Here is a 57,671-nt window from a genome sequence, read left to right as displayed (position 1 = left end):
ATTATCGTCCATTGCAGGTTGCTGAATTAAAGGCAGTATTTGCAAAATGGCAAAATGAGCTTGGGGATGAAGGCTGGAATTCCTTGTTTTGGAATAACCATGATTTGCCACGAATTATTTCTCGCTGGGGAGATGAAAATGATCGGGTAAAAAGCGGAAAACTGCTGGCGATTTTGCTGCATTCATTAAAGGGAACACCGTATATTTACCAAGGGGAAGAAATCGGGATGCTTAATCGCCAGGTGACGGATATTTCACAAGTGGCGGATATTGAAAGTATCAATATGTATCATGAGCGTCTGGCACAAGGAATCAAGAAAGAAGAAATATTGGCGGCTATCAATCGGAAGGGCCGAGACAATGCTCGGACGCCAATGCAATGGAATGCTGGAAAAAATGCTGGATTTACTACAGGTACGCCTTGGTTAGCAGTCAATGAAAACTATCCGAAAATCAATGTTGAAGCAGCCTTGGCAGATGAAAATTCCTTGTTTTACACTTATCAAAAGCTGATTCAATTACGAAAAGAAAACCCAATTGTTGTTTGGGGTACTTTTGAATTGATCGAAACAGCGCCAGAAGTAATCGCTTATTATCGACAATTGGGAGAAGAAAAATGGTTGGTAGTCAATAACTTTTCCCGCCACTTAAATCCATTGCAATTGCCAGCTACGACAGTGTTAGAAACAGTGATTCACAATGAAACGGAAAAAATTACGGATGTAGAAAACTTAGTATTGCATCCTTGGCAATCATTTATAGTGAAGGTGAAGTAATGGAACAACAATGGTGGAAAAACGCAATTGGGTATCAAATCTATCCGCGCAGCTTTAAAGATTCGAATGGGGATGGGATTGGTGATTTGCAAGGAATTATCGAAAAATTGCCCTATTTGAAAGACTTGGGGATCGACTTTATTTGGCTTAATCCAATCTATCAATCACCCAATGTGGACAACGGGTACGATATTTCAGATTATCAGGCAATTCAAGAAGAATATGGCTCAATGGCAGATTTCGAAGAGTTATTGTCAAAAGCACATGAAATGGGCCTTAAGGTGATTTTGGATTTAGTTGTTAATCATACGAGTGACCAACATCCATGGTTTTTAGAAGCAAAAAAAAGCAAAGACAATCCATACCGGGATTATTACCATTGGCAAGATGCCAGCGAACAAAAGTTGCCAAATAATTGGCAAAGTTTTTTTGGAGGTTCGACATGGACGTATGATGAAGTAACAAACCAAGCCTTTTTTCACGTTTTTGCTCCGCAGCAACCAGATTTGAATTGGAAAAATCCAAAGGTACGGGAAGAAATTTATCGAATGATTCAATGGTGGTTGGATTTGGGGATTGATGGTTTCCGTCTAGATGCTATCAGTCATATTCAAAAAGCAGCTTGGCAGACCAAAATCAAAGATAATCCTTGGGCACCATTTATGAATGTTGCCGGTATCGATGCGTATATGCAGGATTTAAAGAAGATTTTTGGTGAATACCCGATTATGACCGTAGGAGAAGCGAGTGGTGTAACCAGTAAAAAAGCGGTTGGTTGGACGAATGCCGATGGTTATTTAGATATGATCTTTGAATTGGAACACAATGTTCGAGAAGGAGAACCCGGCAAGGAGCGAATCAATTTATTAGGTTTTAAAAAAGTTTTGGCCCGTTGGCAAAAACATTTGGAAAACGATGGCTGGAATGCACTTTATATTGAGAATCATGACAATCCACGATTCAATACGATTCTTGGCAATGAAACGGCCAAATCCGCAAAGGCCTTGGCAGTGATGTATTTGTTGTTAAAAGGAACACCATTTATTTATCAAGGACAAGAAATCGGGATGACCAATTTTCCTTTTACCAGTATTGAACAAGTGGATGCCAAAGATATGCATCGGTACTATCAAAGTTTATTGGCAGAAGGTCTTTCTGAATCAAAAGCGTTAGCTATAACCACACGTTGGGCACGGGACAATTCTCGAACACCAATGCAATGGGATGAGAGCGAGAATGCTGGTTTCACCACTGGAACACCGTGGTTGGCTGTCAATCCTAATGCTGCAACTATCAATGTTGAAGCGGAGGGAAGGACAGACTCTGTTTTGGCTTTCTACAAACAATTGATTGCCTATCGTAAAGCAGAACCCATTTTCACAGAAGGGAACTTTGATTTATTGTTGGCAAACGATCCCGATATTTTTGCCTATCAACGACAATTTCAAGGGAAGACCATCGTTGTTTTAGTGAATGCCAGTGAAAAAACGCGGAGAATTGAATTACCTAAACGTTTGCTCGCTTTTCAATGGGAATTAACCCTCGCTAACGGAAATCCGACGAAATTAGCGCAACGAATGACCTTAGCACCTTATGATGCATTCGTATTTGAAACAAAACAAACAGAATAGCTTGATAAAACATCACGGAAAAAACGCCGTGATGTTTTTTAATCCTTGATATATCAATGTTTCCCTCTCTGACTGTTTTTAATTTTGCAAAAATTATCAACGAATTTTAATAAAATAACTCTTATTATTGTTTTTTGCGGATGCTTGCGTTATCCTTTAAAACGGTCAAAATGAAAGGAGTTTTTTTTATATGTTGAACAAAATAGGGAGAATTGGTATCGCAACAATTTTGTTGGGAGGGTTATTTGTTGTGCCCACAGCAGAAAATTTTGCTGCTCAAACGACGATGGCTAGAGAACCAATTTATGTAACGGATACGGAAATATTTTTTGCAGATACTGGAGAAAATATCCATTCGAATATTGTCAAGGTCACTCCCGGTCAAGTGTTGTCTTTAGGAGCATTGGTTCACTTTTATGGGGGCAGTTTGGCTGATCCTTCTGGAATTCAAGTATCCATCAATGAGGCTCCAGCGGGTGTTTCGATAATCAATGAGACAATGCTGCAGCTAGATCCGGATAATCCTAAAATGGGAACGGCATTTTTTGATTTAGTGATTCCTGAAGAGATAGCTCTCACTCGTTTTACCATCAGTTTTTCTGTAAAAGGGGCGGGAATCGGTAGTTATGCACCAGAAACGATCACCTTTGAAGTAATTACCGGCGGAGATTCAAGTTCCAGCGATTCCAGCACAGAACCAAGCAGTAGCAGTAGCGATTCCAGCACAGAACCAAGCAGTAGCAGTAGCGATTCCAGCACAGAACCAAGCAGTAGCAGTAGCGATTCCAGCACAGAACCAAGCAGTAGCAGTAGTGATTCCAGTACAGAACCAAGCAGTAGCAGTAGCAATTCCAGTACAGAACCAAGCAGTAGCAGTAGCGATTCCAGCACGGAGCCGAGCAGTAGCAGTAGTGATTCCAGTACAGAGCCAAGCAGTAGCAGTAGCGATTCTAGCACAGAGCCAAGCAGTAGCAGTAGCAATTCAAGTACAGAAGAATCTTCTAGCGGTGAGAAACCAGCGACTTCTACTTCGATGGTTCCATTGATGTTTAATCAAAGGAGCGATTCACAAAAACCAACAACAACTTTCGCTCAAAATAAAAAACGGCTTCCTAAAACAAATGATCAAGCAACATCTTTGTGGATGGTGGGAGCGGGGATGATTTTGTTAGGACTTGGTGGAGTTGTTTTACGAAGAAAATAAAGAATCTGAACGATAAGGATTAGGTGACTTTCGTTTTTCATCAAAAAATATGGTAGGATAGAAAAAAACAGAAAGATTCTAAAAATGATGAAAAAAACGATTATTTTTCTTTTCTGTCTGCTTTTCTTGACGGGATGCGGAGAAAACCAAGCATTTGACCGCGGTTTTTCTAAAGGAATCACAGCAACCACCAAAGGGCAATACGAGCAGGCATTGGCTTATTTTTCTTTAGCGGAAAGTTTAAACCCTGGAGATAAAGAGCTTTCTCAGTACCAAGAACAGGTGGAACAGCTACAACACAGTACCGAGGAGATTGCTAAAGGCAAATTATCTGCTGCAAAAAAAATCGCTGATCAGGTAGTCAGGAATGAAAAAAGTTCCCGAATTATCAAACAAAAAGGAAGCGAATTGCTTGCAGAAGTTGCGGATCTTGAAAAACAAGTGGATCAGGTCAATGACCAAATCAATCAATTACAGGAATTGCTTACTAGTGGAAAAAGAAACGAAGCTACTGAGCAGCTTGTAAAAATCCAAAAACTTGATCTGACTCCCGCCTATCTTGCAGATGAACAAACTCGTGTGCAGCAATTGACGATACAATTGGTGGAACAACAAGCAGAAAAATCAGAGGCAGTAAATGATAAACCGGCTGTGACAACGGTTAAAATCCCCCAAGAGCTGCAACAAATTTGGTATGATGCACCAGCTGATGATGCACAGCGGCAACCGATTATGGAAATCACAGAGACGACAGTTCATTTTTATTATAATGATCGGTTTTATGCGATTCGTTCTTTTCAACAAAGAATGGATGAATATATCTTAAATTGGGATATGAATCTTTTTGCGGAACGTTACGGTCCCCAAGCGTTAGGGAATGACCCATTGCCCTTCCAATTCTTTTTGACAAAAGATACCCATACGGCAATTTTACAAATGGGTGAAACAACGATGTACGGAGAAATAAAATAAAGCGTTCGACCTCAAAAATCAGCATAAAAGCTGATGATTGTGGTCGAGCGTTTTTTATCGGTAGAAAGATTGAAACGCATTCGTCAGCTCCAGCGAAGCCTTCGATAAAATGGTTTCTTCGGGCAAGACAGCGGTACCTTCTGCCCGCACGATAGCGACTTGGTCAAACCCCATAATTTCTTGAAACATACTTTTAAGATAGTTGGGGGCAAAATCCAACGTACGATAGATAGTATTCTCTGTGTAGAGGGAACCACTGGCAAAAAGCAGCAGCATTCTGTAATTGTTCTTCATCAAGCCAACGGAAACTTTTCCGTTTTCATCTGGTGCATCAAGATAGCGGAAAGTTTCTCGAGCAATCAGGATATTATCAAGATAATCTTTTAATGCAGAAGTGATATTGAAATTATGCAGTGGGGATACGATCACGATACGTTGATGATTCTTGAATTGTGCCAATAGATTCTGTGACGTTTGGGCAACCACTTTTTCTTGATCAGCTAAAGGAAGTCCTTCAGCCTGTTTTGTCCAAATCGTCTGCAATTCTCCTGGAGTGATTCGGGGAATTTGGGTTTCATAGAGATTTAACACCGTAGCTGTTTCGTGGGGAAATTCTTCAGCAAATTTTTTTAAAAACAATGTTTGTAGTTTTAGTGAAAAATGTGCTGGATTTAAGTAGTCGGGATGGGCGTTAATAAGTAAAGTTTTCATGTTTGAGTTCCTCATTTCCTTTTGATATACTCACTTTACTATCTAAAGGTGCCAAAATAAGTCACCATTGAAATGGAGAAATAAAATGAATAAATCGGAGCGATTAAACCAAGAGATGATTTTTCTCAGTGGAAAGACTACTTTTCAGGTGAAGGATCTAATGGCGGAATTTCATGTCTCGAAGCGGACAGCACTACGGGACATCGCCGAGTTGGAGCTTTTGGGGTTGCCTTTTTATGTAGAAAACGGACGCTATGGCGGGTATCGTTTAATCAATCAAAAATTGTTGGTGCCGGTGTATTTCAGTAATGAAGAAATTCAGGCGATTTTTTTTGCATTGAAAGCTTTATCCTTATTATCCAGTACGCCGTTTGAAAAGTCTTATGAACATATTCGTCAAAAACTACTAGCCACTATTCCTGAAACGCAACAGCAGCAAGTTTCTCAACTTTTAGAGGTCATTGATTACCTTAGCGTACCACCAGTAAAAGAACTAAAACATCTTCCGCTGATTTTGCAAGCGATTTTGGATGAAAAAGTGATTACGGCAACGAATCAGCAACAGGATGACCAAGTGGTTCAACTACAAATTTTGGAACTGTTTTATCGTAGAGGTATTTGGTTTTGCAGCGGCTATGATATGGAAAGAAAAAAATGGGGAACCTATCGCTGTGATTATTTGAGTGAGGTTTCTGTGAATGAAAAAATCACTAAAACCTATTCTAAGAAGGAGTTAAAGCAGTTTCAGGTGGACTATGAAAATACCTATCACACGATTCCTTTTCGGTGCCGATTGACAGAATTTGGGAAAGAACTATTTTTAAAGAATCATTATCCTAATATGCAATTGGAAGAGAAAGATGGAAAGGTCTATATTATCGGCGGCTACAATCAAGAAGAATTGGCGTATATGACCCATTATTTCATTTCCTTTGGTCGCAATGTGTTGGTGGAGTATCCGGAGGAATTGAAGGAAAGTGTGTTGTCCGAAGTTCATTTGCTCCTCGCAGATTATCAAGAGGAAAAGAATTTCTCTTAGTTGCTAGCGTTATGCTGTTGGGTTTGCTACAATGGACGAGGACTATTTATATATAAGAAGAAAGAAGGATTTGCATGATTTCAGCAAGTGATTTAAGAGCAGGTATGACATTTGTCCAAGATGGCAAATTGATCAAAGTATTGGATGCCAGCCATCATAAACCTGGTAAAGGAAATACCGTTATGCGTATGAAATTAAAAGATGTACGTTCAGGCGCAACGTATGATACAACATTTCGTCCAGAAGAAAAATTTGAAAAAGCACACATTGATACAAATGCAGTGCAATATCTTTATACCATGGATGACACCGCATTTTTCATGGATCTAGAAAGCTATGAACAATATGAAATTCCAGTAGAAACTGTGGCTGACGAAATGAAATACATTTTAGAAAACATGGAAGTGAAAATTCAATTCTTCGGCAGTGAAGTGATTGGGGTTCAATTGCCATCTTCCGTCATCTTGAAGGTCGTAGAAACACAACCATCAATCAAAGGTGCAACCGTAACAGGTTCTGGCAAACCAGCAACGATGGAAACCGGCTTGGTAGTGAACGTTCCTGACTTCGTTGAAGAAGGCGAAGATTTGGAAATCAATACAACAGAAGGCACATACATCAAACGTGCATCAAAATAAGAAAAAAGTCAGATCAATCGATCTGGCTTTTTTCTTTCGGTTGCTCATTTTTTGACAGCTGATTAAGAGAAGCCGAGGTTCGTAAATAAGCTTCTTTTTTTTGCCGAGTAAGTTTTTTGAAAGCAGCTTCGGCTTTTGTCGCTTCACTGCGGGTAGCGAAATGCTCGGCATGGATCATCTGAACGGGACGGCGACTTTGAGGGTGGGTATACTTTGCGCCTGTTCCGCTGTTGTGTTCTGCTAAACGTCGTGGCAAATCCGTAGTATAGCCACCATAAAAACTGCCGTCCTGACACAAGAGAACATAAAAATAATGATTATTTGCCATAAAGCATCTGCCTGATTTCTGTTGTATAGTGGTTGTCGTCATCGTAAACGATCAATGAAGGGTTGATCTTGAAGCCATCTGTTTTGCCGTCTTTGATTCCCTCTACCAATAAAACATTGGCATCTTTTTCTTTTTTAGGGTGAACAAAGCGGATACGTTTTGGTGCGATCCGATATTTTTTCATCAGTTCTAAAATATCTAAAAACCGATCTGGACGATGGACCAACGCAAAATGACCGTTCATTTTCAAAAGTTTGCTGGAAACAGCAATTACTTCTTCCAAGCTAGTCGCGATTTCGTGGCGGGCTAAAGCCAGATGGGGATTAGGATTTTTTTCGTTTGTTGGCAGATCACGAAAATAAGGCGGATTGCAAACCAAGAGATCAACCGAATCGTGTTTGATTTTTGTGAAACTGTCCTTTAAATCCAATGTATACATGGTCATTTGTTCCTCTAAATGATTCAGTTGGATACTACGGCGAGCCATATCTGCCAAGCGATCCTGCAACTCAATCTGATAAATGTGGGCTTGTGTTTTGCGGCTAAGGAATAGACCGACTGCACCGTTTCCTGCGCACAGGTCGACGATGGTTCCTCTCTTAGGAATACGAGGGAAATTTGCCAATAAAACTGCATCCAAGGAAAAGGAGAAGACCTCTGGGCTTTGGATGATTTGAATGTCGTCGGCATAGAGTTGATCAATTCGTTCGCCGGAATTTAACATAAAAAGACACCTGCTTTAAAAAAAGTTATAGAAGTATTATACTACGTTTATATTTTTCAGCAAACAAACAAAAAGACTTGTCAACCAGAAATTTTTTTTGCATACTTAAGAATGTATCAGAAAGGAAGAGACGATGTTTTTTAGATTTATGCGGGGAGTTGTCCGAGTAGTCTTATTTATTCTAAACGGTAATGCCCATTATCAAAACAAACAAGCTTTACCCAAAAATGAAAATTATATTTTAGTTGCCCCACATCGAACGTGGTGGGACCCTTTGTATTTAGCTGTGGCTGCCAGTCCGAAGAAATTTAGTTTCATGGCAAAAGAAGAGCTGTTTAAAAATCCCGTGCTGCGTTTTATTTTAAAGCACGCCAATGCTTTTCCCGTTAAAAGAGACAAGCCAGGTCCAAGCGCGATAAAAACGCCGGTGAAATTACTGAAGGACACCGATTTAAGTCTAGTCATGTTTCCTAGTGGAACAAGACATTCGACGGAGTTAAAAGGTGGTATGGCGTTGATTGCCCGGATGGCAAAGGTTCGTATCGTTCCCAGTGTCTATCAAGGTCCCTTGACCTTTGGCGATCTGCTGAAACGTAAACCTGTGACGATTCGGTTTGGGGAACCCATCGACATCAGCGACATTAAGAAAATGGACAAAGAAGGTTTGGCAGAGGTCGAACGCCGGATTCAACAGGCATTTAATCAACTGGATCAGGAAGTCGATCCTAATTTTGTCTACCCAATCGAGAAGAAAGACTAAGAGAAAGACAGTTTGCGGACTGTTTTTCTCTTTTTTCATTTTCAGAAATGCAGAAAGTGTTATAATGGTTAGAAAGATATTTTTTCGAAGGGCTGTGAAAACGTGCGCTTTTTACATACGGCAGACTGGCACATCGGCAAAAAATTGAATGGCTACGATTTATTTGCCGATCAAAAATACATCTTAAATCAACTTTTGGCACTTGCGAAAAAAGAAGCAGTGGATGCCATCGTGATTGCTGGAGATTTGTACGATCGATCCGTACCGTCAGTAGAAGCGGTGGAAATTTTCAATCAGACGATTATTGAGATGAATTTAGATAATCAGTTTCCCATTTTGGCGATTTCTGGAAACCATGACAGTAGTATTCGTTTGGAAGCGGGGAGTCCGTGGTTTGCTAAGACGAATTTTTATTTGCATACGCGATTGTCTCAAGCTTTTCAGCCAATCGAAATGCAGAATGTCCAATTTTTTTTATTGCCTTACTTCGAGCCTTTTGAGGCACGGTTGTATTTTGATGAAGACCTTCCTACTATTAAAGCTGCCATGCAGCGGGTAGTGGTTGAAATGAAAAAAGCCTTTGATCCAACGAAAAAACAAGTATTGGTCAGTCATTTCTTTGTTGCGGGTAGTAGCCGGACAGACTCGGAGACACAAATTGAAGTCGGAGGGTTAGACGGTGTGCCGGCAGATTTATTGGCGGATTTTGACTATGTTGCATTGGGTCATTTGCACAATAAGGATGCATTGCATTCGGAAAATTGCCAATACAGCGGTGCACCCCTGAAATTTTCGGTTTCGGAAGCTGCACAAAAAAAAGGTGTCTTTTTAGTTGATACCGAAAAAAATACTCGAGAATTTTATCCGTTGACGCCTTTACATGATCTGCAGGAGATTACGGCTTCTTTCAAGGAATTGGTGACACCTGAATATTATCAAACACAAGATCGAGAGTTGTTTTTACATATCCAACTAACGGATCAAGCAATCATTCCCAACATGATGAATCAACTGCGGAGCATTTATCCTCGGATTTTAAGTGTGGAACGCAGAGAAGGAATTGCCGAAAAACGACCAACAACAAAATTCAAAAAACGCCTTCAGTCACCACAACAATTAATCGATGGTTTTTTTCAGGAAATGACGGAGACAAAATTGTCGGAAATCCAAGAAGCGTGGCTGGCAAAAGGTCTACAAGCAGTAACCAGAGAAATGAGTGAGGATACATGCAGCCAAGAAAATTAACGATGAAAAATTTTGGTCCCTTTATCAATGAGACGTTAGATTTTGGCGACTTTCAAGAAACGGGGTTATTTCTGGTCAGCGGCAAAACCGGTGCCGGCAAGACCACGATTTTTGACGGGATGACTTACGCACTATTTGGGGAAACCTCCGGCAGTTTGCGTTCCGGAAAAGAAATGCGGTCGATGTTTGCCTCGCCGAAAGAAGAAACCTGTGTCACTTTTTCCTTTGAACACCAAGGGCGAAGATATGAAATCGAACGCCGACCAGAGCAAACCTTGCTGAAAAAGCGGGGAGACGGCACAAAGGATCAAGCGGCAAAAGTGACATTGACGGTTTTTGAAAAAGAACAAGCCACCCGCCAATTTTCGAAAAAAAATGAAGTCGACCAATATATCAAAGAATTGCTGCATTTAGATGCCAAGCAATTTTTCCAAATCATTATGCTGCCGCAAGGGGAATTTCGTAATTTTCTGATTGCCTCCAGCAATGATAAAGAGCGGGTTTTGCGAAATTTATTCGGTACGGAACTGTATCAGCAATTGAATGAATGGCTGAAGGAGCAAAGCAAAAAGCAACAACAAAAAATCCAACAACAATTGGCACACGCAGAGACCTTGAAAACCCGGTTTATTTGGCGGAAAGAAGCACCGGTCTCCTTATCCTTGCCGGAAACCTTGACTCAGTGGACTGCTGCATTGCAAGAAGATACACAGCAACTTCAGGAGCTGGAAAAACAACTGGAAACGGCACAAAAAGCACAAAAAGAAGCCGAACAGAAATTTTATCAAGCCAAAGAGCAGCAAGCGTTCTTTGAAGAAATTGCTGAACTGCAACAAAAGCAAGCCAATGGGGAAAAGAAACTGCCCCGGATTTCAGCAAAAAAAATTTTGTTGGACCGACTGATTTGGAGCAAAGAACAACAGGGTCTTTTGGAGCAACAAGCTAGAAATCAACGAAATTATGCACAAGAAACGGCAAGACTGGCTGCTGTAAAAAATGCACAGCGAACACTGGAAGCTGCAAAAAAAAGTTGGCAGGAATGTCGGGAAGAAGTCCAACAAAAGCAAGAGGCATTGCAGCAAAAACAAACCGTCTTGCAGGAAAAAAAATATCTGCTGCCGCTAGTTGCAGAAAGAGAAACTTTGTTGGCACAGCAAACTGCTTTACAGGTAGCCAATAGTAAATTTGTTGCCGAAGAACAACAGCTAGTCAGGGAGCAACAGCAAACTACTCATAAAATAAATGACGCACAAGCGTTGTTGGCGCAAAAAGAAGCTTGGCAGGAGCAAGAAGTACGATTGCTAAAGGCCCAACAGTTGGCAGAAAATAGTCAGAAAAGTCAACAGGCAGTTTCTGTCTTTACAGAAGAAATCTTACAGCAGCAAACCGCATGGACTGTCAAGAATACAGAAAAAGAAAAACTGGCAGAAAATTTAGAAGAGAAAAAGCAACAGGTAGCGATTCTAAAAAGTCAAAACGCTAAAATGCAAATTGCTCGGTTAAGTCTGGATTTACTGGAAGGAGAGCCTTGTCCTGTCTGTGGGGCGACGAGCCATCCACAAGTAGCACAGCATCAAGTATATTCGTTACAAGAAATCAAAGATAACCAACGGAAATTAGAAACAACAGAAGAAGAACTGGGGACAAGCCGGGAAAAACTGGCGACGATTCAACAGCAACAGGCCCAATACGAGCAAGCAGTGCAGGAGCTGGAGCAAAAACTGCAAACAGCAAAAAAAGAACAGCAAGAAACGACACAGAATTTTTGGTTGTTTTTTGATGAACCTTCGTCAGAAAAAACACCGGAGGACTATCTTGCCGCAGTGTTGGCAGTTCATCACCAACAAGCTGCAGACTTTAAAGAAGCGCAACAACGGCTGGATGCTGCTTTCTTAGCCCAAGAAAAAGTAGCGACACAATTGCAAGCCTTAAAAGACAACCAGCAACAGCTTTTGCAGCAAGATCAGCAAATTAGTGGAAAACTGGAAACGTTGACTGGACAGACTGGAAAAGTAACGAAGGAGCAACTAACGGAAGAAATTGCCCGCTTATCCATTGAAATTCAAACATTGCAGGAATTTTTGCAAGCCGATACTGCACAGGAAGAACAGCTAAAAGCAGAAGAAATTTCTTTGCGGGAACAAGACAAACAGCTGTCAAACCAAGTGGTCCAACTTCAGCAGGAACAAGAAGAAATTGAAGGAAACGTTCAGAAAGTTTTAGCTGATTCGCCATTTTCTGTCGAGGAACAACAGCTACGAGAATGGCTGGAGGACAGTGGAGAAATTCCAGCGCTGACGAAAGAAATTGCTGATTTTGAGAAGGAAGCAGAATTTCTAGAACAGCGGCTGCGAGCCTTGCAGGACAAAATAAAAGGCAGCACGCCGCCAGATGTCGGATACTTTATGCAACAACGGCAAGAAGCCGAAACATTGGTTCAAAACATACAGGAACATTTTTTTGAACAAAAAGAACGGCTTACTCAAAATCAAAAATTGTCGGCAGAATTGACGGAACTTTATAAAAAAAATGCTCAGGAAGTTGAAGCACAAGCCCAACTGCAACAATTATTTCAAACCATCAATGGGGATAATCCGTATAAAACAAGCTTGGAGCGCTATGTACTGCAGGCGTATCTGGCGGAGATTTTAGCGTTGGCTAATCAACGACTGCTGCGCTTGACACGGGGCAGGTATCAATTTGAATTGGCAGATCAAGTGAATGGCAATAAAAAGAACACAGGATTAGAGATTAATATTTATGATGACAATGCCGGTGCTTCACGGCGGGCACACACCTTGTCTGGCGGAGAAAGCTTTATTGCAGCGTTGGCATTAGCATTGTCTTTGGCAGATGTCATACAGAATCGTTCTGGGGGAGTCGCTATCGAGGCACTTTTCATCGATGAAGGCTTTGGTTCTTTAGACGAGGAATCGTTGGAAATGGCGATGGAAGCCTTGGAAATGATTGAAAATGAAGGACGGATGATCGGCATTATCAGCCATGTGCGGGAATTGAAAGAACGTGTCACCCAACAATTGTTGGTGCAAACCAATGGCAGCGGACAAAGCACGATTGCTTATCGGTCGTGAGTTTCTAAATCGTTAAAAAAGTTACGGGAAAACAAACCGACAAGGAGGAACCCATGTGAAGTGGAGTATACCAGAAAAAGTAATTGAACGAGGGCGTACATACGTCAAAGAAGGCCGCGTTCTTTCGGTGACCCCGGATCCAGCGAATAAAGTTTGGCATGCAGAGGTTTTAGGTAGTGAATTATATCGTATCGAGTTGGATGCAACGGCGAAAGAGGAAGATTTTTGTCAATGTCCTTACTGGGAAGAACATCACTATTGCAAACACACGGTAGCTGTTGAGCTGTATTTACGGCAACAGGGAAAATCACGAAGTATCCAAGCGGAGGATATTCCGCAGAAAACGATTTTTTCTGCATCAGAGATGTTTACGAATGGTTTTTCTCGATTGCAAAAAGAAGAAGACAAAGAAACGGCTCCATTGACTGTAGAATTTCAACTGGATATTTTGGAGACCAATCCTTACCATGAAGAACTTTCAGTGATCGGTATTTCTGCTCGCTTAGGCTATCAAGAAACTAAGCGGACGTATGTCATTAAAAATATTTATAAATTTTTGCAAGCGAGTCAAGAGCAAAAAAAGATTTTGATCAATAAGCAATATCCTTTCCAATTATCAGAGACGGCTTTTTCCCCGGCAGTCAATGATTTGTTGCGGAAATTGGCGGGTATCGCCCAGACACAACAACTGATTGGACAAGCCGGCATTCAAGTGAAGGGAAAATTGGACAAAAAATATTTACTGTTGCCGGTGGCTTTTGGGGAAGAATTGCTTCAAGAAATGCAAGCGGTGCCCACAACCTTGATCGTTGGTGAAAAGAAACTTTCTAAATTGCAGTTTGCAAAAGAAAGTCATCCGCTGGCCTTTCAACTGACGAAAGACCAAGAGCAGTTCTATTTGACAATTACGAAAAATTTCCAAAAAGTTTTGTCTCACTACAATTGGGGGATTATGGAGAACCAAATTTACCAACTAACTGCGGAACAAATGGCGGTTTATGGTACTTTAGATCAATTGTTGAAACGCTTGGAACAACCAACGATTGAGTACCGTAAAGCGGAATTATCGGCTTTATTTACTCAGGTGCTGCCACTTTTGAGAAAAATTGGTATGGTTACTATTGATCCGGCGGTTTCAGAAGAAATCAGTGATGCGCCATTATCGGTGGCCTTTACCTTGCGGAAGAAAAAAGGACAGATTGCTTTGCAGTTGGATTTTCAGTATGGAGAAGTTATTTTTTCAAGTGATAAAAAACATACGGTTCTTCCCAAAAATCATCCGGAAATTTTGCGTGATATCAAAAATGAACAACGGAGTCGGCATTTACTACAACAGCTGAATTTCTCTCAAACAGAGGAAGGATGGATCAAACCATTGCCGACGGGTGGAGATCTTTTCCGATTCTTTACCACTGAAATTCCCCTCATGCGGCGATTAGGAACCGTACGAATTGGAAAGAAACTGCGGGAAATGTATCTTGATGCCGGCCAACATCGCCCACAAATTGCGGTTTCCGAAGAAGGCTCGTGGCTGGATGTGCGATTTGACATTTCCGGAATCGATGAGCAGGAAATCGATGCAATTTTGGCAGGGTTATTGCGGCAGGATCAATTTTACACGTTGGAAAATGGGCAAGTGCTGTCCCTTGAATCCGAGGAGTTTCAACAAACCAGTGAGATTTTGAAAAAATTCCGGGAAGTAATCCATGCCAAAAAAGGGGTGGTACAGATTCCTCGGCACCAAGGGTTACAGCTGCAAAAACAATTAGCCGACACTTCGGCAACATTTAGTGCTAGTTTTGAACAAATGGCGACTGATTTAACTCATCCGGAAAAATACCTGGCAACCTTGCCAACAGGATTAGAGGCAAATTTGCGGGAATACCAAGTCACGGGATTCCAATGGCTGAAAATGTTGAGTCATTATCAATTTGGCGGTATTTTGGCAGATGAAATGGGTCTTGGGAAAACCTTGCAGACGATTGCTTACCTGCTTTCAGAAAAACAAGAAATCGGTGCAATCCAAGCTCTGATCGTGGCACCCGCCAGTCTAACCTATAACTGGCAACAGGAAATCAAACGCTTTGCCCCTAATCTTAAGGCGCAAGTGGTGACTGGTAATCGTCAAGAACGAGAATCTTTGCTGACGGAAGAAGCGGATATTTTTATTACTTCTTATGCAAGTTTGCGGCAAGACATCGATCGTTATCAGGAAATGCACTTGAATTATTTGATTTTGGATGAGGCTCAGATGGTAAAAAACAGCAGCACAAAAACTGCGCAAGCCTTGCGTTCTTTGCAAATTTTACATCGGTTTGCTTTGAGCGGAACACCAATTGAAAATAATTTGACGGAGCTGTGGTCCTTGTTCCAAATGATTATGCCGGGCTTTTTCCCAAATAAGTATTCTTTTCGGGAGATGGCGGCCGAAGAAATTGCTAAAATGATTAAGCCGTTTATTTTACGACGAGACAAGAAAACTGTTCTTCAAGACCTGCCGGAAAAAATCGAAACCAATTATTATAGTGTACTGACAGAGGATCAAAAACGAATTTATCTGGCGTATCTGCGACAAATGCAAGAGGAAATCACTCGAATGGATGCGGCGACCTTCAAGAAAAACCGGATTAGTATTCTTGCGGGACTTACCCGTTTGCGGCAAATCTGTTGTGATCCCAAACTCTTTTTGGATGATTACGAAGGTACCTCTGGAAAATTAGAACAAGCCAAAGATTTGATTGTGGCGGCAAAGGATAATAACCGGCGAATTTTATTGTTCTCTCAATTTACCAGCATGCTGTCGATCATTGCAGAAGAATTGCAGGAAATGGGATTGGAGTGCTTTTATTTACGAGGCAGTACGCCACCAAAGGAACGAATCAAAATGGTGGAAGCCTTCAATCGAGGAGAAAGAGATGTCTTTTTGATTTCCTTGAAAGCTGGAGGAACCGGCTTGAACTTGACCGGTGCCGACACCGTGATTCTCTACGATTTGTGGTGGAATCCTGCAGTGGAAGAACAAGCAGCAGCACGGGCACACCGAATTGGACAGAAAAAAGTCGTTGAGGTGTGGCGACTGATTGCAGAAGGAACGATAGAAGAACGCATGGATTCATTACAAAATGAAAAACGAGAGCTGTTCCAAAAAGTGATCCAAGGAAACGAAACCCAACTGCAACAAATGACCGAAGATGATATTCGAATGATTTTGAGTATTGGTGAAGAAGTAGAATAGAAAAGTTCGAAGAATGTCTGTGAGACACGTGCGAGGAAGATTCTGGAAAGGTGAAATCTGGTAAATTTTCTCGGGCGTGTTTTTAGACATTCAACGGCAAAAAAAGGGTAAGTTCACAAATGGGAGGGAACGACATGACGCGAAAGCTTAGTGAAGAGATTGAGTTTTACAGGCAACAAGTTTATGAAGGCAGCCCGATTTGCAATGCCTATAGTAACTTGATTTTTTTTGTTCAAAAACTACGGACTGATTTTTCCAAAGCAACGACGGAGTATAAAGTAGGGGGTATCTCGCTGGGGTACATGGATTATACCTATTTTCCATTTTTTGACGAATTTCTCAGGGAGAAGAAACTTAGATTTGGACTTGTTTTAAACCATCATCAGCTCCGATTTGAGTTGTGGGTAATGGCACAAAATGCAGAAGAACAAATACGCCAGTGGGAGAAACTGAAAAATCTCAGTTGGAATCAAGAAAAGCAAGCAATGCCCAAGTATACGGTGCTTGATGTTGTGATTGAAAAGGACCCAAATTTTGAGGATTTAGAATTGTTGTCAGATGTAATTATTCAAAAATCCTTAGCCGAAGCAAAAAAAATCTATCCTTTTTTAGAGTGATCTCAAAAAGTTAGGCATTCAAGGAGTGGAGAAATCCCCTCCTTTTTTCATGTAATAAGAGCATTGAAAAATCGTTCATTTGAATTTGACCCTATAGTTAGTCATAAAAATACCACCCACAAAAGTTCGATTTTTGGTCTAACTTTTTGGGGGTGGTTCATTTTAGAATAGATTTTTCTATTTCTTAGCAAACGGGTGAATAACCTAGTCCAGGGATAGAACGAAGCCTAGATAAAAATAGCTTGAATCGTAGGGAAAATTTGATCAAAAGAAGTCAATTCGATGTCATGGATGTGCTGTTCACCTGTTGGCACTTTACGATTACGATGATTGAACCACAGGGATTTCCAGCCGGCTTTTTTTGAGCCTACGACATCATTTTCAAAACTGTCACCGATGTACAGAGTATTCTTCCGCTGCATTTCAAAATTTCTTTCAGCTAAATGAAAAATTTCTGCATCCGGTTTTTGAAATCCAGTCGCTTGGGAAATAAGGACATGTTCTTTGTTGACCCAGTCCAATAAATCTAATTGCAACACCTTTTTGTACTGATGGTCGGTGGGGCCGTTGGTGATGATACCAATCGGAATTTGTTTTTTCTTCAAAAAATCCAACGTCTTTTTGATTTCTTCGTGCATTGTGATGGCATCCAGTTCTTCTTCGTAAATCTGTTGGAACTGCAAGGCTTCTGCTTCGGTGATGTGGGGATAATCGAGATCCTTCAAAGATTGGCTGATACGGAAGGTTCGCATGTAACTTAGCGTCCATTCCTCCGTGATTACTTTGCCAAAATTTTCATCGCTATGGACACGAAAACGCAAATACAAGTCACTCATGTCTTCCGGAGTCACTAAAGGGAATAAACGGGTCACTGCATTTCTAAAGGGTTGTTGCTGGTCATAAATCGTATCATCTACGTCAAAAACTACTGATTCAATCAAAAAAATTGCCACGCCTTTCAATTTCTGTAAGTTTTCAAAAAAGATTCCTGATTCATTCTAGCGGAATTTAAGCGGAAAAGAAAGACGATAAAGCCCGATAAATAAAGGTTTTATCTACTTAATTTCATATTTTACGATAAGGACAAGGTTTATCGATTTTCAGTTTTTTTGACCGAAAAATGATTTTGCAACCAGTGAAAGTTTGATTATAATGGATGAAGTACCTTAAAGCTGTTGTTTAGTGGAAGGACTAGCTCGAAAGGAAGATTGGTAGAATGCTGACAAAAATTTTCTACCTGAAAATGAAGGAGGATACCCATTGTTAAAACGTTTTTTTAGTTATTATCGTCCCTATAAGAAATTATTTATTTTAGATTTTTCCTGTGCTGTTTTGGCTGGTCTGCTGGAGTTGGCTTTTCCAGTTGCGGTCAATCAAGTGATTGACAAGATCATGCCGATGAAAAATTTTCGGATTATTCTACTGGCTTGTTTGGCGTTACTGGTTTTTTATCTTTTGAACACTGTCTTACAATATATCGTTGTCTTTTTCGGTCATAAGCTGGGGGTCAACATTGAAACGGATATGCGTCGGGAATTGTTCCGGCATTTGCAAAAGCAATCTTTTGAATACTATGACAATCAAAAGACCGGGAAGCTGATTAGTCGCTTGACCACAGATCTTTTTGAAATTTCGGAGGTTGCCCATCATGGACCGGAAGATGTTTTTATCACGATCATGACGTTGATTGGTGCTTTTTTATTGATGCTGCATACCCATGTGCAGTTGGCAATTGCGACGTTTGCGTTGTTGCCGTTGATTACAATTGCATTGGTCTTTTTCAATAAAAAAATGACCAAGGTCAACACGAAAATTTATGAAAATCTTGAGGAATTCAATGCGGGAGTAGAAGCTTCAGTCAGTGGTATCCGTGTCACCCAATCCTTTGCGAATGAATCGTTTGAGGCAAAGCGTTTTGATGGATTGAGCGAAGCTTATCGACAATCAAAGATTACTTTCTATAAAGTGATGGCGTTAAGTTCTTCTTATAATTACTTTTTGATCCGTCTAATCAATTTGTTTGCCTTGATATTCGGTGCTTATTATACGATTCGCCAAGAAATCACGTATGGAGATTTTGTCGGCTTTATTCTTTTATCCAATGTTTTTGTTCGTCCTATCGAAAAGGTCAACACCATGATCGAAAGCTACCCAAAAGGTATCGCCGGTTTCAAACGGCTGACGGAAGAATTGGACAAAAAATCGCTGATTGTTGATCGTCCAGATGCAGTTGCGGTGGATCATTTGAACGGGCATATTATTTATGAGGATGTTTCCTTTTCCTATATGGATTCTCAAAAAGTTTTGAATCATATTAATTTAGAGATTCACCCGGGAGAAACGGTGGCTTTCGTCGGTCAAAGCGGTTCTGGGAAAACGACATTGTGTAATCTGTTGCCCCGATTTTATGAGGTGACGGAAGGCAAGATTACTATCGATGGTCGAGATATCCAATCCATGACGTTAGAATCTTTACGAGATCAAATCGGGATTGTTCAACAGGATGTCTTTTTGTTCCCAGGAACGATTCGGGAAAATATTGCGTATGGAAAATTGGAAGCTAGTGAAGCAGAGATTTTGCAGGCGGTGTCATTGGCACATTTAGACAGTGTGATTCAGCAAATGAAGGATGGATTGGATACTGTGATTGGAGAACGGGGCGTCAAACTTTCCGGAGGACAAAAGCAGCGGGTCGCAATTGCACGGATGTTTTTGAAGAATCCGCCTATCTTGATTTTGGATGAAGCAACCTCGGCTTTGGACACAGAAACAGAACAAGTTATCCAAGAATCACTGAATTCCCTTGCGAAAGGACGAACAACGATGATTATTGCCCATCGTTTGGCAACCATCAAGCATGCTACCCGAATTATCGTGGTCAGTGATCAAGGGATTTTAGAACAAGGAACCCACGAAGAATTGATGGCTAAACGTGGACATTATCGGGGATTGTATGATGCACAATTCAGAAAATAGTCAAATATTCATGAAAAAAAGCTGATTTTAGAATAAAATCAGCTTTTTTAGGGTTTTTTTTATGTTTTTTAATACATTCTTCTTTGTGAAAGTTCTTATGAAAGAACTAAAAAAACGGAAAGAATAAAAAGAAGTGTTTTTTTTAAAATAAAGAAGCTTTCTTTCAAAAAGATAATACAGATTTTGCGCATCCTTTTCTTAACAAATAACTAAAAATATGTTTTGTAATCAGCATCACTGTTATTTCGGTCATTTGTTCGAAAGAGACTTGTGGTCGATTTTCTCATAATGGCAAGTTTTTCAGATGATTCCAGACAAGAATAATTCTTAATAGAAAAAAATTAAAAAACATTTTTTATAGAAATAACAATGTTTCTTCACTTTTCTATGTTATAAATAATACAGTTTGAAAGAACTGTTGTATAAGAGAAGTTTTATTGGAAATAAATGTGAAAATACTCATTTTAGAAAAATGAAAAAGCATGAAAGCGTATGTTTATAACGGTTATATTATTTTGAATCGATTACTTTTATTAAAAAAAGTTAAAAAAGTACTGGATATTTAAGTGAGTATTCGATATAATATAATCATATTAAAGATAAAGAGATTGCTGTTACAGAATCCTTTATATAATAAAAAGGAGTGATACCGTTGTTGACACTTTATACTTCCCCAAGCTGTACGTCATGCAGAAAAGCTCGTGCGTGGTTGCAAGAGCACGAAATTCCGTTCGTTGAAAGAAATATTTTTTCCGAACCGTTGAATATCTCTGAGTTAAAGGCCATTTTGCAAATGACCGAAGACGGAACAGAAGAAATTATTTCTACCCGCTCGAAAGTTTTTCAAAAATTGAATATCGATTTAGATGAGTTGCCATTGCCAGAGTTATTGGATCTTGTCCAAAAAAATCCTGGACTTTTGCGCCGTCCGATTATGATCGATGAAAAACGTCTGCAAGTTGGTTTCAACGAAGACGAGATTCGTCGCTTCTTACCAAGAGAAGTACGACAATTAGAATTACGGCATGCACAGCTCATGGCTGGATTATAGAAGAAAAAACGAAGGGAAGCAGGTTGAAAACGATCTGCTTCCTTTTTTTGACAAAAGAGAACAACTTCTCGTCTAAGCAGGGAAGTACTAGGAAGAAAAGCGCAGCCAAAAAATTATTTTCTTTCTATTAGGAATTGTAGTTTTTGCTTTACTTTTCCTTTTCTTCCGTTACAATGTAGCTATAATGCGAGTACAAAAGTGAGGTGTAGCTAAGATGGAAATGGAACATATCAATGAAAATACGATTCGTGTGATGATCAAGGGTGAAGATTTAGCTGCTCGAGGAATCACTTTTCTGGACTTGCTGGGCAACCAAAATGAAATAGAAAACTTTTTCTACAGCATTTTAGAAGAGGTCGATATTGATGAAGAATTCAAAGGCAGCGATGCAGTTACTTTTCAAGTTCTTCCGAAGGGTGATGGATTAGAATTATTTATCAGCAAAAATCTTCAACCAGAAGACCTGTCCCAATTTGAAGAAATGGGTAGCGGCTCACCAGAAGAAATCACTGACTTTTTGAAAAAACACGTGGCAGATCAGCTGGAAGAAAATACCAAACCAGAGGAAGTCAAACGTCATTTTGTTTTAGAGATGGTGGATTTTGAACAGATGATCCAATTGGCTAATGAGGTCCAATTAGATTGTGCAATCACTGACCTTTATGAAATGAACGATTTCTACTTTTTGGAAATCCAATTTCTTGATGAATTGATTCTTGACAGCGAGGTCAAAGATATTTTATCTCACTTATCTGAATTTGCTCGAAAAAGCCATGTGACGCCGGAAGTTTTGGCAGAACATGGGAAACAGTTGATGGAACATGATGCATTAGCATTGACCCGTCATTATTTTCATTAAACCCGAACACTTGCTTCGTTTCAAGCAAGTGTTTTTTTGTGGAAAAAAATCAAACTTGCGTATTTTTTCTTGAGGTGATTTTTATGTTAGTTGCGCGAAATCAAGAAGAATTGATCGCAAGCTTTGATTATCAGAAAAAAATTCAAGATCGTTTGGTTTGCCCAAGTTGTGGAAAACCGGTTCGCTTTAAACAAGGTAGTCGAAAAATTCCCCACTTTGCTCATGTTAAAGCGGATTGCCAATCATTTAGTGAAGGAGAAACTTGGGAACATGTAGAGGGAAAACGCATGATTATGGAGACTTTTCCCATGAAGCAGGCAAAACTCGAAGCTTATCTGCCAAATTTAAAACAGCGTCCGGATGTCTTGTGGGAAAAGCGTGCGATTGAGTTTCAGTGCTCTTCTTTGCCTTTTGTTCGATTTTTGGAACGGACAGAAAATTATCAGCGCCATGGGTATCATCCATGGTGGATTTTGGGGAGCCGTTTTTTTCCCACGACTCAGTTGAGCCAATTTCAAAAAGCTTGTTGCAGACTTTCTCAATCAGGTATTCATTTTTGGTGTCTGGATGTTGCAGCCCGACGCCTTCAAAAGGTTTCGCTTTCCTCATGGCATTATCAACAAGGAATTTCATTTGACATCAAAAGCTGGAAACTGAAAAAGAAGTGGCAAATGAGTCGCCAACAAAGGGTAGCTCCTACTGCATGGCAAGCTCGTCACTATCGAGACCATCTTACCCACAAATTGCAACGTTGCCATAAACCTACTTTGTTACTGCAAGAACAACTTTATTTTCGACATCAATCCTTAAATACACTGCCCGATTGGTGTTATCAGCCGAGCTTGGGGTATTTCTTTTTTGCAGATCGTATGCTGCTGTTACGGAGTTTTTTTGAAGCAGGCTTGCCTTTTGAGGGATGGAAAGAAAAAATTCAACAACTTAACTGGGACTGGTCCTTTCCTATGATTCCTCAGGAAATCGTTTTACAAAAGTGCTACCTTGAATGCCAAGTGCTTACGCAAAGATAAAAAAGAAAATTCAGACTTTTTACACATTTTTTTGAAAATAATATGATAAGATAGAATCAGTTGCACAAGGAGTTTAGTTCCTCTTTTATCAAGATGACTAGTGGAATGAGGATAGGGCGAGAGAACGTGACTAAATTTTCTATTAAGAAAATTTAATACATTAAAAAGAACAAGGATATCAGTTCCTCTTTTATCAAGATGACTAGTGGAATGATATACGGCGTGAAAATCAGACTAAATTTTCTATTAAGAAAATTTAATACATTAAAAAGAACAAGGAGTGGATAAGATGTCAGAAACAAAACAATTGCCAACAAGAGACGCGTTCTCAGAAGAAGTTACATGGGATTTAACCAAAATTTTTGCTGATGATGCGGCCTTCGATTCAGCTTTTACTTCTTTGACAGAAGAATTGAAGCGTTCAGAAAAATATCAAGGAACTTTAGCTGATGGTGCAGCTGCTTTCCTAGCGGCTTTGGAATATGTTCTTGAAGTTTCCCGAAATTTGGAAACCTTATATGTGTATTCACATCTGAAAAATGACCAAGATACAGCTAATACCACCTATCAAGCAATTTATGCTCGTGCCAGCAGTTTATTAGCACAAGCCAGCGAAGCGATTTCCTGGTTTGAACCAGAAGTTTTAAAATTAAGTGATGAAAAAATTTGGCATTACTTTGAAGAAGAACCAAAATTAAGTGACTATCGTCATTATGTGAAGCAAATCGTTGACAACCGTCCTCATGTTTTGCCAGCAGAACAAGAATCATTGTTGGCAGGGGCAAGTGAAGTCTTTGGTGCATCCAGCAATACGTTTGCTATTTTGAACAACGCCGATTTAGTGTTTCCAACGATCACTGATGAAAAAGGCGAAAAAATCCAACTTTCTCATGGAGTTTACGGTCAATTAATGGAAAATACAGATCGTGAAGTTCGTGCAGCAGCTTTCAAAGGATTGTATAGTGTCTATGAACAATTCCGTAATACGTTTGCTTCTACCTTGAGCGCCCACGTTAAGGGACACAATTTTAAAGCAAAAGTCCGCAACTATGATTCTGCTCGGGCGGCATCTTTAGCGGCTAACCATATCCCAGAAAGTGTGTATGATACATTAGTAAATGTGGTGAATAAACATTTGCCATTGTTGCATCGCTATGTTGCTTTGCGAAAACGATTATTGAAGGTCGACGAATTGCATATGTATGATATGTACACACCAGTTCTAGGGGAAGCACCAATTTCTTATAATTTTGACGATGCAAAGAAAAAAGCACTCGAAGCTTTGCAACCAATGGGAGAAGAATATTTGAAGGTGGTAGAAGAAGCCTTTGGCAGCCGTTGGATTGATGTAGTCGAAAATAAAGGCAAACGCAGCGGCGCTTATTCTTCCGGTGCTTACGATACAGCGCCTTATATCTTATTGAATTGGCATGATACCTTGGACCAATTATTTACGCTAGTTCATGAAATGGGTCATAGTGTCCATAGCTACTTTACTAGAAACAATCAACCTTACGTTTATGGGGATTATTCCATTTTCTTGGCAGAGATTGCTTCAACCACTAACGAAAATATTTTAACCGAATATTTATTAAAAACCGAAACAGATCCTCGGGTTAAAGCGTATGTATTGAATCACTATTTAGACGGATTCAAGGGAACGATTTTCCGTCAAACACAATTTGCGGAATTTGAGCATTTTATTCATACAGAAGATGCTAAAGGGGTGCCATTGACCAGCGAATATTTAAGTGATTATTATGGTGAATTGAACGCAAAATATTACGGTCCAAGTGTAGAAAAAGATCCGGAAATCAAACTGGAATGGTCTCGAATTCCTCATTTTTATTACAATTATTATGTATACCAATATTCAACTGGTTTTTCTGCAGCTTCTGCTTTGGCGAAAAAGATTCTAGATCAAGAGCCTCACGCATTGGAAAACTATTTAACCTATCTGAAGTCTGGCAACAGCGATTACCCAATCGAAGTAATGAAAAAAGCAGGGGTAGATATGACTCAAGCCGCATATATCGAAGATGCGATGAAAGTCTTTGAACAACGCTTAAATGAACTTGAAAAAGTAGTAGCTGAACTCGAATAATAGAAAAAGGATAAGGCAGCTGGTCGTTATGATCAGTTGTCTTATCCTTTTTAAACGAGTTTTAAGTGAGCGATTCGCCGCTCATTTTCACGAGTTAAGTAGCCTTCAATATGAAAAATTTGATAATTTTCATCTGTAGTCTGACAAAGTTTTGGCAGATCTTTTAACGCTTCTGCGCCTTCCAACAAAACCCCATAATCTCTTTCACAAGCATAGTTGTAGACGACACAGGAAGGATGTTTGACGATTCCCATTTCATGAGCAATCATTTGATCGGCTTGGAACAGGTCACGTACAAGTTGGGTTGACCGGTCTTCTTGGAACATCGGCAAATCGCCGCCACTTTCTAAAACCAATTCTTCCACTAATTCAGAAGAATAGTTTCTTTTAAGGCAGCCGACTGCATGTTGCAGCTTCATTAGAAAATCTCTGGCACGTTTTCTGCCTTGCAGCTGAATCGTTTTGCAATCCAATGCCGCAGCGTATGTATCTTCAAACAAAGTGTTTCGAGCAAGGATATCATGTTTTTCAATTCCTCGTCGTGTCATGATATCGCTAATCGTTGTCATGTTAACGAGTGGCAAGACACGAAATTGGATCTTTTTCTTGCTTTTTTCTATGTATTTCAGCATATCTAATTCTGACTGTAGACAAACTGGCCCCAACGGATTGACAAATAGATAAATCTCGATCAACTGAATCTCCCCCAAATTTAGATCCTACACAGTAATATTCTTATGGTTAACTTAACAGAAAAAATAAAAAAAGAAAAATAAAGCGCTTGTTAGCTGGCAGACAGTGCCCGTAAAATTTTGTTTTGTGCCGGAATGTAGGGAATCTCCAATTTTTTCAATAATTGTTGAAATGCTTCTGCCCCATTTTGGGCATTCACCACTTCCAACTCTAATTCAAAATCATGGTGTTCTCCATACCAGCTTTCATCCAACGCCAAAAGACCTTCGAGGATCCTACCTTCCGCTCTACTGGTTTTTAAGCAGGCCGTTTCCCGTAAATCTTCTGGTGAAAGCCCATGAGCAATCAAGTAATCTGCGACTGTGCCAGTTGTCGGAAGCTGTTGTTTTTTTACATAGTTGTGTGCTTCAGCAAGAGACAAACGATCTGTAGTTTCCAATAATCCTTCTGTAAGAGGTGTTTTCAATGTCAGTTCAGCGTGATCCGCTAGCAGACGAATCCGTAAACCCCAATGCATTTTCCGTAAGCGGACATCTTCGGTGTCGTAATAATGATTTTCCTGTAGATGAAAATCAGACGTTTGAAATTGAAAATACGTTTGCAGTCGGAGAAAATCTTTTTCAGTAATCATTGTTTTGAATTCGATTTCAACTGATTTCATTCTTTTCACTCTTTTCCGTATTTTTATATTTTGTCATAAAATGGCAGGAAACGTCAATGAAAAGAGGTATTTTTGACAAAAATTTGCGCTTTTTTAATAAACGGTGTTTTTTCATTATCTACCGAAAAAATAGAATCATTTTCTGTCAGCGATTGGGTACTAAAGATTTTGCTTCCTTTATGGTAAAATGTAGATTGAATGCTATAAGAAAATCGAGGGATCAATATGGAACGAGATTGGGAAGGCTTTTTAGCTCCTTATGAACAAACAGTTTCAGAATTAAAAGTGAAATTGCGGGGAATCCGTAAACAATTTCGCGAACAGAATCGACATGTACCAATTGAATTTGTAACCGGTCGTGTGAAACCGGTAGACAGCATCATCACAAAAAGTCAGATTCGGCATATCCCGATGGAACGTCTGGAAGAAGAAATGTCCGACATCGCCGGCTTGCGAATTATGTGTCAATTTGTTGAAGATATTCATCAAGTCGTCCAAATTTTGCGAAATCGTAAAGACATGAAAGTCATTATCGAACGGGATTACATCACCAATAAAAAAGCCAGTGGCTATCGTTCGTACCATTTGGTGATTGAGTATCCAGTCCAATTGATCAGCGGAGAGAAGAAAATTTTGGCGGAGATTCAAATTCGGACTTTGGCAATGAATTTTTGGGCGACGATTGAACATTCGTTAAATTATAAATACCAAGGTGCTTTTCCAGAAGAGATGAGTGAACGGTTGAAACGTGCGGCAGAAGCTGCCTATCAATTGGATGAAGAAATGTCCAGTATTCGAGAAGAAATCCAAGAAGCCCAGCGATTATTTTCCCATGGGCGAGGAAAATCCGATGATGTGTATTATCGTGCGTCCATCGATCAGGAGGAGGAATGAGCAGGTTGCGAGTAGCGGTGGTGTATAATCAGCAAAAACAAACGATTGAAGTTGTCCAACGACTAATCGACTTATTAAAAAAAGCAGACATCACGCTTGATGAACATGAACCGGAGTTGGTTCTTTCTGTTGGGGGCGACGGAACGTTGCTGTCGGCTTTTCATCGCTACAACCACCGCTTGAAAGAGGTTAGCTTTTTGGGCATCCATACCGGACATCTGGGTTTTTATACTGATTGGCGGGATTATGAGTTAGAAGAATTAGTGGATAGTTTGAAAAGCAATCGGGGACAGAGTGTCAGTTATCCGCTGTTGGATGTTGTGATTCGCTACTCGAATGGAAAACCGGATAAACATTTCTTGGCATTGAATGAATCCACAATCAAACGGGGCAGTCGAACGATGGTCGCTGATGTTTACATCAAAGATGAGTTATTTGAACGCTTCCGGGGAGATGGGTTGTCGGTGTCGACCCCCACTGGCTCTACTGCCTACAATAAAAGCGTTGGCGGTGCAGTATTGCATCCCAGCATTAATGCGATTCAACTGGCGGAGATTGCTTCATTAAACAATCGTGTTTTCCGAACATTGGGTTCACCGATTGTGATCGCAGATTCAGAATGGCTGGAAATTAAGCTGCAAGACAGTAATGATTATTTGATTACAGTAGATTCGTTGGACATCCAACAAGATGAGATTGATAGAATCTATTACCGCATTGCAGACGAACGAATTCAGTTTGCATCTTATCGCCATATGCACTTCTGGCATCGGGTCAAGGATGCCTTTATCGGAGAAGACGAATGAAATTTACCTATACATTCCAAAAAAATCAACCGCAAAAAGTAAAATTTTTTTTGAAGGAACAGGGAATTTCAAAAGGATTATTGGCAAAAATAAAATTTCGTGGCGGACAGATTTTCGTCAACGATCAAATAGAAAATGTCTTGTATTCTTTGACGGCAAATGATACGGTAACTATTGTGATTCCTGACGAAGGGGAACATGAAACCATGTTGGCAGACCCGACACCGATTGACATTGTTTTTGAGGATGAACACTTATTGATTGTCAATAAACCAGCCGGAATCTCTTCGATTCCAGCGCAATATCATCCCAATCAAACGATGGCAAATCGTGTCAAAGCCTATTATCAAAAACAGAACTATCCAGATCAGGTGATCCATGTCGTTACTCGTTTGGATCGCGATACATCTGGTTTAATGGTATTTGCAAAACATGGCTTTGCCCATGCAAAATTAGATAATCAATTAAGAGAAAAAAAGTTTTTTAAGAAATACCAGGCGCTTGTCAGTGGCGAGCTGTCGACCTTAAAAGCCCACGATGAAATCATTTTGCCGATTGCACGGGATTATACCTCTCTTTTAAAACGAAAGGTTGACGAAACCGGGCGGTACGCCAAAACAGAATATTGGCTTGAAAAAAGGAATGAATCCATGGCGTTGGTGGACATCCAGCTTCATACAGGGCGGACCCATCAAATTCGTGTCCATTTTGCAGCAATTGGTTGTCCATTATTGGGAGATGAATTGTACGAGGGGCGATTGGATCTTGGGATTATGCGGCAAGCATTGCACTGTTATGAGCTGCATTTTTATCATCCCTTCACAAATGAATTACTAGAATTTTATCAGGAACTGCCGCAGGATATGCAGCAGTTGGCAACGAAATTAAACGACTAAGTGTGGTGAGAGAGATTGGACGAAACAGAAGAACTGGAAGAACGTTTTGAAGAATTGCGACAAGCGCTTCAAGCAAATGAAATTCAAGGATTTCGTGATAATTTTTTGGAGATGCATATCTATGAGCAGGGACAATTCTACCAGTCTCTCGATGAAACGCAACGTCATTTAGTCTATGCTTATTTATCACCTAAAGAATTAGCGGACATGTTTGACGTCATTGAAGAAGATGACGAAAACATGAAGGATTATTTATCGGAAATGCGTCCTCGTTATGCCGCAGACATGTTATCTGAAATGTATACAGATAACGCCGTGGATTTGCTGAATACGCTGGATAAAAAACAAGTCGCCAAGTACTTGAGTTTGATGACTTCCGAAGATGCCAGTGAAATTAAAGAACTGCTTCACTATGAAGATGATACTGCTGGATCAATCATGACAACGGAATTTGTTTCTATCGTTGCCAATCAAACCGTGCGTTCTGCCATGTACGTGTTGAAAAACGAGGCAGATGTTGCTGAAACGATTTACTATATCTATGTTGTCGATCAAGACAATCAGCTGGTGGGCGTTATTTCGTTGAGAGATTTGATTATCAATGAAGATGACACAATGATTTCGGACATTATGAGTGAACGGGTTATTTCGGTATCTGTGGGCGATGACCAAGAAGATGTTGCACAAACGTTTCGGGATTATGACTTTCTTGCGTTGCCGGTCACCGATTACGACGACCATTTGTTAGGGATCGTGACAGTTGATGATATTATCGACGTTATCGATGATGAAGCCGCCAGTGACTACTCTGGGTTGGCGGGGGTCAACGTTGAAGAAGTCAGTGAAAATCCAGTTAAGGCAGCCGCCCGTCGGCTCCCTTGGCTGATTACGCTGCTCTTTTTAGGAATGGCGACTGCGACTCTGATCAGTCGCTATGAAGACTTGGTCAGTGAAGCGAGTATTTTAGCAGTCTTTATTTCCTTAATCACCGGTACTGCCGGAAATGCCGGCACACAATCACTGGCTGTGGCGGTTCGCCGCTTAGCGATTAACGATGAAAAGGACAGTTCCTTTTTTCGGACGGTAGTCAGCGAAATTTTAACCGGCTTAGTCACCGGAGCCATCACTGGTTTGACGATTTTCATTATCGTGGGCATCTGGCGGCAAAATTTTATTTTGGGATTTGTAATCGGAATCGCCATGATGTTTGCCATCACCGTTGCCAATTTGGCAGGTAGTTTGATTCCCATGCTGATGGACCGGCTGGGTTTTGATCCGGCGGTTGCCAGCGGACCGTTTATTACGACCCTCAGCGATTTGACCAGCGTATTGATTTATTTTAATATTGCCAGTCTATTTATGAGTTATTTTATTGGCAGTTAATTTTAAAAAAATAAAACGAGGAAATCCAACCTTTCAGTTGGGGATTTCCTCGTTTTTTTCTTGCACCACATTGGATGGAGCGGTACCAAATTGTTTCTTGAAGGATTTGCTGAAATGAAAGGCGTCTTGATAACCAACGGTGGTTGCGACTTCTTTGATGGACAGCTTATCATTTTTCAGCAATTCCTTTGCCCGACTCAGGCGGATTGTAATCAAATAATTGATGGGACTCATGCCGGTGGCTTCTTTAAATATTTTTGATAAATAAGTCGCGCTGATGTACTGGTCTTGGGCGAGCTTTTCTAAAGTAATCTCTTCTTCATAATGATTTTCCAAAAAGTAAATCGTGTAATTGACGATTTGCTGTTGGCGTTTTTCTTTTTTTGAAAGATACGGGGTTAAATTGTTATGTTTTTCTTCCAGTCCTCGCAAAATCAGCACCAGCATCTCCATGACCAGCGCTTTTTGCATGACTTGAAATTCATTTTGCTTTTCAGCAATTTCCCGCGTCAGGAGCCACGCTTTTTCCATGACTTGATGCTGGTATTTTCCTAAATCCAATAAGGGACGCTGGTTGGGAAAATGATTGCGGGATAACCCCTCTAAGGAAATATTGCGGATACCGATGTGCAACTGATGGGAACAAGTTCCCTCTGTTTGGCGTTCGGCATGACGATAGCCGGGATTAAAGAGCAGAATATTGCCGGCATGCAAGGTAAGGGGATTCATTTTCTCAAATTGATAATGGGCCTCCCCTTCCAAAACCAAACTGATTTCTAAAAAATCATGGTGATGCATCTTAGAAGCTGCCCCTGGTTCGTTCCAAGGGTCGAAAATATATAAAAGTTCAGGGTTGAAGGTGCGTGCATTAAAATAATCCATTGTTTTCTCCGATTGATAATTCTTACTAAGAACATTTTACATCAAAATGAAGAAGAAAAACCATTTCATAATAAAAATAAATGAGTAATCTTATCATACGAGGAGGGAAAAAATGAATAATGCACAATGGATCTGGCAGTACGCCAAAAAGTATCGCCGCAAAATTATTTTAGCCAGTATTTTTTTATTGATCAACGCGTTACTGATCGTCGTCAATCCTTATTTAGGCGGCATGGTGATTGATGATGTCATCACCCAGAAGAAAACAAACTTATTATTGCCATTATTAGCGTTAATGATCGGTACAACAGTGATTCGAACGATTGTCCGCTATTCCTACCAGTTGATTTGCGAACGGATCGGACAAAATACACTTTTTGAATTAAGAGAAGACATGTACAAAAAACTACAGGAATTGGATTTTGATTTTTTCAACCATACTCGTGTTGGGGATATCATGGCACGGATGACTGGGGATACGGATGCGATTCGGCATTTTGTTTCATGGGTTGTCTATAATATTTTGGAATGTGTTGTATGGTTTGTTTCAGCGATTATTGTGATGGGCTTCATCAATTGGCAGCTCATGCTGGCTTTGGTGGCAATCACCCCGGTCATCTTTATTTTGACCAACCGGATGGCAAAAAAAGCCCAACCGTTGTTTTTTGAGATTCGTGAAAGTTTTTCGCGGTTAAATTCGATGGTGGAAGAAAATATCGGTGGCAATCGAGTAGTTAAAGCTTTTGCTCGGGAAAATTTTGAAATTGAGAAATTTAATCACTTTAACGATGATTTCAAGCAAAGAAACTTAGCCTCCGCTAAAGTTTCTCAAACCTATCTGCCTTGGTTGGATGGAATGGCGGGGAGTCTGGGAGCCATTGCCTTGATTTTAGGTGGCTGGTTCGTTATTCAGGGGAAAATGACGCTAGGGGAATTGGTGGCGTTCAACGGCTATCTATGGATGCTGAACAACCCCATGCGGATGAGCGGCTGGTTGATTAATGATGTTCAGCGTTTTTCAGCAGCCTGTATCAAAATACGGCAAATGTTGAAAACTCAAGCAAAAATTGATGTTCGTTCGGAATATTTGACAAAACCGATTAAGGGAATCGTAGAATTTAAAGATGTTTCCTTTCATTTTTCGGATGATCCATCTCACAAGGTGCTGGACGACGTTAGCTTTAAAATCGCACCAGGACAAACGATTGGTATTTTAGGAGAGACGGGTTCAGGAAAAACCACGCTAGTAAATTTAGTCGGCCGGTTTTATGATCCCACAGAAGGCACCGTTTTGATTGACGGCAAGGATGCCAAAAGTTATCCGGTACGCCAATTACGGGAAAATATTTCGATGGTGATGCAAGACGTGTTTCTTTTTTCCAATACGATTGCAGATAACATTGCCTTTGGGAACCCGTTTGCTGATAGCCAATTCGTACAGCAAATGGCGGTGATCGCTGATGCGGATGCTTTTATTTCCCGTATGCCTCAAGGATACGAAACGATCGTCGGTGAGCGGGGTGTCGGTTTGTCTGGGGGACAAAAGCAGCGGATTTCTTTGGCACGGGCGTTGGCAAAAGATCCGGCAATTTTGATTTTGGATGATACAACTTCTGCGGTGGATATGGAAACAGAATCCAAGATTCAGCAGGAATTGACCAAAATCACCGGTGAAAAAACCACCTTTATCATTGCTCATCGAATTTCTTCCGTCCGAGAGGCCGATTTGATCTTAATGATGGAAAAAGGCCGTGTCGTGGAGCAGGGAACCCACCATGAGCTGGTCAATAAAAAAGGAAAATATTACGAAGTGTACCAAAAACAACTTGGATTAGAAAGTGGTGATCCCCATGGCGCGCAATAAGTTTGATGTCGATGAGGAATTAGAACAGGAATTCAGTTGGCAGGATTTTAAACGGCTGGCTCATTATATTACCCCTTACAAACGCAGTATTACCAAAGTTTTAGTAACGATTTTATTAGCGAATGTTGCCGGAATGCTGGCACCTTTGTTTATAAAAATTGCCATCGACACAACGATTCCGCAAAAACGGGTTACCGAGTTGCTTATGCTTGGCGTTGCCTTTCTTGTGACGTTGGTGATTATCGGGATTTGTATGCGGTATCGGATTTTTAAAATCACGGAGATTGGTCAAGATGTGTTGAAGGATATGCGCTTTGATATTTTTGAACACTTGCAACGGTTGCCGTTTGCTTACTTTGATAATCGTCCTCATGGAAAAATTTTGATTCGGGTGGTCAATTATATCAACACATTAAGCGATTTGTTGAGTAACGGACTGATCAACTTGATTTCGGATGTCTTTAATGTCATCATCACATTGATTTTCATGTTTGCTATCGATGCAAAGCTGACGCTGTATAGTCTGGTACTGTTGCCGTTTTTATTCTTGATGGTGATGTTCATCAAAAATCGGCAGCGTAAAGCCTATCAAATATTGAGCAACAAGCAGTCCAACATGAATGCGTATATCCATGAAAGTATTGCCGGAATCAAAATCACGCAGTCCTTCGCGCGGGAAAAAGAAAATATGGCGATTTTTCAAGAAGTCAGTAATGATTATCGTAGTTCGTGGATGAAGGCAGTCAAAATTCAATTCCTGATGTGGCCGGGCGTTCAAAATATTTCAGTTTTGACTATGTGTTTGATTTATTTTGTTGGTATCCGCAATATAGGTGTCGATGTCAGCACGGGAACGTTGATTGCATTTATCAGTTATATCAATAATTTTTGGAATCCAGTCATTAATATTGGGAATTTCTATAATTCTTTGATTACTGCAACCGCTTATTTGGAACGAATCTTTGAAACGATGGATGAAGTACCGGATATTCAAGATGCACCCACTGCCAAACAATTGCCGTCAATTCATGGAGTGGTAGATTTTGAGCATGTGACCTTCCGCTATGAAGAAGGTAAAAATATTTTATCGGATGTTTCTTTTCACATTGCTGAAGGACAAAGCATTGCTTTGGTGGGGCCAACGGGTGCGGGCAAAACAACGATTATTAATCTGCTTAGCCGTTTTTATGACATCAATGAAGGTAGCGTCAAAATCGACGACTACGATGTTCGGGAGGTGACCTTGCAGTCGTTGCGCAGTCAGATGGGGGTCATGTTGCAGGATACCTTTATCTTTTCTGGAACGATTTTGGAGAACATTCAATACGGAAAACTGGATGCGACAGAAGAAGAAGTCATCGCGGCGGCAAAAATCGTGCGGGCACACGAATTTATCAAGGAATTAAAAGATGGCTACCAAACTGTTGTGGAAGAACGAGGAAGTACTCTTTCTGCCGGTCAGCGGCAATTGATTTCTTTTGCTCGAGCATTGTTGGCAGATCCTAAAATCTTGATTTTGGATGAAGCGACATCCAGTATCGACACGAAAACAGAAGAACTATTGCAGGCAGGCTTGGCAGAACTGCTGAAAGGTCGAACCTCCTTTATCATTGCCCATCGCTTATCAACGATTAAAAATTCTGACCGAATTTTCTATGTCGCTGGCGGGAGAATTGCCGAGGCAGGAACTCATGACGAGTTGATGGAAGAAAAAGGCTTGTATTACCACTTGTATCAATCCCAATATGATTTATTGCAGGCTATTTAACAGCAAACAGCCCTTGATTGGAAGATTTTCGATCAAGGGCTGTTTTTGCATGTGTGTCAAATTTCTATTGGAACAATTTTTGTGCCGTGGGCTTCTTGGACACCTAAAGCTTCTATGACTTGTTGGAGATTTTGATGGGTGATTCCTGCTCCGGGTAAAATAATCAGTCGATCGCCAGCATAAGCAATCAATTCCTGCAAGCGGGAAAAGTTTTCTTCAATCGGAGTACCGGCTTTTCCTCCGTGCGTCAAAATACGATCCACGCCATGATCTGCCAACCAATCAATGGCTTCAAATTGCCGCTCTGTTGGAATTTCATCAAAGGCCATATGGAAAGTAATCTGTAAGCCTTCCGCATTTTCAATTAGCATTTCTAACGCTTCTTCATCTAACCAGCCACTAGGCGTCAAACAGCCGAAAACCACGCCGTCAGTTCCTAATTTTTTGGCTTCAATCAAATCCGTGTGCATGATTTTTAATTCAGTATCGTTGTAAATAAAATCTCCCCCACGAGGTCGAATCATCGTCATAACAGTGACCTGTTTTTCTCCTGCATAGCTTAAAACCTCTTCAATCACACCTGTGCTGGGAGTTGTACCGCCGACTGCCAGATTATCACACAATTCGATGCGGCGGGCACCAGCGGCGATTGCTGCCGGGATTAGGGTATAATTTTCCCCACAAAATTCTTTTAACATTGAGCAAAAACCTCCTTCGTATTCAGTAGTATTTTACCATAGAACTGTGCTAAAGTAGAGCTGAGGTGGCAAAGATGTTAAAGAAAATCGACCGAGGAAAACAATTTATCCAAAACCACAGCGCCCTGTTTCGCTGTCCTTTATGCCAAACGGCAGTCCAACCAAATCAAACGGGAATGATTTGCGAGAATCAGCATCGTTTTGATGTGTCAAAAAAAGGAACCCTCTTTTTCCTAACCCATCAAATCAAATCGGATTACGATGCACCCATGTTTCAAGCACGGCAGCGAATGATCAAAAGCGGAATGTATCAGCCGATGTTGGAAGAAATCCAGCGCCAATTACAAGGAGAAACCCTGTTGGATGTCGGTTGCGGGGAAGGAAGCTTTTTAAATGCACTGCTGGCTCTTCAGCCGCGAACAGCAATTGGTTTTGATATCGTCAAAGAGGGGATTTATTTAGCAACGGAACAACCAAATTCGGCTTTTTGGTGTGTTGCAGATCTGACGAATTTACCTTTTGCGGACCAGAGCTTTTCAACCGTGTTGAATATTTTTTCTCCCTCAAATTATCAGGAATTTCAACGAATCATGAAGGCAGATGGGCGACTGATCAAAATTGTTCCCAGAGCAAATTATTTGCGGGAACTGCGCCAAGCTTTTTATCCTGATGATGTGAGGAAACAAAATTACTCCAATGAAAAGGTTGTTGCGAAATTTCAACAAATTTTTCCTGAGAGCCAACAAAAACAAATAACATATACCTTTGAGATTCCAGAAGCAAGACAAGCGGATATTTTGGAAATGTCGCCATTGGAATGGGGCGTTTCTCCGGAAGTCAAGGAGCAGTTGCTAAGAAATCCATTAAATAAAATTACAATTGATGTGGATCTGTTAATTGGAACAAATTCATGAAAATTTTTTGAATTTTTTATGATCTAAGTGTTGCATAATTTCCATTTGAATGATATATTTACGTCAAGTCATTTTTTCATTGGTTTTTATCAGGTTCCTGTTCTGATAAAAGTTAGTGAAAAGAGCTTCACTAACGTAGCGACTCGCAGTGATTACACCGAGCCGATACGTTTTTTTTTGTGCCCAAGAATAGGGATTAGTGGTATAGTAAGAACTAGATGTTTTTGCTAGAAAGGGAGTCAGTGACATGAACCATATTGTTTTATTTGAACCGCAAATTCCCGCAAATACGGGAAATATTGCCAGAACTTGCGCAGCAACCAATACGCCGCTGCATTTGATCGAACCGTTGGGCTTTTCTACAGATGATAAGCATTTAAAAAGAGCCGGCTTAGATTATTGGCAGGATGTTGCCATCACCTATCATGAAAGTTTACCTGCATTTCTGGCATTTCTCGGAGATCGTCCGTTACATTTGATTACTAAATTTGCCAATCACGTTTATAGTGAGGTTGATTTTGCTGATCAACAAGAACACTTTTTTTTGTTTGGGAAAGAAACAACCGGATTACCAGAAGAATTTATGCGGGAAAATCCAGAAAAATGTTTGCGGATTCCCATGAACGATCAACATGTTCGTTCATTGAATTTGTCTAATACCGCGGCGTTGGTCATTTATGAAGCATTACGGCAGCAAGGGTTCCCTCAGTTGGAACGCAGCCATCATTATGAAAACGACAAATTAGATTAGAGGGAGCTGCAAAATGGAGCTATATTTTACCCGTCACGGAAAAACAGAATGGAACAATGAACGGCGTTTTCAAGGGATGATGGGGGATTCTCCTTTGCTTGAAAGCAGCTACGAAGAAATTAAATTATTAGGGCAGCATTTAAAGGAAGTTCCCTTTGAAAAAATATATACCAGCTCTGCATTGCGGGCACAAAAGACAGCAGAAGGCATCGCTGCACAGCTGGATCACACGGTCGAAATCATTTCTACAGAGGGGCTGAAAGAATTAGGGTTAGGCCAGCTGGAAGGGCAACGTATTGATGACATGTATGAAAAATACCCTCATGAATTAAAAAATCTGCGGTTTCATTTGGAAAAATATGATCCAACGATTTTTCAGGGTGAACCAATCCAGCATGCCTTGGACCGCATCGAAAAAGTAGTAACACAAGCGGTAGCTACCGCGGAAAAAGGACCGCTGTTGTTTGTGGGACACGGGGCTTCGTTAACGGCTGCAATCCAATGGCTGGCTGGAAAAGAATTGGCGCAGCTGCGTGAGATGGGTGGACTGGTCAATAATAGTGTGACTCTCATGACAACTTCTGAACGAAAGGCGTTACCTTATCGGTTAGAGGTTTGGAATGATTCGAGTTTTCTCGGTGATGCATCAGGAAGAGATGCTTTATTATAGAAAGGAGCAACAGCTTGACAGACGAACGACAATACTTTGTCGGCACAGTTGCCGCTATTTTTTTTCAAAATCCAAGCAATTTTTATAAAGTTCTTTTGATTCACGTGCAAGAAACGAATGCGGATTATCGGGAAAAGGAAATTGTTGCTACCGGTACCTTTGGCGATATTCAAGAAGAGGAAAGCTACCGTTTTTTTGGCGAGTTGATCAATCACCCCCGTTATGGGCTACAACTGCAAGTCAACAGCTACCAACAGGAGCAGCCTACTTCAGAAAACGGGTTGATCCATTATTTTTCCAGTGAGAAATTTCCTGGAATCGGTAAGAAGACTGCAGAAAAAATCGTGGCGGTTTTAGGAGAAGAAGCCATTGATCGGTTGCTTAAAGAGCCAGATTTGCTGGAACAAGTCAGCGGATTACCGGAGAAGAAGCGCCAAATGATTTTAGAGACTGTTCGCTTGAATCACGGAATGGATCAAGTCATTGTTGGCTTAGGAAAGTACGGCTTTGGTAGTCAGCTTTCCTTTGCGATTTATCAGGCCTACAAAAATGAAGCATTGACGGTTCTTCAGGAGAATCCTTATCGTTTGGTGGAAGACATCGAAGGAATCGGCTTCAAGAAGGCAGATGTTTTGGCAGAACAACTAGGTATCGAGGCGACTTCACCGCAACGGTTGCGGGCGGCGGTGCTGCATCAAATTAATCAGCAATCCTTGCAGACCGGTAACACATTTTCTCCGGCGGAACAATTGTTGGAGCAAACGATTCGCGTTTTGGAAAACGCCCGACCTATAGAAATTCATCCGGAGCAAGTAGCCAACAGCATTATTCAGTTAGTAGAAGAAGGCAAGATTCAGCAAGAGGAAACCAATCTTTACGAAAATAGTTTATACTTTGCCGAATGGGGAATTGCCAGTTCCATCCAACGATTGATGAAACGCAAGAAATTACCTTATTCAGAAAAGGAAATTGCAAAAAAATTGCGGATCATTGAAAAAAGATTGCAGATCAGTTATGGCAGTTCTCAAGAAGAAGCAATCAAAGAAGCAATCCGTTCACCATTATTCATTTTAACTGGTGGGCCGGGCACCGGAAAAACTACCGTTATCAATGGAATCGTGCAATTATTTGCAGAATTAAATGATCTGGAGCTTGATCCCGGAAAGTATACCCAGGAAATGTTTCCGATTCTTTTGGCGGCACCAACTGGACGAGCAGCCAAGCGGATGAATGAAACCACCGGGCTGCCTAGTGGAACGATTCACCGCCTATTAGGGCTGACTGGTCGGGAAAAATCCCCTTCTGTCTCTGCAAAAGAGTTGGAGGGTGGTTTGTTGATTGTTGATGAAATGTCGATGGTGGATACATGGTTGGCAAACACATTGTTCAAATCGATTCCAACCAATATGCAGGTGATTTTTGTTGGGGATAAAGATCAGTTACCATCGGTGGGACCGGGACAGGTTCTTCATGATCTCTTACAAATTGATGCGTTACCTAAGCGGGAACTGACGGAAATTTACCGGCAAGGAGATGATTCCAGTATCATTCCTTTGGCCCATGAAATAAAAAATGGACAACTGCCGGCAGATTTTACCGTGAATCAAAAAGACCGTTCGTATTTTCGTTGTGATGCCTATCAAATTGAACCGTTGATCGCAAATATCGTGACCAAAGCCAAAGCAAAAGGGTTCACACCACAAGATATCCAAGTATTAGCACCCATGTATCGCGGCGCGGCAGGAATTGATGCATTGAATAAAATGATGCAAGAAATCTTCAATCCCAATACCGGCTCGAAAAAAGAAGTCCATTGGAATGACACAGTCTATCGAATCGGCGACAAAGTATTGCAGTTAGTCAATTCACCAGAGGAAAATGTGTTTAATGGGGATATGGGACAAATCGTCGGCATTACATTGGCAAAAGATTCGGAAGATAAAGTGGATGAATTGGTGATTCAATTTGATGCTACCGAAGTCACTTATCGGCGAAATGAATGGAATAAAATTACGTTGTCTTATTGTTGCTCAATCCATAAAGCACAGGGCAGTGAATTTAAAATGGTGATTTTGCCGATGGTTCATCAATACCAACGGATGCTGCAGCGAAACTTATTGTACACCGCGGTTACCCGCAGCAAAGAACTGTTGATTTTATTAGGGGAAACGCAAGCCTACCAAGCTTGCGTAACGCAAGAGTCAGCGGTTCGCCTAACGACCTTAAAGGAGCGAATCATAGCCGCGGATACCGTTTCTCCTGGCCTACAACAAAAAATTGTTGCTTATGAAGAACAAACCACCGGGGATGCGTATAGCGAATTTCCTTCGCCTCCAACAGAAACCGGATCAGCAACAAAAGCCGCAAAAAAGGAAACGGATCTTTTCACTGTTTCTGAAACAAATGAGCCGTTTAATGAGGAATTATCGGAAATAAAAACACAGGACGTGCAGGAACCTCGATTGACGATTGAGCTGATCCTTGCCGATGAGATTGATCCTTTGATCGGAATGGAAGGCATCACACCGCAATTGTTTAATAAATAAAAAATCCGAAGAACAGCAAGTTCATCTGTAGAAACAAGACAGAAACACGTGCGGTTCTTCGGATTTTTTTAAGTTGGATCAAGGGAAGGATAATATCAATACCAAATTTGTTGTTTCTTAGTTGTGAAGGTGATATCGAAGGAGCGTTTTCCTAACACTTCACCATCCGCTTGACCATATTGGGGCATGGTGGAGACGATTCGCAGGCGGGTACCAGTAAATTGATGGAAATGTTTCGAGGTTCCTTGTTTTTTTCGAATCAATTTTAGAATGAGCCCAAAAATTTTAATCATTGGAATCCGTTCAACCACCACTAGATCAAGATTGTTTTTTTTCACATCAGCAGAAGGAGCAATCGCTACGCCACCACCAAAATAGGGATGATTGGTCGTTGTGCATAAAAAGGCTTTGTCAAAAGAAAATTCCTGCCCGTTAATCTCCACTAAAATAGGAAATCCCGGTTGTGTGAAAAGAACTTTCAAAATGGAGGTGATATAAGCAAGTGAGCCAAGGTTGTATTTGTTCAACTGCTCTTTTGTTGCTGAATCATTGGTGGCATGAACGATGGCTGCATCCAGACCGATTCCGACATTATTTACGAAGATACCCGTTTCTTGTTGGATTTTCTCGTCATAAGCTAGGATGTTTACCTCTTGCGGCTGTTGTGCTTTAACAATTTGCCAAAAGGCTTTTTCTGGTTCTCGGGGCAACCCGATTCCTCGAGCAAAATCATTCCCTGAACCGGCAGGAATATAACCAATCGGCAGATCGACTTTCATTTGAAAAAATTGATTTAATACTTGATGCAGTGTGCCGTCCCCACCGATGACAATCAGCAGTGGAAATTCGCTATCCTCCAATGTCTGAGGATCTTTCGGCCAAGGTTGCAAGGTCGTCGTTACTAATTCTTCGACGATTTTATGCTCATGTCCGGCGTATTCAGTTAAATAGGTTGAATAATGGAACTGTTTATCGGTAAGAAGTTTTGTGATTCGATCTCCGGTTTTTTTGCCGTGACCACTTCCAGAAGCTTGATTTATTAATAAATGATAATGAATTTTCATTTTTTTTAACTCCATCTGTTTAGTAAAAACTCAGTGGGAACATTTTAACAGAGGAATGCAGGAATGGAAAGCAAAACACAAAAAAAGATCTAGTAAGTTATCTTCCATTTCGTATTTTCTCAAGGTTCTGATGTCCACTCAAGAAATACTAGAAAATACTCACTAGACCCTGTTCAGTAAGTAAGGAGTAACTCAAATTCCCACGTCCTTTGTCTCTTTGTTAAGTTTCATAACAATTCTGTTCCTGCAGATCCTATTGCATCTGCTTTACTGGGAACCCTTATGACCCCTTACACTTATTTTATACCATACTCCCTACATTTTAGCAAGCGTTTACATTACCGTCTTAGTACTTTCTTAAGAGTTATGAAAAAGGAGCTTTTTATCCCAAAAGAATAAAAACGATTTCGCTGAATAACTATTGTTTTTATTTGATGAGAAAGTTTGGTATACTTATCTCTGTTGATTTTTTATTGATTTTAAGGAGAGAGTATGAAATACTATCATTTGATCGGAATCTCAGGTGGCTTGTTTGCCCTGCAGTTTCTTTTACAAAATTTACTGCATTTGCCACTTTCCCTAACGGTGAAATGGATTTTTTTGATTGCACAAGGAATATTATTGGTGACGTATGGTGGGTTGACGCTTTTCTATAGTTTTATTTTGCGAAAAGTATCGCCTAAAAAGTCTGCTTCAAAAAAAGTTGTTCCATTAAAAAAAGAGCAAAAGCAGTCCCTGCGTAAAGCCAGCTGAGTAAGCGGCGCTGATCATTCGCGGTTCATCAACCATCCCGCGTCAACAAAACTAGGAGAAAGAAGGAAAGAAACATGCAATTATCAACCAATCAAACCCGGTCTCGTTTAATGGTCGTGGTGACTAATGGAATCATTATGGCGCTTTACATTGCGTTGACGGTTCTTGTGGCACCAGTCTCATCTGGTCCCATTCAGTTTCGTATCTCAGAAAGTTTAAATCATCTGGTGGTATTCAATCGTAAATTAATGTGGGGTGTTTTAGGAGGCGTCATTGTTTATAATTGGTTTTTCGGCTTTGGAATCGCAGATGTGATTTTTGGCGGAGGACAAACCTTTTTAGCACTGGGCTTAACCGCGTTATTGCAGAAAAAAGTTCCCAACGTCTATTGGCGTTTGGCATTGAACACGCTGTTCTTTACGGCAAGCATGTTTTTGATCGCAATCATGCTAGTACCAGAAGGCGGCAAAGCATTTTGGACAACCTATGGCACGTTAGCCTTGAGCGAATTGATCGTTATGGCCGTTTCGGCACCTGTGATGTATCTTTTGGATAAATCACTTCATTTTGAAAAAAGACTATAAAAAAAGCATCCTTTCTCGGTACATACACCAAAGAGAGGATGCCATTTTTTTATTCACCTGCAGTTAAATCTTCCAATTCAACAACTTTGAAATTTTTGTGTTCCAGTTGGTTGATAATCGTGTCGCAAGTCTCTTTGCTGGTTTTTGCCGGCAGCGTAATCAAGGTACGACGAATAAATTCATCTTTACCGATATCTAAGGTGATACAGCTGGCGATGCTGCTGTATTTGGAAATGATTTTTGAAATCATCGCTAAATCGCCTTGTTTTCCGGTGGAAGCAATCGTCAATACATAGCTTCCTTGTTCGATGTTCCAAGATTGAGAAAGCATCGTCAGCAGGGAACTGTGGGTCAAAATTCCATAGAAGTGATTGTCTTCATCTAAAACAGCGATGTAAGGCAATTCTTTGATAGTGAAGAAAACTTTGAAGAAAGAAGAATTCACATAAATAAATTTCGTCGCATTTTTTAAAAGATGCGTTACTGGCAATGTCATATCGCCGCCATTTGATTTGTGACGATAGATGTGCATTTTATAAATATTTCCGCGGAAGATTTTGCCGGTTTCATCAAGAATCGGTACACAGCGGTAGCCGGAATCTTCAAGAATCTTCAGCGCTTCTTCCAGTGTGGCAGTTTCTTTGACTGTGGTTAAATCTTTTTTCTTATATACCATTGTTTTTAAAAGCATAAAGACCCCTCCAATTGTTCCATTTTAACAACTTAATAATAGCATAAATTAAAAATAATGACTAAATTATTCCTGCGATTGACAGAAAAAAAGAAACGTGATAAGTTAAATTGTACGATTGTGTATGACGAGGAGGCACGAAAATGGCAACGAAAAAAGCAGCCTTAGCCTGTTCTGTTTGCGGTTCACGCAACTACTCAAAATCAGTTAGTGAAGGTAAACGGGGCGAACGTTTAGAAATCAATAAGTTTTGTAAATATTGCAATAAATACACGCTTCACAGAGAAACGAAGTAGGGGGCAGAAAAATGAAATTCATCCGCAGTGTCATTGCTGAAATGAAACAGGTCACCTGGCCAAACAAAAAACAATTGCGTAAAGATACCTTAGTGGTTATCGAGACATCGGTTATTTTTGCTGTAATGTTCTTTGTGATGGATACGGTTATCCGGTCCGTGTTTAGTTGGATTTTAAAATAATTCGCTAGCGTGATCATCAAAACGGTGCTATACTGTTTGAGAAGAAAAACTTCGGGGAACTGAGGTTTTTTTATTTTACAATCAGATAAGGAGCCATCAGAATGGAAACTTTTGAAAGAAACTGGTACGTACTGCACACTTATTCCGGCTATGAAAACAAGGTAAAGGCAAACATCGAATCTCGCGCGCAAAGCATGGGAATGGGAGATTTTATTTTCCGTGTTGTTGTTCCTGAAGAAACAGAAACGGAAGTCAAAAACGGCAAATCGAAAGAAATCGTGCATAAAACTTTTCCTGGATATGTTTTAGTCGAAATGACGATGACCGACGAATCTTGGTACGTTGTGCGGAATACACCGGGCGTGACCGGTTTTGTAGGTTCCCATGGCGCCGGCAGTAAGCCAGTACCATTATTGGCAGAAGAAATCAATCACATTCTTCGTTCATTAGGTATGAGTACGCGTCAATCTGATCTTGAGGTTGAAGTGGGAGAAACTGTGAAGATCATCGAAGGAGCATTTGCTGGACTGGAAGGTCAAGTGACTGAAGTTGATGAAGAAAAACAAAAATTGAAAGTCAATATCGATATGTTCGGTCGGGAAACCAGTACGGAACTAGATTTTGAACAAGTAGACAAAATTTAATGACCAGAAAGCTCTCTCTTCCTACAAGAAGGGAGAGTCTATTTTTTTTATAAATGAAGAAGACAAACTATGGAGGAATTAGGATGAAAAAAATTGGTGTCGGTTTATTTTTGGTGCTTTTGATTGGCGGCTGGTTTGGCTATAAAGCCCTCAGCAAAAATACAACTGAGCCAGAAATAACCAACGTACAAGCCGTAAAAGAAAAGGTTCCCACACAAACGAAAACCGCCATTCCAACGATTTTCTTTCATGGTTATTCCGGTGGTCCCAGCTCCTTTGGCGGAATGATTGCTCGCTTTGAAAAAGCCGACATCGCAGAACAAGTGCTGCAATTGCGGGTTTCGCCATCAGGAAAAATTACAGAAAAAGGTACATGGACAGGAGAAAAAGAGAATCCTTTGATTCAAGTTCTCTTTGAAGACAATAAAAATAATGAATGGCAGCAGACGGAGTGGATCAAAAGCTGCTTAACGTATCTCTCCACCACTTATGGAATTGCTAAAGTGAATTTAGTGGGGCATTCCATGGGTGGTGTCAGTAGTTTGCGCTATCTGGAATTAGGGGAAACCGCGGATTTGCCGGAAGTTCAAAAATTTGTTGCAATCGGCGCCCCGTTCAATGATTTTTTGGATACAAGCACAAGTCAATCCATTGAGGATCTAATGGAAAACGGCCCATCTGAAATTTCGGTACGTTACCAAGATTACCAAGGAATGATCCAACAACTTCCGACAACGATTGACTTTTTAGTGATGGGTGGACAACTCAGTGAAGAAGAGCTGACAGATGGAACGGTACCGCTGACCAGTGCGTTAGCAATCAGTGGGCTAGTGACGGCTCATGGAAATAATGTCCAGACAGAAATAGTGACAGGAAACAATGTCCAACACAGCCAACTGCATGAAAATAAACAAGTTGATCAACTGATTGAAAAATTTTTATGGGCAGAGTCAAAATAATTGCTTACTTTTAATAAGTGAATATAATAAGTGTATAGAACTCATTTTTTGAAAGAAGGAATCTCTCATGACTTATCAAGCAAGCAAAGAAGAACATCCAATCGAAATCGTCAATATCGCTTCATTAGAAAAACGAGCACAAGAAACGATGGAAGCCGGTGCATTCGGGTATATCCGTGGTGGTTCAGAAGATGAATGGACGATGGCAGAAAACACCAGTTCCTTTAATAAAAAAACGATTATGCCTCGGGTACTACGAGGTATCGATTCAGCTGATTTACACACGAAATTATGGGATATTCAATTGGAAACACCAATCATTCAAGCGCCATCAGCCGCTCAAGGGTTAGCACATACAAATGGCGAAGCCGACACCGCAAAAGGAGTTGCCGCTGCTGGATCAATTTTTTCAATCAGCACCTATGCCAACACAACCATTGAAGATGCCGCTGCAGCAGCACCAAATGCACCGCAATTTTTCCAATTATATATGAGCAAAGACGATGGTTTTAACAAATTTATTTTAGACAAAGCAGTAAAAGCCGGCGCAAAAGCAATCGTTTTGACCGTTGATTCAACACTTGGGGGCTATCGAGAAGAAGATGTCATCAATCATTTTCAATTCCCACTACCTATGCCGAATTTGGCTGCTTATAGTGAACAAAGCGAAAGCGGCGACGGTGCAGGAAAAGGAATTGCAGAAATTTATGCTGCGGCTAAACAAGCAATTGAGCCGGAGGATATCCAAAAAATCAAAACCTTGACCAATTTACCTGTCGTGGTCAAAGGAATCCAATCACCAGAAGATGCAGAAGTAGCGATTGCTGCTGGTGCAGACGGTATCTGGGTTTCTAACCATGTGGGGCGTCAATTAGATGGTGGACCAGCTTCCTTTGATGTATTACCGGAAATTGCTGCAGTCGTAAATAAACGCGTACCAATCGTATTTGATTCTGGTGTCCGTCGTGGCGAACACGTCTTTAAGGCTTTGGCAAGCGGGGCAGATTTGGTGGCAATTGGCCGTCCAGTTATCTATGGCCTTAACCTTGGTGGAGCAGAGGGAGTAAAATCAGTCTTTGATCATTTGAATAAAGAATTGTCCATCACGATGCAGTTGGCAGGAACAAAAACAATCGAAGAAGTAAAAAATACAAAACTATTTTCCTATTGATTTAACTAAAAATGAATTGTTCCCAAAAAGCTTGGAAAAAATTGAAGTGACCGCAAAAAATGAATTCTTGCCGGCCACTTCAATTTTCTAAGCTTTTTTAATTGTGCTGTTTCTCGAGAAGCTCTTTTTGGAGACGTTGGGCAGTTGGCGTGACTGCCAAGCCGCCTTCTGCTGTTTCTTTGAAAATCGCCGGCATTTGTCGGCCAACTTGATACATTGCAGCGACCACTTCATCAGGAGGAATCACACTTTCGATTCCTGCTAATGCCATGTCGGCAGAAATGAATGCCTGTGAGGAACCCAGCGCATTTCGCTTAACACAAGGAACTTCCACCAGACCAGCTACCGGATCACAAATCAAGCCCATCATATTTTTAAGAGTGATTGCTACAGCTTGTGCCGCTTGATGAGGAGTTCCCCCATTTGCACAGACCAGAGCCGCCGCTGCCATTGCGCTGGCGGAGCCGATTTCTGCCTGACAGCCGCCTTCAGCACCAGAAATTGATGCGTTGTTGGCGATAACCAATCCGAATGCTCCGGCAGTAAATAAGAAATGGACCTGTTCTTCATGGGAAAGCTGCAAACGATCCTTCACTGCAGTTAATACCCCTGCAACGACACCAGCACTGCCGGCAGTTGGGGTAGCACAGATTAGTCCCATTTTTGCATTTACTTCATTCACGGCAATCGCATTTCTGACGGCGGTCAAAATTGTTTCTCCGCTTAAAAACCGATCTGTTTGTAAATAGGTATTTAATTTTTTGGCATCGCCACCGGTTATTCCTGTAACGGAGGTGACTCCTTGAATTCCTTCATCGATTGAACGTTCCATGACCGCAAGATTTTTTTCCATCAAATGAAAAATTTGTTCCCGGTCACGTCCAGTCATTTCGATTTCTGTTTGAATCATCAACTCGGCAACAGAAGAATAATTTTGTGCTTGACTGACTAAATCTTCAATTGAATAAAACATTTTTTTCACCCTAATCAAAATAAGTTACGTTGTCCATATAATCCAACGCTTTTAATTTTTCACAAATTCCTGGTTGTGGTTCATCTACTTCAATGATCATAATCGCTTTTTCACCTTTTGATTCTCTCGTAACAGTCATGGTACCGATATTGGCATTCGCCTCTGACAAAATATTGGTGACTTTAGCAATCATGCCTGGTACGTCTTGGTGGACAGTGATAAAGGTTGGTGTTCCCATTGTTAGAGAAATCTTGAACCCGTTTAATTCGGAAATCTGAATGTTTCCGCCACCGATGGAAATTCCGGTCACAGATAATTTTCGTTTGCCTTTTGTCACGACCATTTTTACGGAATTTGGATGCTCGGCTTTTTCGTTTTTGGGAACGAACAGGACTTCCATTCCCGACTCATGGGCGATCTTTAAAGAGTCTGCTAGGCGGGGATCATCTGGGTCCATCCCTAGTAAACCACCGACCAGGGCGACATCCGTTCCATGTCCTCGATAAGTTTTAGCAAAGGATTCATATAAATAAATATCGACACTATCCGGCTGTTCGCCAAAAATATTGCGGACGACTTTGCCAATCCGCGCAGCACCGGCAGTATGAGAACTGCTGGGCCCAACCATGATTGGGCCAATAATGTCAAAAACACTGCGAAACCGTACTTGTTCCATTTTTTGCACCTCTGAAATTTTCTACTAACTTCTGATTGTAGTGTACCACAAGAAAACAATGAAACGGCAGAAAATCATAGCAGGTAAAAGAAATTTTAAGGCTTTTTCAGTGATGAAAGACGAAAGAGAAAGAGGAAATTGCTTGCAATTTTCTTTGGATATGCTAAAATATCACAGTGTGTGTCAGCACATGGTTATTTTGGTGTGGACACCACGGGTAAAAGTGGGAGGAGAAATATTGATCTCCAATTAACCACATCACGGACTCAAGGAGGTATGTCTCGTGGCAAAGAAAGTAGAAAAAATCGTTAAATTGCAAATTCCTGCAGGTAAAGCAACACCAGCTCCGCCAGTAGGTCCTGCGCTAGGTCAAGCGGGTATCAACATCATGGGATTCACAAAAGAATTCAATGCTCGTACTGCTGATCAAGCAGGTTTGATTATTCCAGTTGTGATCTCAGTATATGAAGACCGTTCATTTACATTTATCACAAAAACACCACCAGCTGCAGTATTGTTGAAAAAAGCGGCTAAAGTGGAAAAAGGTTCAGGCGAACCAAACAAAACGAAAGTTGCTAAAGTTTCACGCGATCAAGTAAAAGAAATCGCTGAATTGAAATTGCCAGACCTAAACGCAGCTGATGTTGAAGCAGCAATGCGCATGGTTGAAGGAACTGCACGAAGCATGGGGATTACTGTCGAATAAGAGCGCAGACCCTAAGGAAGTAGCTTCTCAGTTGGCTCTGTGTTGAAAGACACGGAACACGTGGGAGGTTCTACCGTTATAACCACATCAAGGAGGAAACAAAATGGCTAAAAAAAGCAAAAAAATGCAAGATGCATTGAAAAAAGTTGATACGACAAAAGCTTATTCAGTTGAAGAAGCTGTAGCATTAGCACAAGAAACAAATATTGCAAAATTCGACGCAACAGTCGAAGTTGCTTACAAATTGAACGTTGACCCTAAAAAGGCTGACCAACAAATCCGTGGCGCAGTTGTACTGCCAAACGGAACTGGTAAAACACAAACTGTTTTAGTTTTCGCAAAAGGCGAAAAAGCAAAAGAAGCTGAAGCAGCTGGTGCAGACTTTGTCGGTGACGATGACATGGTTCAAAAAATCCAAGGCGGCTGGTTTGATTTTGATGTCGTTGTAGCTACTCCTGATATGATGGCTACAGTTGGTAAATTGGGTCGTGTTTTAGGGCCTAAAGGCTTAATGCCAAACCCTAAAACCGGTACAGTAACGATGGACGTAACAAAAGCAGTCAACGAAGTAAAAGCTGGTAAAGTAACTTACCGCGTTGATAAAGCCGGAAACGTTCATGTTCCAATCGGTAAAGTATCATTCAGTGCTGACAAATTGATTGAAAACTTCAAAACTATCAATGATGTGTTAGTGAAAGCTAAACCATCTGCAGCAAAAGGTCAATACATGAAAAATATCACCGTAACAACAACTTTCGGACCTGGTATCCATGTAGACCAAGCTTCTTTCTAATTTTTAATTAGAAAAATCAGTGTAAGTATTGACTCGGCTATCTTATTTATGATAAGGTAGTCGAGGTTAATAGTAACTGTACCGAAGACAGTAGGTGACGCAAGTCTTAAACTCCTACCGAGGACGTTTATTGAGATACTTCAATAGTCCCTCTATGTCTACGGTGGCATAGAGTTTTTTATTGTGAATTTTCTTGTTCTTTGAACAGAGATTCTTAAGGAAAACTCTACCATCAAAATCAGGAGGTGAAATTCAAGTGAGTGAAGCAGCTATCGCAAAAAAATCCGCAATTGTTGATGAAGTAACGGAAAAATTTCAACAAGCAGCATCTGTTGTAATCGTTGATTACCGTGGACTGACTGTTGATCAAGTAACCAACTTGCGTAAACAATTACGTGATGCAGGCGTAGAAATGCGAGTAATCAAAAACTCGATCCTTTCTCGTGCTGCCAAAAAAGCTGGTTTAGATGGTTTAGACGAAGTATTTGCTGGTCCTACCGCTGTTGCTTTCAGCAACGAAGACGTGGTTGCCCCTGCAAAAATTATCGATGAATTCTCTAAAGACGCTAAAGCATTAGAAATCAAAGGCGGTATCATTGAAGGCAAAGTTTCTTCATTGGAAGAAATTACTGCATTGGCAAAATTGCCAAACCGCGAAGGTCTTCTTTCTATGCTACTATCTGTTCTTCAAGCGCCAGTCCGCAATGTGGCTTACGCTGTCAACGCAGTAGTAGAAAGCAAAGAAGGAGATGCAGCTTAATTGCCGCATAACCGAATCAAAAAAATCTTATAATTTTTATTTAAATGGAGGAAACCAAAAATGGCATTGAACATTGAAAACATTGTCGAAGAGCTAAAAGGCGCGACAATCTTAGAATTAAACGACTTAGTTAAAGCTATCGAAGAAGAATTTGGCGTATCCGCTGCTGCTCCTGTAGCTGCTGCTGCTGGTCCTGCTGCCGCTGAAGAAGAACAAACAGAATTCACTGTAGAATTAACTGCAGCTGGAGACCAAAAAGTTAAAGTTATCAAAGCAGTTCGTGAAGCAACTGGCTTAGGCTTGAAAGAAGCTAAAGCAGTAGTTGACAGCGCACCTTCAGCAGTTAAAGAAGGAATCGCTAAAGATGAAGCAGAAGCATTGAAAGCTGCTTTGGAAGAAGTAGGCGCAACTGTAACAGTTAAATAATTTTAGTTAATTATTTTAGTCCTAGAAATCTTGATTATTCAAGGGTTCTAGGACTTTTTTTCTCTCCCATCACTAAAAACTCTTTGACATTTTCTGAATTTTCTACTATGATAATCAACAATAACAATAGTCATAAATACGTCGAAAAGAAGAGTACCGATAACGGATTTTTCAAAGAGAGCCTCGGTTGGTGAAAAGAGGTAAGAGGAAGTATCGGGAAGATGGTCTTTGAGTGGGAAAGTGTGAGTCGCAGGATTAGCGCTTTTCGGGTGTGCCCGTTACAGCACCACGGTCTTGCGTTTTGCGCAGTACCTGGGGAGGTTGTTTTTGTGAGAAAACAACAAAGTTAGGTGGTAACACGATGATTTCGTCCTTTCATTTTTGAAGGGGCGTTTTTTTTTATACCCAAAATGAATGAGAGGAAGAATGTTATATGCCAATTAATGTTGCTGAAGATTTTCCGGCAAAATTTGTTTTAGAAAAAGAGGATATTTTTGCGATTGATCATGATCGGGCGATTCATCAAGACATTCGTCCGCTAAAAATTGCTATTTTAAACTTGATGCCGAATAAAATCGACAGCGAGATCCAGTTGTTGCGTTTGATTTCCCAAAGTCCGCTGCAAATCGATATCGATTTTATTCGTATCTCCAGTCATGAATATAAAAATACCAGTATCACTCATTTGAATAAGTTTTATCAAACCTTTGGTGAAATTCGAGAAAACACCTACGATGGGTTGATTATTACTGGAGCGCCGATTGAAAAGCTGCCTTTTGAGGAAGTAAATTATTGGGAGGAGTTAAAGGAGATTTTGAATTGGAGCCAAACAAATGTGACCTCAACACTGCACATTTGTTGGGGAGCACAAGCAGCACTTTATCATCATTACGGAGTGGGTAAAACTCTCTATCCCCGCAAACTTTTTGGTATTTATGCAAATAAACTTGTAGATGAGCATCGTTTGACCCGCGGCTTTGACGATCTTTTTTATACCCCCCAATCTAGATATACTGGGTTGGCAGAAGGACAGATTGATCCTGAAAAATTGCGGATTGTTGCCCGTAATCCAGAGATTGGTGCAACGATTCTGGTCTCTGCTGATGAGCGAAACGTTTTTGTTTTAGGACATTTTGAATATGATACGGAAACCTTAAAAAAAGAATATTTACGGGATCATGAGCGGGGGCTAGATACGGATATTCCAGAAAATTATTTTCACTACAATCATTTGGAGGATGAAATTATCAATCGCTGGCGAAGTCATGCCCATTTGTTTTATCACAATTGGTTGAATGATGTGTATCAAATCACCCCATATCGTTTGGCAGATATTCGTCGAAAAAGTGCAAGTTAGGAGCAGAAAATGGAAAAAGAAATTTTTATAAAAAAATATGCCCAAGAACGCAAACAAACGACTTCTCTAAAATGGGATGCGTTGAAGGAACGTTTTGGAAATGAACAATTGTTGCCTTTATGGGTTGCGGATATGGAATTTAGCGTGCCGGAATCAGTAAAGGATGTGTTGTCTGACCGAATCACCCACGGAATTTTTGGTTATTCTCAAGTACCGGAAAACTATTTTACAGCCTTTGCAGAATGGCAGGAACGGCGCCATGGTATTCACTTACAGAAAGAATGGTTGCGTTTTTCAAAGGGAGTGGTGGAATCACTCTATCATCTGATTCAAATTTTCACCGAAGAAGGCGATAATGTATTGATTCAGCCACCGGTTTACTATCCGTTTTTCAATGCTATTCGTGACACCAATCGCCACGAAATCTTAAATCATCTGGTTCAAAAAGAGGGAAAATACACGGTTGATTTTACGGATTTTGAAGAAAAAATTCGGGAGAATGATGTTAAACTCTTTATCCTTTGTTCCCCACATAATCCTGTAGGACGGGTTTGGCAGGAAGAAGAGCTTGCTAGAATGTTTGAGATTTGTGAACGATACAATGTCTTAATACTTGCTGATGAGATTCATCAGGATTTTATTTATCCCCCCATCAATTTATTTCAGCGTTGCAAGTCTCAAAAGGTGCTTTTCAGAATCAGCTGATTGTCGTCAATGCGCCCTCTAAGACCTTTAATTTAGCCAGCTTGCTAAATGGACACATTTTGATTCCGGATGAAAAGTTGCGACAAATATTTGATCAAAAAATCAAACGATACAGTCAATCGGAAAATAGTTTGTTGGGACAACTGGCAGGAGCAACTGCTTACGAAACCGGAGATGACTGGTTTGCCGGTCTTCGAGAAGTCATTTTAAGCAACTATGAGTTTGTTCGCGAGTCCTTTGAACAAGAGCTTCCAGCCGTAAAAGTAGCGGATTTGCAGGGAACCTATCTACTCTGGCTGGACTTTAGTCAAGTGCTTTTACCAGAAGAAATTGAACCATTCATTAAAGATACCTGTGGACTAGCAGTAGATTTTGGCGGCTGGTTCTCTGAAGAAACGAAACAATTTATTCGTTTAAATTTAGCGACGACACCGGAAAATATTCAGCAGGCTGTTCAACAAATTTTAGCGGGAATCAAAAATAAAGGAGACTTTTAAATGACAGAACAAGCAAATGAAACATTTTTAGCACAAATTGGAAATCACAGCGATCAACAAACCGGTGCAATCAGCGCGCCAATCCATCTTTCAACCACCTATGCACACCCAAAACTTGGGCAAAGTACTGGCTATGATTATACCCGAACGAAAAATCCTACCCGTACAATTGTAGAAGAGGCATTGGCAAAGCTGGAAAATGGGAAACGGGCAGTTGTGACAAGTTCAGGTATGAGCGCGATTCAGTTGGTTTTTGGCCTCTTTCCGCAGGGAGCCACATTTTTAGTAGGACGGGATATTTACGGCGGCAGCTACCGTTATTTTGATTATTTGGAAAAACAAAAAATTGCTACTTTTCGCTATTTTAATGATTTTGACGAATTACTGGCGCAACTTGATGAGCAGGTAGATGCGGTCTTTTTGGAAACACCCACCAATCCATTGATGCACGTCTTTGATATTGCGGCGGTGGCAAAAAAAGCGCAGGCAAATCAAGCAACGCTCATTGTCGACAACACCTTTTTAACCCCATTGCGACAAAAGCCTTTGGATTTGGGTGCGGATATCGTGATTCACTCAGGAACGAAATATTTAGCAGGACATAATGATTTATTGGCAGGCGTTGTGGTGGCAAAGGAGGAAAAAATAGGAGAACAGTTGGTTTGGTTGGCAAATACAACGGGTCCAACTCTGGATTCTTTTGACTCTTGGTTATTTATCCGCAGCTTAAAAACATTGGCAATTCGTCTGGATCGCCAAGAAGAAAATGCACAAAAAATTGCTGAAGCTCTGCGAAATAATGGTGCAGTCAAAGAAGTCCTTTATCCGGAAATTGGTGGAATGATCAGTATTCGTGTAAAAAACGAAGCTAAAATTCCAGAATTTCTCAGCCGGTTATCTGTTTTCACCTTTGCAGAAAGCTTGGGTGGGGTTGAAAGTCTAATCACTTATCCAGTAACCCAGACGCATGCAGATATCCCAAAAGAGCTGCGCGATTCCTACGGGTTGACAGAAGATTTGCTACGACTGTCCATCGGAATTGAATCCGCAGATGATCTGATTGCAGATCTAGCTCAAGCTTTATCGATTCTATAATTCATTTATCTTCAAATAAAATCATATTATTGGTTATTTTTCTGTATGAATGTTACGCTATTTATGTAATAAAAAATAAAGGAGTGGATATTCTATGGTAAATGAAGACAAAATCAAAGGGAAATTTAACGAAATCAAAGGTAAAATCACGGATGATGAGTCGGAAGAACTAAAAGGGAAAATCCAACAAAAAGTTGGGGACGCAAAAGAAGAAGCCGACAAAAAAACCGATGATGCCGCTAAAAAAATAAATGATCATTTAGATAGAGATAAAAACGTTTAAAATCAAAAACTGCCCCTCATTTGCTTGAGAGGCAGTTTTTTGGTTAATGATAAGGAAATCCTAATTTTTCCATCTGGTCTAGACGATTATTGCATCTCGAAAAAAGAAGTGCTATAATTGGGCTATACCAAAAAAGAAAGCTGAGGGACTCGAAGATGGAAATTATTCGCGTGAAAAATGCTGAAGAAGGCGGAAAAAAAGCCTTTGAAATAATTAAAGAAGCAATGGAAAACGGAATCAAAACCTTAGGACTTGCAACGGGAAGCACACCGGTTACTTTATACAAAGAAATGACAGAAAGTGACTTGGACTTTTCAGAATTGACCTCTGTAAACTTGGATGAATATGTGGGCTTGGGCGGTAACGACGCGCAAAGCTACCGTCATTTTATGAATACTCAATTATTTGACAAAAAACCATTCAAAGAAACCTTCGTTCCAAACGGCAAAGCAGAAGATTTAGCAGCAGAATGCAAACATTACGATGAAATCATTGAGAAGCACCCTGTTGATATCCAAATTTTAGGAATTGGTCAAAATGGACATATTGGTTTTAACGAACCAGGTGCACCACTTGACGGCTTGACTTCAGTTGTTGATTTGACAGAATCAACAATCAACGCAAACAAACGTTTCTTTGATAAAGTTGAAGACGTTCCTACAAAAGCTATTTCCATGGGTATCGGATCAATACTAAAAGGTAAAAAAATGATTTTAATGGCGTATGGTGAAGCAAAAGCCGATGCAATCAAAGGAATGATCGATGGTGCGGTTACAACCCACTTGCCAGCATCCGCACTGCAAAATCATTCAGATGTAGTTGTGATTATTGACGAAGCGGCTGGCAGCAAACTGTAATCAATAGCAGATTATCAAAACAGTTGAACACAAGAAAAATCATCTTCAAGATAAAGGACCATTGCCGTCCACTCTTGAAGATGATTTTTTCATTTAAGCTTATAACCCCAATTTTAGGCTTTAGATTTCTATCGGATTTGGAAAACATGGTATAGTGAAAAGGGGGGTGTTCGGATGGCGGATATTGTTTTGACAATACCAGAAATACTTTTACGTTTAGGGTTAGCGATGCTGTTTGGTGGAGTAATCGGTTTTGAGCGACAGTATAAAAATCGTCCGGCCGGTTTACGAACCCACATTTTAGTTTGTATGGGTGCTTGCGTGATCGCTTTGATTCAAGTTGAGATTGCTAGCGAAGCGCTTCGGGAAGCCCTCGCTCATCCAGAGATCATGGGAGTCATACGCTCGGATCAGGGCCGTTTGATTGCCCAAGTCGTGAGTGGTGTTGGATTTTTGGGAGCCGGAACGATCATCGTAACAAAACGCTCTGTCACTGGTTTGACGACAGCCGCTTCTCTTTGGGCGATTGCTGGATTAGGTATTGCCATCGGTATGGGCTATTATGCGATTGCAATCACCAGTTTCGTAGGAATTTTTATTGCTTTGACGATGGTCAAACAAGTGATTCATGTACCAACCACGAAAAAATTAGAAATTCAGTTTATTCACAGAGAAGAATCCAAAGAATTTTTAAGTGAATACTTTGAAAAAAATCGGATTGAAATTGAAGATGTGAATTTTGATATGAAATTTGCGGAGGAACATCGCTTGTACACCAATATCTACACGATCAATCTTCCGAAACATTTAACTTACACCGATGTGATTGAAGAACTTTCAACGTATAAAAACATCACCAAGCTGCGCTTGGTGACGATTCAAACCAATTAAATTTATCAACGGATAAACCAGAGTGACAAGCTGATAGACAAAAGCAAAGTCAATAAACCACTTAAAAAGTTTACACCATCATTATCGAGAAAACGGAGTCCATGAATCAGTATAGTCGGCTGATCGTGATGGCTTCGTTTTTCTATTTTTTTTCCACAGATTTGGCATAAAAATTTTCCCTGAAGTGCGGCTCCTAAAAAACTATCGAACAGTGTGGCAACGATTCCGCTAAAAAAAGGAACGAGAAAATAACCCGGTGTGATCGGATCATGAAAGAGGGTCAATAAGAGATAGAAAACACTGGCTGTTAAAAAACTTGCGATAATTGCTGCAAGTAGTCCTAAGATAGAAATTGCACCGGATGAACCAGTTGTTTCTTGCCGGAAGTCCAAAATATTTCTGGGTGCTTTACGGGAAAGTACCCCAATTTCCGACGACCAAGTATCTGCGGTGGCGCCAGCAATCGTACTTCCACAAGCAATCAGCCAGTAAAATTCCCCTGTCACAAAATACGCAAGGGAGGCAATCAGAAAGGGCAGGCTATTTGCAAAAACCTGAGTGGCCTGACGAAGGGTTTCAATTGGAATTTTTGATTGTTTTTGAACAATTCGGCGGAAAAAATGAATCAGCAATGAGCTGCCGAAAAAGAAGAGGAGCAGCAACCAAGTTCCGCTGGGTGCAAAAGCAAATGCTGTCGCTCCTACCAGCAGCAAAGCTAGGCTGCCGGATAATGTGAGTGCATTAGAAATATAAGCAAGAAAAGCCACAAAGCCACTGCCTAATAAGCCGATACAAAAGGAATAAAAAACAATCATTTGTCCACCTCCGTTGTTACTAAAATTGTAGCATACAATTGAGAAGGCACCAAAAGGAGGTTCTATAATATTTAGTG

At 40.6% G+C, this 57,671-nt stretch carries 55 protein-coding genes, 1 pseudogene and 2 other annotated features (1 of these 58 running past the window's edge); of the genes and pseudogenes, 43 read left to right on the top strand and 13 right to left on the bottom strand.

Going from position 1 to position 57,671, the window contains the following annotated elements; all coding sequences use genetic code 11:
- The 4 genes from BAU16_RS07180 to BAU16_RS07165 form a co-directional block, all read left to right on the top strand.
- Window positions 1–776, top strand: the end of a protein-coding gene (locus BAU16_RS07180; protein ID WP_161526801.1) for a glycoside hydrolase family 13 protein. 844 nt of this gene lie to the left of the window's left edge; only the last 776 of its 1,620 coding nucleotides appear in the window; its start codon lies off the left edge, out of view; the stop codon is at window positions 774–776.
- The gene (locus BAU16_RS07175; protein ID WP_161526800.1) at window positions 776–2,407 is read left to right on the top strand and encodes a glycoside hydrolase family 13 protein; all 1,632 of its coding nucleotides are present in this window, start codon (window positions 776–778) and stop codon (window positions 2,405–2,407) included. Before BAU16_RS07180 ends, BAU16_RS07175 begins: the two co-directional genes overlap by 1 nt.
- Window positions 2,408–2,597: 190 nt before the next feature.
- Window positions 2,598–3,611: an LPXTG cell wall anchor domain-containing protein gene (locus tag BAU16_RS07170; RefSeq protein ID WP_161526799.1), complete on the top strand. Its 1,014-nt coding sequence runs from the start codon at window positions 2,598–2,600 to the stop codon at window positions 3,609–3,611.
- Between the two features lie 84 nt (window positions 3,612–3,695).
- Entirely contained in the window at window positions 3,696–4,583 is an 888-nt protein-coding gene (locus BAU16_RS07165) for a hypothetical protein (RefSeq protein WP_161526798.1), read from the top strand.
- Window positions 4,584–4,637: 54 nt separating this feature from the next.
- Here the strand turns inward: BAU16_RS07165 and BAU16_RS07160 are convergent, their stop codons facing one another.
- Complete coding sequence (locus BAU16_RS07160; protein WP_137605333.1) at window positions 4,638–5,294, bottom strand: FMN-dependent NADH-azoreductase; 657 nt, start codon at window positions 5,292–5,294, stop codon at window positions 4,638–4,640.
- 85 nt (window positions 5,295–5,379) lie between these two features.
- On the opposite strand from BAU16_RS07160, the gene BAU16_RS07155 reads away from it, so the two are divergent.
- Together BAU16_RS07155 and efp are read left to right on the top strand one after the other, a co-directional pair.
- Window positions 5,380–6,333 (top strand): helix-turn-helix transcriptional regulator, encoded by a 954-nt coding sequence (locus BAU16_RS07155; RefSeq protein WP_137605332.1) that lies wholly within the window; start codon window positions 5,380–5,382, stop codon window positions 6,331–6,333.
- Window positions 6,334–6,407: 74 nt separating this feature from the next.
- Window positions 6,408–6,971, top strand: coding sequence for an elongation factor P (gene efp, locus BAU16_RS07150; protein WP_048603942.1), 564 nt, complete (start codon window positions 6,408–6,410; stop codon window positions 6,969–6,971).
- A gap of 13 nt (window positions 6,972–6,984) precedes the next feature.
- On the opposite strand, the gene BAU16_RS07145 is transcribed toward efp, so the two are convergent.
- Window positions 6,985–7,299, bottom strand: coding sequence for a GIY-YIG nuclease family protein (locus BAU16_RS07145; RefSeq protein ID WP_161526797.1), 315 nt, complete (start codon window positions 7,297–7,299; stop codon window positions 6,985–6,987).
- The gene (locus tag BAU16_RS07140; RefSeq protein ID WP_048603944.1) at window positions 7,289–8,023 is read right to left on the bottom strand and encodes a tRNA1(Val) (adenine(37)-N6)-methyltransferase; all 735 of its coding nucleotides are present in this window, start codon (window positions 8,021–8,023) and stop codon (window positions 7,289–7,291) included. Before BAU16_RS07140 ends, BAU16_RS07145 begins: the two co-directional genes overlap by 11 nt.
- A 133-nt stretch (window positions 8,024–8,156) precedes the next feature.
- Between BAU16_RS07140 and BAU16_RS07135 the strand changes: the two genes are divergently transcribed.
- The 5 genes from BAU16_RS07135 to BAU16_RS07115 all read left to right on the top strand — a co-directional run bounded on the left by BAU16_RS07135 (window position 8,157) and on the right by BAU16_RS07115 (window position 16,972).
- Window positions 8,157–8,783, top strand: a complete 627-nt coding sequence (locus tag BAU16_RS07135) for a lysophospholipid acyltransferase family protein (protein ID WP_048603945.1) — start codon at window positions 8,157–8,159, stop codon at window positions 8,781–8,783.
- A 102-nt stretch (window positions 8,784–8,885) separates the two neighbouring features.
- Window positions 8,886–10,028 (top strand): exonuclease SbcCD subunit D, encoded by a 1,143-nt coding sequence (locus tag BAU16_RS07130; RefSeq protein WP_161526796.1) that lies wholly within the window; start codon window positions 8,886–8,888, stop codon window positions 10,026–10,028.
- Window positions 10,010–13,120, top strand: a complete 3,111-nt coding sequence (locus tag BAU16_RS07125) for an AAA family ATPase (protein WP_161526795.1) — start codon at window positions 10,010–10,012, stop codon at window positions 13,118–13,120. The genes BAU16_RS07130 and BAU16_RS07125 overlap by 19 nt, the downstream gene beginning before the upstream one ends.
- Window positions 13,121–13,175: 55 nt before the next feature.
- On the top strand, window positions 13,176–16,355 hold the full coding sequence (locus BAU16_RS07120) for a DEAD/DEAH box helicase (protein ID WP_161526794.1): 3,180 nt from the start codon (window positions 13,176–13,178) through the stop codon (window positions 16,353–16,355).
- Between the two features lie 134 nt (window positions 16,356–16,489).
- On the top strand, window positions 16,490–16,972 hold the full coding sequence (locus tag BAU16_RS07115) for a DUF7000 family protein (protein WP_161526793.1): 483 nt from the start codon (window positions 16,490–16,492) through the stop codon (window positions 16,970–16,972).
- A 227-nt stretch (window positions 16,973–17,199) separates the two neighbouring features.
- Here the strand turns inward: BAU16_RS07115 and BAU16_RS07110 are convergent, their stop codons facing one another.
- Complete coding sequence (locus tag BAU16_RS07110; protein ID WP_161526792.1) at window positions 17,200–17,913, bottom strand: HAD family hydrolase; 714 nt, start codon at window positions 17,911–17,913, stop codon at window positions 17,200–17,202.
- Between the two features lie 319 nt (window positions 17,914–18,232).
- Between BAU16_RS07110 and BAU16_RS07105 the strand changes: the two genes are divergently transcribed.
- The 5 genes from BAU16_RS07105 (at window position 18,233) to pepF (ending at window position 24,990) form a co-directional block, all read left to right on the top strand.
- Window positions 18,233–19,948: an ABC transporter ATP-binding protein gene (locus tag BAU16_RS07105; protein ID WP_161526791.1), complete on the top strand. Its 1,716-nt coding sequence runs from the start codon at window positions 18,233–18,235 to the stop codon at window positions 19,946–19,948.
- A 652-nt stretch (window positions 19,949–20,600) separates the two neighbouring features.
- Window positions 20,601–20,999 (top strand): transcriptional regulator SpxA, encoded by a 399-nt coding sequence (gene spxA / locus BAU16_RS07100; protein WP_048603951.1) that lies wholly within the window; start codon window positions 20,601–20,603, stop codon window positions 20,997–20,999.
- Window positions 21,000–21,213: 214 nt separating this feature from the next.
- Window positions 21,214–21,858, top strand: coding sequence for an adaptor protein MecA (locus tag BAU16_RS07095; protein WP_048603952.1), 645 nt, complete (start codon window positions 21,214–21,216; stop codon window positions 21,856–21,858).
- An 83-nt stretch (window positions 21,859–21,941) separates the two neighbouring features.
- Window positions 21,942–22,886 (top strand): competence protein CoiA, encoded by a 945-nt coding sequence (locus BAU16_RS07090; RefSeq protein ID WP_161526790.1) that lies wholly within the window; start codon window positions 21,942–21,944, stop codon window positions 22,884–22,886.
- Between the two features lie 289 nt (window positions 22,887–23,175).
- On the top strand, window positions 23,176–24,990 hold the full coding sequence (gene pepF / locus BAU16_RS07085) for an oligoendopeptidase F (RefSeq protein WP_161526789.1): 1,815 nt from the start codon (window positions 23,176–23,178) through the stop codon (window positions 24,988–24,990).
- A 50-nt stretch (window positions 24,991–25,040) separates the two neighbouring features.
- Here the strand turns inward: pepF and BAU16_RS07080 are convergent, their stop codons facing one another.
- Both BAU16_RS07080 and BAU16_RS07075 read right to left on the bottom strand, forming a co-directional pair.
- Complete coding sequence (locus BAU16_RS07080; RefSeq protein ID WP_137605321.1) at window positions 25,041–25,685, bottom strand: DsbA family protein; 645 nt, start codon at window positions 25,683–25,685, stop codon at window positions 25,041–25,043.
- An 89-nt stretch (window positions 25,686–25,774) separates the two neighbouring features.
- Window positions 25,775–26,344, bottom strand: coding sequence for a CYTH domain-containing protein (locus BAU16_RS07075; RefSeq protein ID WP_161526788.1), 570 nt, complete (start codon window positions 26,342–26,344; stop codon window positions 25,775–25,777).
- A gap of 225 nt (window positions 26,345–26,569) precedes the next feature.
- Between BAU16_RS07075 and BAU16_RS07070 the strand changes: the two genes are divergently transcribed.
- Genes BAU16_RS07070 through mgtE form a run of 4 tightly spaced genes read left to right on the top strand, consistent with a single transcriptional unit; the run spans window position 26,570 to window position 30,323 of the window.
- On the top strand, window positions 26,570–27,238 hold the full coding sequence (locus BAU16_RS07070; protein WP_048603957.1) for a GTP pyrophosphokinase: 669 nt from the start codon (window positions 26,570–26,572) through the stop codon (window positions 27,236–27,238).
- Window positions 27,239–27,243: 5 nt separating this feature from the next.
- Complete coding sequence (locus BAU16_RS07065) at window positions 27,244–28,044, top strand: NAD kinase (protein ID WP_147570587.1); 801 nt, start codon at window positions 27,244–27,246, stop codon at window positions 28,042–28,044.
- Complete coding sequence (locus tag BAU16_RS07060) at window positions 28,041–28,940, top strand: RluA family pseudouridine synthase (RefSeq protein ID WP_161526787.1); 900 nt, start codon at window positions 28,041–28,043, stop codon at window positions 28,938–28,940. Before BAU16_RS07065 ends, BAU16_RS07060 begins: the two co-directional genes overlap by 4 nt.
- A 15-nt stretch (window positions 28,941–28,955) precedes the next feature.
- A complete protein-coding gene (gene mgtE, locus BAU16_RS07055; protein ID WP_048603960.1) occupies window positions 28,956–30,323 on the top strand; it encodes a magnesium transporter in 1,368 nt (455 codons plus the stop codon).
- 33 nt (window positions 30,324–30,356) lie between these two features.
- On the opposite strand, the gene BAU16_RS07050 is transcribed toward mgtE, so the two are convergent.
- A complete protein-coding gene (locus BAU16_RS07050) occupies window positions 30,357–31,205 on the bottom strand; it encodes an AraC family transcriptional regulator (RefSeq protein ID WP_137605318.1) in 849 nt (282 codons plus the stop codon).
- A 112-nt stretch (window positions 31,206–31,317) separates the two neighbouring features.
- On the opposite strand from BAU16_RS07050, the gene BAU16_RS07045 reads away from it, so the two are divergent.
- Both BAU16_RS07045 and BAU16_RS07040 read left to right on the top strand, forming a co-directional pair.
- Window positions 31,318–33,069 (top strand): ABC transporter ATP-binding protein, encoded by a 1,752-nt coding sequence (locus BAU16_RS07045; RefSeq protein WP_161526786.1) that lies wholly within the window; start codon window positions 31,318–31,320, stop codon window positions 33,067–33,069.
- A complete protein-coding gene (locus tag BAU16_RS07040; protein ID WP_161526785.1) occupies window positions 33,056–34,837 on the top strand; it encodes an ABC transporter ATP-binding protein in 1,782 nt (593 codons plus the stop codon). Before BAU16_RS07045 ends, BAU16_RS07040 begins: the two co-directional genes overlap by 14 nt.
- A gap of 56 nt (window positions 34,838–34,893) precedes the next feature.
- On the opposite strand, the gene BAU16_RS07035 is transcribed toward BAU16_RS07040, so the two are convergent.
- Window positions 34,894–35,535, bottom strand: coding sequence for a copper homeostasis protein CutC (locus BAU16_RS07035; RefSeq protein ID WP_048603964.1), 642 nt, complete (start codon window positions 35,533–35,535; stop codon window positions 34,894–34,896).
- Window positions 35,536–35,609: 74 nt separating this feature from the next.
- On the opposite strand from BAU16_RS07035, the gene BAU16_RS07030 reads away from it, so the two are divergent.
- The 4 genes from BAU16_RS07030 (at window position 35,610) to recD2 (ending at window position 40,416) form a co-directional block, all read left to right on the top strand.
- Window positions 35,610–36,449 (top strand): putative RNA methyltransferase, encoded by an 840-nt coding sequence (locus tag BAU16_RS07030; protein WP_048603965.1) that lies wholly within the window; start codon window positions 35,610–35,612, stop codon window positions 36,447–36,449.
- Between the two features lie 247 nt (window positions 36,450–36,696).
- Entirely contained in the window at window positions 36,697–37,200 is a 504-nt protein-coding gene (gene trmL / locus BAU16_RS07025) for a tRNA (uridine(34)/cytosine(34)/5-carboxymethylaminomethyluridine(34)-2'-O)-methyltransferase TrmL (RefSeq protein ID WP_048603966.1), read from the top strand.
- 13 nt (window positions 37,201–37,213) lie between these two features.
- Window positions 37,214–37,870, top strand: a complete 657-nt coding sequence (locus tag BAU16_RS07020) for a histidine phosphatase family protein (protein WP_048603967.1) — start codon at window positions 37,214–37,216, stop codon at window positions 37,868–37,870.
- A gap of 14 nt (window positions 37,871–37,884) precedes the next feature.
- Complete coding sequence (gene recD2, locus BAU16_RS07015) at window positions 37,885–40,416, top strand: SF1B family DNA helicase RecD2 (RefSeq protein ID WP_048603968.1); 2,532 nt, start codon at window positions 37,885–37,887, stop codon at window positions 40,414–40,416.
- 95 nt (window positions 40,417–40,511) lie between these two features.
- Here the strand turns inward: recD2 and BAU16_RS07010 are convergent, their stop codons facing one another.
- A complete protein-coding gene (locus tag BAU16_RS07010) occupies window positions 40,512–41,480 on the bottom strand; it encodes a diacylglycerol/lipid kinase family protein (protein ID WP_048603969.1) in 969 nt (322 codons plus the stop codon).
- A 492-nt stretch (window positions 41,481–41,972) separates the two neighbouring features.
- Here BAU16_RS07010 and BAU16_RS07005 point away from each other — a divergent pair, with 492 nt between their 5' ends.
- Window positions 41,973–42,233, top strand: a complete 261-nt coding sequence (locus BAU16_RS07005; RefSeq protein ID WP_048603970.1) for a hypothetical protein — start codon at window positions 41,973–41,975, stop codon at window positions 42,231–42,233.
- Window positions 42,234–42,307: 74 nt separating this feature from the next.
- Window positions 42,308–42,817 (top strand): QueT transporter family protein, encoded by a 510-nt coding sequence (locus BAU16_RS07000; protein ID WP_048603971.1) that lies wholly within the window; start codon window positions 42,308–42,310, stop codon window positions 42,815–42,817.
- Between the two features lie 49 nt (window positions 42,818–42,866).
- Here the strand turns inward: BAU16_RS07000 and cbpA are convergent, their stop codons facing one another.
- Complete coding sequence (gene cbpA / locus BAU16_RS06995) at window positions 42,867–43,508, bottom strand: cyclic di-AMP binding protein CbpA (RefSeq protein WP_048603972.1); 642 nt, start codon at window positions 43,506–43,508, stop codon at window positions 42,867–42,869.
- Window positions 43,509–43,651: 143 nt separating this feature from the next.
- On the opposite strand from cbpA, the gene rpmG reads away from it, so the two are divergent.
- From rpmG to BAU16_RS06970, 5 genes are all read left to right on the top strand, one after another.
- The gene (rpmG, locus tag BAU16_RS06990) at window positions 43,652–43,804 is read left to right on the top strand and encodes a 50S ribosomal protein L33 (RefSeq protein ID WP_048603973.1); all 153 of its coding nucleotides are present in this window, start codon (window positions 43,652–43,654) and stop codon (window positions 43,802–43,804) included.
- Between the two features lie 11 nt (window positions 43,805–43,815).
- On the top strand, window positions 43,816–43,986 hold the full coding sequence (gene secE, locus BAU16_RS06985; protein ID WP_048603974.1) for a preprotein translocase subunit SecE: 171 nt from the start codon (window positions 43,816–43,818) through the stop codon (window positions 43,984–43,986).
- Window positions 43,987–44,087: 101 nt separating this feature from the next.
- Window positions 44,088–44,630, top strand: coding sequence for a transcription termination/antitermination protein NusG (gene nusG, locus BAU16_RS06980; protein WP_161526784.1), 543 nt, complete (start codon window positions 44,088–44,090; stop codon window positions 44,628–44,630).
- An 83-nt stretch (window positions 44,631–44,713) separates the two neighbouring features.
- Window positions 44,714–45,589 carry an alpha/beta fold hydrolase gene (locus BAU16_RS06975; RefSeq protein WP_048603976.1) on the top strand — a complete coding sequence of 292 codons (876 nt, stop codon included), beginning with the start codon at window positions 44,714–44,716 and terminating at the stop codon, window positions 45,587–45,589.
- Window positions 45,590–45,656: 67 nt separating this feature from the next.
- Window positions 45,657–46,760 (top strand): lactate oxidase, encoded by a 1,104-nt coding sequence (locus BAU16_RS06970; protein WP_161526783.1) that lies wholly within the window; start codon window positions 45,657–45,659, stop codon window positions 46,758–46,760.
- A 97-nt stretch (window positions 46,761–46,857) separates the two neighbouring features.
- Here BAU16_RS06970 and sdaAA read toward each other — a convergent pair whose 3' ends face one another.
- Both sdaAA and sdaAB read right to left on the bottom strand, forming a co-directional pair.
- Window positions 46,858–47,733, bottom strand: coding sequence for an L-serine ammonia-lyase, iron-sulfur-dependent, subunit alpha (sdaAA, locus tag BAU16_RS06965; RefSeq protein ID WP_048603978.1), 876 nt, complete (start codon window positions 47,731–47,733; stop codon window positions 46,858–46,860).
- Between the two features lie 10 nt (window positions 47,734–47,743).
- Window positions 47,744–48,409: an L-serine ammonia-lyase, iron-sulfur-dependent subunit beta gene (sdaAB, locus tag BAU16_RS06960; protein WP_048603979.1), complete on the bottom strand. Its 666-nt coding sequence runs from the start codon at window positions 48,407–48,409 to the stop codon at window positions 47,744–47,746.
- A 283-nt stretch (window positions 48,410–48,692) separates the two neighbouring features.
- On the opposite strand from sdaAB, the gene rplK reads away from it, so the two are divergent.
- The 10 genes and pseudogenes from rplK to BAU16_RS06910 all read left to right on the top strand — a co-directional run bounded on the left by rplK (window position 48,693) and on the right by BAU16_RS06910 (window position 56,779).
- Complete coding sequence (gene rplK / locus BAU16_RS06955; protein ID WP_048603980.1) at window positions 48,693–49,115, top strand: 50S ribosomal protein L11; 423 nt, start codon at window positions 48,693–48,695, stop codon at window positions 49,113–49,115.
- Between the two features lie 103 nt (window positions 49,116–49,218).
- A complete protein-coding gene (gene rplA / locus BAU16_RS06950) occupies window positions 49,219–49,908 on the top strand; it encodes a 50S ribosomal protein L1 (protein ID WP_048603981.1) in 690 nt (229 codons plus the stop codon).
- A gap of 63 nt (window positions 49,909–49,971) precedes the next feature.
- Window positions 49,972–50,098: a sequence feature (ribosomal protein L10 leader region), on the top strand.
- 66 nt (window positions 50,099–50,164) lie between these two features.
- On the top strand, window positions 50,165–50,668 hold the full coding sequence (gene rplJ, locus BAU16_RS06945; protein ID WP_048603982.1) for a 50S ribosomal protein L10: 504 nt from the start codon (window positions 50,165–50,167) through the stop codon (window positions 50,666–50,668).
- Window positions 50,669–50,728: 60 nt separating this feature from the next.
- Window positions 50,729–51,094, top strand: a complete 366-nt coding sequence (rplL, locus tag BAU16_RS06940) for a 50S ribosomal protein L7/L12 (protein ID WP_048603983.1) — start codon at window positions 50,729–50,731, stop codon at window positions 51,092–51,094.
- 132 nt (window positions 51,095–51,226) lie between these two features.
- Window positions 51,227–51,472: a binding site (T-box leader), on the top strand.
- Between the two features lie 55 nt (window positions 51,473–51,527).
- Window positions 51,528–52,451 carry a homoserine O-succinyltransferase gene (locus tag BAU16_RS06935; RefSeq protein ID WP_161526782.1) on the top strand — a complete coding sequence of 308 codons (924 nt, stop codon included), beginning with the start codon at window positions 51,528–51,530 and terminating at the stop codon, window positions 52,449–52,451.
- 9 nt (window positions 52,452–52,460) lie between these two features.
- A pseudogene (locus BAU16_RS06930) lies at window positions 52,461–53,653 on the top strand (MalY/PatB family protein).
- Window positions 53,654–54,748, top strand: coding sequence for a PLP-dependent transferase (locus tag BAU16_RS06925; protein ID WP_048603986.1), 1,095 nt, complete (start codon window positions 53,654–53,656; stop codon window positions 54,746–54,748).
- A 94-nt stretch (window positions 54,749–54,842) separates the two neighbouring features.
- Window positions 54,843–55,031 (top strand): hypothetical protein, encoded by a 189-nt coding sequence (locus BAU16_RS06920; RefSeq protein WP_048603987.1) that lies wholly within the window; start codon window positions 54,843–54,845, stop codon window positions 55,029–55,031.
- 155 nt (window positions 55,032–55,186) lie between these two features.
- Complete coding sequence (gene nagB, locus BAU16_RS06915) at window positions 55,187–55,888, top strand: glucosamine-6-phosphate deaminase (RefSeq protein ID WP_048603988.1); 702 nt, start codon at window positions 55,187–55,189, stop codon at window positions 55,886–55,888.
- Window positions 55,889–56,062: 174 nt separating this feature from the next.
- Window positions 56,063–56,779, top strand: a complete 717-nt coding sequence (locus BAU16_RS06910; RefSeq protein WP_048603989.1) for an MgtC/SapB family protein — start codon at window positions 56,063–56,065, stop codon at window positions 56,777–56,779.
- A gap of 5 nt (window positions 56,780–56,784) precedes the next feature.
- Here BAU16_RS06910 and BAU16_RS06905 read toward each other — a convergent pair whose 3' ends face one another.
- Window positions 56,785–57,594, bottom strand: a complete 810-nt coding sequence (locus BAU16_RS06905; RefSeq protein WP_161526781.1) for a DUF92 domain-containing protein — start codon at window positions 57,592–57,594, stop codon at window positions 56,785–56,787.
- Between the last annotated feature and the right edge of the window lie 77 nt (window positions 57,595–57,671).

Origin of the sequence: Enterococcus sp. JM9B (assembly GCF_009933265.1) — a bacterium.
Lineage (GTDB): Bacteria > Bacillota > Bacilli > Lactobacillales > Enterococcaceae > Enterococcus_C > Enterococcus_C songbeiensis.
Note: the sequence above shows the minus strand (reverse complement) of the source record. Positions and strands in the feature narration are given on the sequence as shown.

What these genes read in the sequence shown, in the direction of transcription:
- trmL (WP_048603966.1), top strand. Translation starts at nt 36,697, where the DNA reads ATGAACCATATTGTTTTATTTGAACCGCAAATTCCCGCAAATACGGGA.
- BAU16_RS07030 (WP_048603965.1), top strand. Translation starts at nt 35,610, where the DNA reads ATGTTAAAGAAAATCGACCGAGGAAAACAATTTATCCAAAACCACAGC.
- BAU16_RS07045 (WP_161526786.1), top strand. Translation starts at nt 31,318, where the DNA reads ATGAATAATGCACAATGGATCTGGCAGTACGCCAAAAAGTATCGCCGC.
- BAU16_RS07035 (WP_048603964.1), bottom strand. Translation starts at nt 35,535, where the DNA reads ATGTTAAAAGAATTTTGTGGGGAAAATTATACCCTAATCCCGGCAGCA.
- BAU16_RS07175 (WP_161526800.1), top strand. Translation starts at nt 776, where the DNA reads ATGGAACAACAATGGTGGAAAAACGCAATTGGGTATCAAATCTATCCG.
- nagB (WP_048603988.1), top strand. Translation starts at nt 55,187, where the DNA reads ATGGAAATTATTCGCGTGAAAAATGCTGAAGAAGGCGGAAAAAAAGCC.
- BAU16_RS06935 (WP_161526782.1), top strand. Translation starts at nt 51,528, where the DNA reads ATGCCAATTAATGTTGCTGAAGATTTTCCGGCAAAATTTGTTTTAGAA.
- BAU16_RS07070 (WP_048603957.1), top strand. Translation starts at nt 26,570, where the DNA reads ATGGAACGAGATTGGGAAGGCTTTTTAGCTCCTTATGAACAAACAGTT.
- BAU16_RS07145 (WP_161526797.1), bottom strand. Translation starts at nt 7,299, where the DNA reads ATGGCAAATAATCATTATTTTTATGTTCTCTTGTGTCAGGACGGCAGT.
- BAU16_RS07060 (WP_161526787.1), top strand. Translation starts at nt 28,041, where the DNA reads ATGAAATTTACCTATACATTCCAAAAAAATCAACCGCAAAAAGTAAAA.
- BAU16_RS07040 (WP_161526785.1), top strand. Translation starts at nt 33,056, where the DNA reads ATGGCGCGCAATAAGTTTGATGTCGATGAGGAATTAGAACAGGAATTC.
- BAU16_RS06970 (WP_161526783.1), top strand. Translation starts at nt 45,657, where the DNA reads ATGACTTATCAAGCAAGCAAAGAAGAACATCCAATCGAAATCGTCAAT.
- BAU16_RS06910 (WP_048603989.1), top strand. Translation starts at nt 56,063, where the DNA reads ATGGCGGATATTGTTTTGACAATACCAGAAATACTTTTACGTTTAGGG.
- BAU16_RS07075 (WP_161526788.1), bottom strand. Translation starts at nt 26,344, where the DNA reads ATGAAATCAGTTGAAATCGAATTCAAAACAATGATTACTGAAAAAGAT.
- rplL (WP_048603983.1), top strand. Translation starts at nt 50,729, where the DNA reads ATGGCATTGAACATTGAAAACATTGTCGAAGAGCTAAAAGGCGCGACA.
- BAU16_RS06920 (WP_048603987.1), top strand. Translation starts at nt 54,843, where the DNA reads ATGGTAAATGAAGACAAAATCAAAGGGAAATTTAACGAAATCAAAGGT.
- BAU16_RS07155 (WP_137605332.1), top strand. Translation starts at nt 5,380, where the DNA reads ATGAATAAATCGGAGCGATTAAACCAAGAGATGATTTTTCTCAGTGGA.
- BAU16_RS07160 (WP_137605333.1), bottom strand. Translation starts at nt 5,294, where the DNA reads ATGAAAACTTTACTTATTAACGCCCATCCCGACTACTTAAATCCAGCA.
- nusG (WP_161526784.1), top strand. Translation starts at nt 44,088, where the DNA reads ATGGAAACTTTTGAAAGAAACTGGTACGTACTGCACACTTATTCCGGC.
- BAU16_RS07170 (WP_161526799.1), top strand. Translation starts at nt 2,598, where the DNA reads ATGTTGAACAAAATAGGGAGAATTGGTATCGCAACAATTTTGTTGGGA.
- BAU16_RS06975 (WP_048603976.1), top strand. Translation starts at nt 44,714, where the DNA reads ATGAAAAAAATTGGTGTCGGTTTATTTTTGGTGCTTTTGATTGGCGGC.
- sdaAB (WP_048603979.1), bottom strand. Translation starts at nt 48,409, where the DNA reads ATGGAACAAGTACGGTTTCGCAGTGTTTTTGACATTATTGGCCCAATC.
- rpmG (WP_048603973.1), top strand. Translation starts at nt 43,652, where the DNA reads ATGGCAACGAAAAAAGCAGCCTTAGCCTGTTCTGTTTGCGGTTCACGC.
- pepF (WP_161526789.1), top strand. Translation starts at nt 23,176, where the DNA reads ATGTCAGAAACAAAACAATTGCCAACAAGAGACGCGTTCTCAGAAGAA.
- sdaAA (WP_048603978.1), bottom strand. Translation starts at nt 47,733, where the DNA reads ATGTTTTATTCAATTGAAGATTTAGTCAGTCAAGCACAAAATTATTCT.
- BAU16_RS07090 (WP_161526790.1), top strand. Translation starts at nt 21,942, where the DNA reads ATGTTAGTTGCGCGAAATCAAGAAGAATTGATCGCAAGCTTTGATTAT.
- BAU16_RS07020 (WP_048603967.1), top strand. Translation starts at nt 37,214, where the DNA reads ATGGAGCTATATTTTACCCGTCACGGAAAAACAGAATGGAACAATGAA.
- efp (WP_048603942.1), top strand. Translation starts at nt 6,408, where the DNA reads ATGATTTCAGCAAGTGATTTAAGAGCAGGTATGACATTTGTCCAAGAT.
- BAU16_RS07050 (WP_137605318.1), bottom strand. Translation starts at nt 31,205, where the DNA reads ATGGATTATTTTAATGCACGCACCTTCAACCCTGAACTTTTATATATT.
- BAU16_RS07125 (WP_161526795.1), top strand. Translation starts at nt 10,010, where the DNA reads ATGCAGCCAAGAAAATTAACGATGAAAAATTTTGGTCCCTTTATCAAT.
- BAU16_RS07140 (WP_048603944.1), bottom strand. Translation starts at nt 8,023, where the DNA reads ATGTTAAATTCCGGCGAACGAATTGATCAACTCTATGCCGACGACATT.
- BAU16_RS07000 (WP_048603971.1), top strand. Translation starts at nt 42,308, where the DNA reads ATGCAATTATCAACCAATCAAACCCGGTCTCGTTTAATGGTCGTGGTG.
- BAU16_RS07005 (WP_048603970.1), top strand. Translation starts at nt 41,973, where the DNA reads ATGAAATACTATCATTTGATCGGAATCTCAGGTGGCTTGTTTGCCCTG.
- BAU16_RS06925 (WP_048603986.1), top strand. Translation starts at nt 53,654, where the DNA reads ATGACAGAACAAGCAAATGAAACATTTTTAGCACAAATTGGAAATCAC.
- cbpA (WP_048603972.1), bottom strand. Translation starts at nt 43,508, where the DNA reads ATGCTTTTAAAAACAATGGTATATAAGAAAAAAGATTTAACCACAGTC.
- BAU16_RS07010 (WP_048603969.1), bottom strand. Translation starts at nt 41,480, where the DNA reads ATGAAAATTCATTATCATTTATTAATAAATCAAGCTTCTGGAAGTGGT.
- rplA (WP_048603981.1), top strand. Translation starts at nt 49,219, where the DNA reads ATGGCTAAAAAAAGCAAAAAAATGCAAGATGCATTGAAAAAAGTTGAT.
- BAU16_RS07095 (WP_048603952.1), top strand. Translation starts at nt 21,214, where the DNA reads ATGGAAATGGAACATATCAATGAAAATACGATTCGTGTGATGATCAAG.
- secE (WP_048603974.1), top strand. Translation starts at nt 43,816, where the DNA reads ATGAAATTCATCCGCAGTGTCATTGCTGAAATGAAACAGGTCACCTGG.
- BAU16_RS07165 (WP_161526798.1), top strand. Translation starts at nt 3,696, where the DNA reads ATGATGAAAAAAACGATTATTTTTCTTTTCTGTCTGCTTTTCTTGACG.
- BAU16_RS07115 (WP_161526793.1), top strand. Translation starts at nt 16,490, where the DNA reads ATGACGCGAAAGCTTAGTGAAGAGATTGAGTTTTACAGGCAACAAGTT.
- BAU16_RS06905 (WP_161526781.1), bottom strand. Translation starts at nt 57,594, where the DNA reads ATGATTGTTTTTTATTCCTTTTGTATCGGCTTATTAGGCAGTGGCTTT.
- BAU16_RS07135 (WP_048603945.1), top strand. Translation starts at nt 8,157, where the DNA reads ATGTTTTTTAGATTTATGCGGGGAGTTGTCCGAGTAGTCTTATTTATT.